This window comes from Bacillus sp. EB106-07-01-XG149, assembly GCF_058791555.1.
Genome location: NZ_JBYTDP010000003.1, coordinates 57,672 through 115,151, shown reverse-complemented (window position 1 = coordinate 115,151; position 57,480 = coordinate 57,672). Strand labels below are relative to the sequence as shown.

Below are 57,480 nucleotides of genomic sequence, written 5' to 3'. Positions count from 1 at the left end.
AAGCATAACGAATACCATCGTAATATAGATGAAAATTGGTAGAAGAATTGATATAGTCGAAAATAGATATAAAGAAAATACGTACAATATGAGAAGATGCATAAACTTTAACCTACTATTATTGAAAAAAGAAGCCCAAGCTAGAAAGAAAAATGGTATCGTCATTAAACAGTCAATTTTGATGGGGCCAATTTTTATTATTGCTTCCCCAATCACGTAACCAGTCGGAAAACATTTTATCATTAACAAGATAAGTACACCGATTGTATAAAACAGCCACCCGAGCCTCTCTAACTTCCGATAATCAAGTAGCATCATCCCAATAGCTGTTACAACACCGAGAATAACAAATATCACCTTATTCATGAATAAGTCAGCATGTCCAAAAGTTATAACCGGCAAAAAGCCTAACCCCATAGCAGCCACTAATAAAATAAGTAAAAACCAATCCACCTTTGGCTTATGTAGTTTGTTAAGTTCTTGCCCTAGTTTAATTGGGCTTCCCATTTGTTCTACAGCTTTATTTTCAGCAACTTCCTCACTTAATCCTTTTTCTATCCACGTGTTCTTCGCCTGTTTTAAGTGAAAATCTAGTTCAGTTGCTACAAAGCTCTTTGCTTCTTTTGATTTAATATGGTTCGTAACTTCGCTTACAAAACGCTCCCCTTTTTTATTCAATTTCGCCTCACTCCTGTACTAAGCCTTTTAATATAAATTGTACCTTCGTAGCATTTTTCTCTGCCTTTCGCAGCATCTTTCTTCCTTTATCATTTAATTGATAATATTTCGCTCCTTCATGATACCAACTTGATTGAATAAAACGATTCTGTTCTAGACGATGTAATACGGTATATAAAAACCCTTCATTTCCTTCGAATTTCCGAATCCCTCTCCCTCGTAGTAGCTGTGACAATTCGTATCCTGTTTTTTCATTACTGAGGAGTTGTAAAATCGCTAAAGAGATGTCCTCTTCCTTTTCGTTTGAAGCATTGATTTTTTCGCGCACCTGCTTTCGATGTTGATCGGAAAAACTCAAATGTTTAAACGTTGTATTCTCCATTGATTTTCGCAGGCCTTTTAATCGATCTTCCATTTGATTGCTCCTCCAATCCTTTCTTCAAAAGCTCCTTCGCTTTTTTCAGTCTCGTTTTTATCGTGTTTTCTTTCACGTCTATTACAATGGCAATATCTTTAATTGGTAATTCTTCATAATAAAATAGATAAATGACTTCTCGATATTTTATCGGTAAATTCATTACCGTAGAAGCGAGCTCACGGTCCTCCGCATTTTGAATGACAGTTTGTTCGACACTAGCATTTTGAATCTCCATATAAGCAGATTCATCCTCTGTCACGATCACCTTTTTGTTATACCAACTTTTTATGTAGTCCTTACATTGATTAATCGCAATTCTCCACAACCACGTTTTCACATTCGACTTCCCTTTGTATGTATGAAGAGATTTATAACACTTCACAAATATATCTTGCGTTACATCCTCAGCAACCTCTTTATTATTCACATATGAATACACAAGCTGTAAGACTTCTTGTCCATACTTATTCATGATTTCATCGATAAGGAGTTCCTTATCTTCTATTTCAAACGCTTCTACCGTTAATTCATCCACACCATTTCCTCCTCCCCATATATTAGACGACGCACCGTATGGAAAAGTTTTATTAATTTATAAAAAAATACGGATGATAGTGTCCGTATCGTTTTTTAACTTTAATTTTTCTTCACTAAGAGTAAACCTTTTATTGTGATACAACACTTTAATCGAGAATTTAGCACATTCATAATAAAACAAAAAACCACCTAAAGGCTCCCCTTCAGGTGGTTCTCTCTTTTACGCTAACGCAGCCGCCTGCTCTTGTTGATCTACAGGAATTACAGCGTCTGTTAATGCTTTTTCTAGTTCAGCTGTGTATTTCATTTGCTCTTCTTTGCTCCAGCCTAGTTTCGCAGCCATGTAGTTGATTACTGCTTCTTTCCACTCATATACCCAGTGGATGTTGAAGAATACAGCGCCTCTACGGCGTACGAAGAAGTCAACTGGTTTTGCTGTCATTTCGTAATCCATTGCGTATACAAGTGGGATTAGAACGTCTAGCGGCATGTTGTATTCTTTCGCTTCGTCTTTATGTTTTTTCGCTAAGTCGAACAGTACGTCTACGTTAGAGCCGTAGAATTTCGCGAATTCTTCTGCTTGTGCTTTCGTTAAACCAGATTTCGTGCCTTCGTCTGCTTTTTTCGCAACGAATGCTGGGAATCCGTGTGAACCACTTACATGTCCACCAGAGATTGGCATATGTTTCGTGTCGCTCTTCGGATATGCACTATGACCTTCTTTTTGTAATAGGTTTGTTACGTAGTCTACTACCATTTCAGCCATTTTACGGTATCCTGTTAATTTACCACCTGCGATTGTAATTAAACCAGATTCAGAAGTCCAAATTTCATCTTTACGAGAAATTTCAGATGCATTCTTACCTTCTTCGTAAATTAACGGACGTACACCAGCCCAGCTTGACTCCACATCTTTTTCTGTAATTTTCACACTTGGGAACATGTAGTTAATCGCATTAATGATATATGTGCGATCTTCTGTTGTCATGTGCGGTACAGCTGCGTCTTTATCATAGAACGTATCTGTTGTACCTACGTATGTTTTTCCGCCGCGAGGAATCGCGAACACCATACGTTTATCTGGTGTATCGAAGTAAATAGCTTGCCCTAACGGGAACCGTTTTTGGTCAATTACTAAATGCACACCTTTTGATAACTGAAGTACTTTCCCTTTTTTCGAGTTATCTTTTTCACGAAGTGTATCTACCCAAGGGCCAGCTGCATTTACAATTTTCTTACCGTACACTTCATACACTTCTCCATCTAGTAAATCGATTACACGTACACCACATACTTTTCCATCTTTATATAAGAAACTGTCTACTTTTGCGTAGTTAACAGCTTTCGCACCGTGTTCAATTGCTTCTTTCATTACTTCAATTGTAAGACGCGCATCGTCTGTACGATATTCTACGTAGTAACCGCCGCCTTTTAATCCTTCTTTTTTTACAAGTGGCTCTTTGTTTAATGTTTCTTCACGGTTAAACATTTTTCTGCGCTCGCTTCGTTTTACGCCTGCTAAGAAGTCGTATACACGAAGACCAATTGATGTACTGAATGATCCGAACGTACCGCCTGTATGGAACGGAAGTAACATCCACTCTGGTGTTGTTACATGGGGACCGTTCTCATATACGATCGCACGCTCTTTCCCCACCTCTGCTACCATTTTCACTTCAAGTTGTTTTAAATAACGTAGACCACCGTGTACAAGCTTCGTTGAACGACTTGATGTACCTGCTGCAAAGTCCTGCATTTCAAACACAATTGTTGATAACCCGCGTGTTGCTCCATCTAATGCAATACCAGAACCAGTAATACCTCCACCAATTACGATCACATCTAACTCTTGTTTATTTACTCCGTTTAATACGTCTTTACGTTGTTTACTTGAAAATTTCATGGTAATTCCTCCCTTTGATAACGAAAAAAGAGACCACGAACTCCGCTATAGATTTCGCCTCTATAGCGTGTTGTGGTCTCTCCAAATCTCCTACCGAATTATTAACTTGTCACCATTATAACACTGTTTATGATTATTTGAAAGCTTTTGTTGCTTCAATTGCTTTTTTCCATCCAGCATATAGCTCTTCGCTTGTTTCCGCTTCCATCGTTGGTTCAAAGCGTTTGTCCATATGCCACTGTTCTTTAATTTCATCTTGGTTTTTCCAATATCCAACCGCAAGACCAGCTAAGTACGCTGCACCTAAAGCTGTCGTTTCGTTGATCACTGGACGCTCTACAGGAACAGCTAAAATATCACTTTGGAACTTCATTAAGAAGTTATTTTTAACTGCTCCACCATCAACGCGTAATGTTTTTAGTTCAATACCTGAATCTGCTTCCATTGCGCATAATACATCTTTCGTTTGGTACGCTAAAGATTCTAGTGTTGCACGAATGAAATGCTCTTTCGTCGTACCGCGCGTTACACCAAACATAGCGCCGCGTACTTCACTATCCCAGTACGGTGTACCTAAACCTACGAATGCTGGTACAACGTATACACCTTCAGTTGATGCAACGCGTGATGCGTACACTTCACTTTCGCTTGCATCTTTAAACATGCGCATTCCGTCACGTAACCACTGAATTGCAGAACCTGCTACGAAAATACTTCCTTCTAATGCATAGTTCACTTTACCATCTATTCCCCATGCAATTGTTGTTAATAGACCATGCTCAGAAGCTACTGCTTTTTCACCTGTGTTCATTAACATGAAACAACCAGTTCCGTACGTGTTCTTCGCCATACCTTCACCGAAACAAGCTTGTCCAAATAATGCTGCTTGCTGGTCACCAGCTACACCTGCAATCGGTATATTTTGACCGAAGAAGTGATAATCAATTGTTTCTCCATATATTTCAGATGATGGACGTACTTCTGGAAGCATGCTCTTTGGCACTGTTAACATGTCTAGAAGCTCATCATCCCACTGTAAGTCGTGAATGTTAAACATTAATGTACGTGATGCATTTGAGTAATCCGTTACGTGCGCTTTACCGCCAGACAATTTCCATACAAGCCACGTATCAATCGTTCCGAATAATAGATCGCCGTTTTCTGCTTTTTCTCTTGCACCTTCAACGTTATCTAAAATCCATTTTACTTTCGTACCAGAGAAGTATGCGTCAATTAAAAGACCTGTTTTTTCGCGAACCATTTCGCTATACCCTTTTTCTTTTAACTCATCACAAATTTCAACTGTTTGACGAGATTGCCATACGATTGCGTTGTAAATTGGTTTTCCAGTCGTTTTATCCCAAACAACCGCTGTTTCACGTTGGTTCGTAATACCGATACCAGCGATTTGTTCTGGTTTTACATCTGCTTCGCTTAAGCAAGTTGCGATAACTGCTAAAATAGATCCCCAAATTTCTTGTGCATTATGCTCTACCCAACCTGGCTTTGGAAAATGTTGTGTAAACTCTTTTTGAGCTGAATGAACAATTTCACCTTTTTTATTGAACAGAATTGCGCGTGAGCTAGTTGTTCCTTGGTCTAAAGAAAGAATATATTTTTTCATATCGGTTTCCCCCTATGCTACTTTTCTACTATTTGTATTGCTTTCACTTTTTTTACTTGTCATATAAGAGATTGCTAGTACAATCACAGTTGCAATAATCACATAAATAAGTGCTGCATTTTGTTTTCCTTCAAATACAACTTGATGGAATAATCCTGCAAGTGATCCACCTAGAATTGGACCAACTACTGGAATCCATGCATACTTCCAGTTCGAACCGCCTTTTCCTGCAATCGGAAGGAAGAAGTGTGCGATACGCGGACCTAAATCACGAGCCGGGTTGATCGCGTATCCTGTCGTTCCACCTAATGATAAACCAATACTTACAATTAAGAAACCTACGATAAATGGATTTAATCCATCTGCAAATTTATTTGCTCCAATTGCTAATATACCAAATACTAAAACGAATGTTCCAATCATTTCACTTAAAAGGTTTGTAAATGTGTTCGGAATTGCTGGGCCTGTTGCAAATACACCTAATTTTGTTCCTGGATCTTCTGTTTCTTTCCAGTGTGGTAAGTAATGTAAATATACAAGAACTGCCCCGATAATTGCCCCAATCATTTGTGCTGCGATATAACCTGGTACGTCACTCCATGGGAACGCTCCCTTAAATGCTAATCCTATCGTTAAAGCCGGATTCAAATGTGCCCCACTAATTGATCCAACTGCATACGCTGCCATAGCAACTGCTAAGCCCCAGCCCATTGTAATAACAATCCAACCAGAATCTTTCGCAAACGATTTCTTTAAACTTACACCAGCGCAAACGCCGCCACCAAGTAAGATTAACAACGCAGTCCCTACTAACTCTCCTAAAAATGCTGACATAGTATCCCTCCACAATCAATTTAAACGCTTCCAAATGTGATAGAGGTAAAATGAATGGCCATTCGTTTTTGTCAAAAGAAAAAGACCCACAGCTTTGCACGCTTCTATATAAATTTATATAGAAACAATGAAATGTGGATCTCTTCTTTTCTCCGTCACGTTTATTAACTTGTCTATAATGTTAACCTTTCATGAAAGCGGTGTCAACAGAATTTTTTCACATTTTCGTCACTTTTTTTGGTAATGTTTCCATAGTTCTTTTTTTGATGTCGTAATTGCTGTCGCACCAGCACTTAAAGCTCTTTCAACATCTTGCACAGTACGAATGAAACCACCCGCTAAAATCGGGACACCAGTACGCTCTTTCACTTCAGCAATCACATCCGTTAGCGCACCAGGAAGCACCTCTATATAATCCGGCTTCGTCTTTTCTAGCAAATTACAGCTCTTTTCCATCGCGCTAGAATCAATTAAAAAGATGCGTTGAATTGAGACGACACCCTTTTGCTTCGCCTTCATAATCACGCTCGCCTTTGTCGACAGTAACCCGTACGGTTTATATTCTTGGCATAAAAACTCCGTCGCATGCCCATCACTTTGTAATCCATGAATCAAATCAACATGTAAAAACACCTTTTTACTATGCTGCTTCGCAAGTGACACAACACTCTTCAATTGACCAACATGAATATCTAAAATAACAATATACTCATACGAACTATGTAATAGCTTCTCCAAATCTTTAATTTGCCTCACTGCCGGCAAAATCTTCTGTTCATGAAATTCCATTCTAAATGTCCCCTTCTTTATGTCATCCTATCCTTTATAGTACACAATTTAAGTGAAAAGAACAGCTAGTGTAGGGGATTTCTTTCAAATCTTTCCTCTATCTATATATTTTCTTCAACTTATCAGAAGCCGTGCCACCTATAACCATTAATATGAGGGGTAAAAAATTCATTACATACGGTGCATCTGCTACAAGTGTGATGCTCGCTCCGGCAAACTTATTTAGCATCCATACAACGATTTTTGTAATAAATAAAAATACGCCCATCATAAATAAACTATCGAAAAACACCTTCCATTTTGGATATGCTAACTGTTTACTATCATTAATTACTTTTTGCGTCAACTCTTCATCACTCCTTAGCAACTCATCAATCGTAATACCGAACAGATCACTTAGATGAATAATAATTTCAATGCTCGGATAGTTCTTTCCCGTCTCCCATTTCGAAACAGATTGTCTACTTACATGAATTTTTTCAGCCAAATCATGTTGCGACCAATTTCGTTTTTCTCGTTCTCGTTTCAAGCGTTCACTAAAAATCATACTGTGTTTATCACCTCTCTACGTCTAGTATGGTCAAATAACTGATGAAGAGTAAAGCGAGTTGTCGTTGCGTTAGCTGTGCAACTTTTACGTTACAGGTTGTAATGGTGCTATGTAGTGTGTATATTTCATATGCTATGCTCCTATAATAATTTCCCGAACAATAATCGTGCTTCTTAACATTGTCGCTTTGTGTCGGTAAGTCGATATATTGAAAAAATCGTTGATATATTTTAGGAAATAAAAAGTGGATAACAAGACGTTATCCACTCTTCTCAAATTATAATAAAACCGAATCTTTATCACTATCCTGATTACCCTCCTTATCATTCTCCAAAAAGAAAATCGTTTTGTTGATTTCTCAACTTATACTAATATGGATAGCGCCAGGGAAATTAATGAAGAAATACAATTAGAACGAACAAAAAACCCTGTAAAATTTATTACAGAGTTTTTTGCTAAGTATTTATTGTTTTGCATAACGAATACGAACATTATCATCCATATGATAAATTTGTAATGTGTTTCCATCATAGTTTTGTAATTTATATATCATACTATCGTTTGTTAACTTTACTTCTTGACCGTCTTTAACTGCTTTTGTTACTTTTAAGGACAACTGGAATGACGGAACATCTACCGCATATGTTCCTGTTAAGTAGTTATCTTTATTCGGATAAGAACCATTCGCATAGGACTCAAATGTTTTATCACCTTTTAGTACTAACGTAGTTTTTATACCACTACCGTAATCAATACCCCAATTACCAATAATCTCAGTACCATCTTTGATGTTCTTCTCCATGTTTCCATAATTAATTCCTAACTCTTCACTTGTACCAACTGTACCTACAAATACCCCCGTTTTAGCTTGGCTTTTATCTGTTTGAGCCTGACTACCCGTAGTTGGGTTTGTCGGTGTAGAAGTACTTGTTGTACTAGTAGATTTTTCTGTGGCTGTATCACCTTTTATTTCGGATCTTAACTTATCGAATGTAGGTTTCCAAATACGTTTTGCTTCCTCTAGTTTTGCATTTGCTTTATTTAAGATTTCCTTATCGGTCTCTAAGCTGAAGCCTTTATCGTTAAATAACTTCTCTATTTCACCGAATGTTTCTCTTAGTTTACCTGTCGCTTTTTCAATCTCTTTTTGTTCTTCTTTATGTTTTTGCGGTGCGTAAATCTTCTCTATCTTATCAAATACTTTATAGATGTCTTTAATACTATCTAATACCTCAGCTTTTGATTTACTTCCATTTCTCAAATCTCTTACAGAAGCATCATAGTAATCAAATCGTCTTAACATATCCTGTTCAATGTCTAATAAATATTGTGCATAATCTTCATCTAAAACTCGAACCTTTTGAACATCTTTACTTTCTTCTTTCGAATTAGTTGATTTTTCTTTCGTTTCAGCAGCCTTAGATTTACTCGTTTCTTCTGTCTTCTCTTCTTTATTTGCCGAATCTTTTACTGTAACACAACCACTTAATAATATGGCAACTGGAACTGCAGCAGCTATTAGTTTTTTCACTTTCATACCTCATACCCCTTTAAGTAATTTATTCTTAGTTAGTTTTGCTACCGATACTCTTCGCTGCTTCTTCAAACAGTTTTGAGCCTTCTTGTGCTTTACTTAATGATTGATGCATTTTACTCTCGTCTTCTTGGTCTAATGCATCAAAGAGAAGTTGAAAACAATCCGCATACAGTTCCATCGATTGCTTTATCTTCGCTTGTTCTCCCTGTAATTCAGGAGGCGCTTGTAGATTCTTCAGTTTCGTTGCAGTTGCCTTTGCTCCACCTAAACTCAGTTGTACTTCACTTTTCTTTTGTTTGTATGATTTTACGTCTGAATCTGCTATTCCTTCAATTAATTTCATTGTATCTTCAATTTGAGTGGCACTGTTTATAATATCTGCCTTGTATCTTTCAACATCTGAACCAGTTACCTTACCAGTTGAAGAATTAGAAGAAGTAGAATTATTTGAAGAAGAACTTTGTTGACTACTTGAGGAACTACTGTTTGTATCTTCACCTTTCGCTACAGATAAGCTATCCTCTTTCTTGCTATCAGTTGACTTACTCTCTTTTTCAGCAGCCTTACTCTCTTTCTCTACCTTTTGCGTTTCTTCTTTCTTTGGTTCGGCTTTCTTACCATCAGTTTCAATTGTAATACAACCACTCAATAACATAACTGGTAACGCTAAACTTACTAATTTCTTTGCTTTCATGATTACTAATACCCCTTTATATGTAAAATTCAGTGCAAACAAGTTAATATACTTAACTAATAAATCCCCCCGAATAATTTATTAGAATCTACTATCCATAGATTTCCTGTATATTCATAATCTTTCCATATATATTATTTTACAGAGAATTACATATTTGGTCAAAGGGATTTATGTAGTCTTCACAGGGAAATTTACTAAACGAAAAGAAATTTTAATCACAAAGAAAAGAAGCTAACAATAAATTGTTAACTTCTCAGCCGAAAGTAAAATATTATCTTTCCTTATCTTCTAATATCTAGGTTGGGATTGAATATTTGTAAGATGAACATCAAACATATCAATTATTTCAAGAAATCTATCAGCTTCACGGAAAACATGGTCTGCTAATAATGGATGAATGATACTCTTTATTTTACATTGCTCAATTAAATCACGTGCTGTTTTCTTAAAATCCCGAAGAGATGTAACCGACACACGATTTTGATCTAAAAATTGATCTAAAAGTGGGACTGTTTGGGATTGTGGTTTCATAGATTCTAAGTCAATTGCTTGATACATCAATTCATCAAAATCATTGCTAAAATTCCGCGCTGTATCTACAAGCTTTCTTTCCGATGGATCAAGAAGATGACCAATAAATTTAGCATGGTCTGCCATAATCCTTAAAAAGAAAACATTTTCTTTAATAATAGCATCAGGAAGAGCATCTAATTTACCTTCATTTAATTGTATTAAACGTTTTCTAAAATAATCAGCTTCCCTACTCGTATGGTCAACTAACAATGGAAAGTTATTTTGTCCTGGCAATTTACATGTGAGAATTAATCCTAAAATTTTTCTTTTAAATCCCCAAATATTAGTTGCGGCTTGTTGTACTTCTGAATTAAATCTTTTTATTTGCTCAGGATCTGTTTCATTTGTATAGGAATGCGCTATTTGTTCGATATGTTCAAACAATCGATAAAATTGATTAGCCTCTTCGATTAGTTGCGTATCCTCACATCTAAACCCTAAGCGAAGAAAAAAAGAATGCTCCTTCATGATTCTAGACCAAAAACGAATTTCATTTAATGAACGCTCAACAAACATTACAGATGTAACACCTGTATCAGGATGTAATGATGTTTCATCCCTATGCATTGTTAATCCCCCCCAGTAAATACTGCGCTAGTTCCATTCTTATGAGTAGAAATATATATAAATACCACTTATAAAAGTCCATGATAAATTTCGTATACATGCTCCCCAAAAAGAAAAAAGGCTATCACCTAGATATAAAGTTCTCCTAGTTGGTAGCCTTTCAAAATGTCTATTAAAGCAGCACCGAATCCTTATCACTATCCTGATTGCGCTTCTCTCGCTCTTCTTCTAAACGCTTCATATACACTTCGCCTTCTTTTTCAATAAACTCATTATCCATTTCTTGCTCTTTTTTTGAAGTATATAAAACCATGTAGCCACTTAATACGATCCCAACGATTACAAGATACACCCACCATGGTAAAGTTTCCACTGTACTTCATTCCTTTCCTTAGACAAGCCTTATTAGTTTCACTGTATGAGGAAAGAAGTGGATTTATGCTTTAAATTTTTATTGTGGATTCTTCGCGAAGAACGCTTGTACATATTCCATAAACTCTATTGGTTCCTGACGAAACGGTGCGTGGTATCCTTTTTCAATGATATGGAACGTACTATTTGCAAATAGCTCATGATACAGTTCACCATTTTTCCAAGAAACGCTCTTATCGTGTCGTCCCCATATAATTAAAGTCGGCACCTTAATTTTGTCTGCTTCCATCGCGATGCGGCGCTCTCTCATTTTCGTCAACTGATCATAATGCTCTTTATCGTCGCGACTATTTTTTACTGCATTTTTATTATAATCTGTAATCTCTGTTACAGTTTGTAAGTCCGTTGATAGCGGCGGCACTTCATAACTTTCTTTTTGCTGGAAAGACTCAATCCCTGTAGAATCCGCTAAAACGAGATGCGTTACTGCATCCGGATATAAATACGCTAAATTTAGAGACATCTCTCCGCCCATCGAATGACCAAGTACTGCGAATTGATCGTACCCGAGTCTCTTCATTAACTTATAATATAAATTCACTTGCGCAGGAAACGAATACTGAAAATCAACCGGCTTCGAAGAACGTCCAAATCCTAAAATATCAACCGCGATAATCGTATGGTCCTTTACAAGTTCCGGATAAATATCACTAAACCCATCTGAAGAACCACCAAACCCGTGAAGCATAAGTAAAGGCGGCTTCCCCTCACCAATTTGCTTAAAATAAATCGTCTGCCCATCAATCTGTGCCATACTCTCTTTCGTATTCAGCTTCATCATAACAGTATTTTTCACTTCTCCAACCTTCGCAATCGGCTTATCAACGAAGTTACATACGATTAACAAAACGAGCACAATACCGCTAATGAAATAAAATTTAAACCGTTTCAACATTCCCGTCTCCTTTCTCTTGTTGCTATTTAAAGTTTTTACATTATTTGGTTGTTTTATGATTAATTTTAATTGTAACCATGATAGTTACAATTATACTAAAAAAATATTACTCATTGCCACTAGTGATGGTTACTTTGTAACTATTATAGTTACACATTTAAAGTAAGTCAATTCTTTTTATGACCAAAAAGAAAAGGGACCTCGTTATGAGGTCCCTTCACTTTATTATTTAATTTAAAAATGGTCAGCGTGTGAGTCTTGCTTGCTAATACCGCCACCGTCACCTTTATTGAAGTTGGCCGGTGCTCCTCCATCGCCTCTATTATCTGCTGGTGCTCCACCAGTATCTCCAATGTTAACGTAGTCTGGTCTTGCTGGTGCTCCGCCTGTTTCGCCAATGTTAACGTAGTCTGGTCTTGCTGGTGCTGGAACATCACCGTGCTCCGCTTGTTGTACAAAAGAACTATTTAAACCGACAGATACAATACCAACTAACACTATACCAGTTACAGCCATACCTATTTTTTTAAACATTATTTTAATGCTCCTCTCTCTATCTTCTTCTCTTTTGCCTGTAATGCTTTGTAAAAATAATCACTTGCTTTCATGTAATTAGCATCCTCACGAAACTTTATTGCAAGTTTTTCCACATATTCCTGAGTGTAACTATATAAAGATTCTTTATCAAAATAAGTAATTCCTTTAAGGATAATCTGCTCTAATTCTTTAATAGGAACATTACCATTTACTGCTTTTAAAATACTAAAATGATGTATATACTCTTCATTTTCTAACTCCATACAAATATTTAATCCTCTATCAATTAATTCTTCAGCAATGTTTGTTTCTCCCAGTTTAAAATGTTCCCTAGCTTGTAGGAAAATCGCTTTGAAATGTGCTGGGAATTTCTCTGTTACTTCCGAAAGATGTCGAATAGCTAGTGCAGAAAGGTTTTGACTTGCGTATAGCCATCCTAAATTATGACGTACCCTTAAAAGCAATATAGCGTTATCCTGTTTTTGTAGAATATCTATCGCTGAATTTAGACACTCTTCTGCTTGTTCATATTGCTTTATTTGTATGGCAGTTAGTCCTAAAAGATTTTGAGATAAAGCAATATTCATATCTTGTCCTGATTGTTTTGAAAAAATTTCTTTAGCTTTATTTATATATTTTATTGTATTCATTGGTTGCCTTGTATTGTAGAAAAATGCAGAAAGACGATAACAGAATTCCCCATATTCTAATTCATCAGGAATATATTTTATTAGTGTTTTGGCCTTCTCATAACATCTACTTGCATCATTGTAATTTGATATTAGAGTTGCATGCATTGCCTTAAAAAAATAATAGTAATATGACAAACGATTTTCAGACGTTTTATAAATTTCATCAATTTTATCAATTTTATCAAAACTATTTTTAGTAATTTGTAAGCCATCCGCCAGCACTTTATATCTAAAATCTAATAAAGAGTAATATAGCCATAAATCCCGATCCTCTTTTACATTAGAAAATTCACTCTCAATATCTTCCTTCATTTCCCTAGCTTTCTCTATATCTTGCTGCAACATTACACGATACCAATCATCTAAAGAATGTTTCATTTGCTCCCGTGTTACTACATCTGCTCCCATACACCCGCATCTCCTTTTCTCCAAACTTACAAAATTAGGATATTTATACAATTATTCAAATTGTATATCACCACCTCTTTTCTATGTATTGAAAAACAATTGTCAGAAAATTTATAATTTAAATGAATTATACCAAATATTTCTATTTGAAAAACTTGAGAAACATTTTTCAGAAAATTTTATAGCCCAAATAAAAAAGCAAGTAGTTCCAGCGATTTGCTAGAACTACCTGCTCTCCTACTTATTATCTCTATTTTACTCTTTAATAAATTCCTTCGTACTTCTCACTGTATCAATCGGACGAACTAATTTTTCGATTTCTTCACGTTTTGGCTCTAGGAATGGAGGTAAAGATAATTTTTCGCCAAGTGTTTCGTATGGCTCATCCCCCATAAATCCTGGGCCGTCTGTTGCAAATTCAAATAAAATTTGCGGTGCAACTCTTGCGTATAATGACTCGAAGAAGTGACGATTTACATAGCCAGATGAAGGAAGCCCTACGCTACCGATTCTCTCAATCCATTCTTCTAGTACAGCACGATCTTCTACGCGGAATGCGGCATGGTGCACTGTACCAAAGCCTTGTTGCGCTTCTGGAAGAACCGTATTATGTTCTACAATGACAGAAGCACCGTTTCCGCCTTCGTTTACTTCAAATAAATAGAATTCTCCTTCTTGAGCAATCTCTTTAAATAATAAAACTTTTTCTAACACTTCTTTGAAGAAACTAAAGTTTGCGATACGAATAAATACAGGTCCTAAGCCAGTAATTGCATATTCTAATGGAACTGGACCGTTTTGCCATGGTGTACCTGATTCGATCCCTTTATCTAATTCATCAGAGATTAATTGATAGTGTTGATCATCGAAATCAACGAAAGAAAGAGTTTTCTTACCAAATTGCTCTTTAATGCCTGTATGTTCTACTTCAAGACGGTCAAAGCGTTTTACCCAATATGCTAACGCTGCATCAGTTGGCACTCGGAATGAAGTTTTTGAAATTTCATTTGTACCGTGTACTCCTTTTGGAATACCTGGGAAGTCAAAGAATGTCATATCTGTTCCTGCACTACCTTTATCATCTGCAAAGAATAAATGATACGTTTGAATATCATCTTGGTTTACTGTTTTTTTAACTAAACGCATTCCTAAAACGTGAGTGAAAAATTCATAGTTCTTTTCTGCACTACTTGTAATTGCTGTAACGTGGTGAATTCCTTTTAATTGGTTCATTTTATATTCCTCCAATGGTTTTTAAATTTATATTTTCTCTTCTATTATTTCTCTTCAATAGGTGCTAATTTCGCTTCAATTTCTGCTCGCTGATTTTCTAAGAACGGCGGTAAATCAAGTTTTTCTCCTAAATGCTCTACATCTCCATCAACTGTAAATCCTGGTCCATCTGTCGCAATTTCAAATAGGATTCCGTTTGATTCGCGGAAGTATAAGCTTTTAAAATAGAAACGGTCGATAATGCCAGAAGAATGGAAACCTTTTTGTATTACCTGTTCTTCCCAGTAAGCAAGCTCTGCATCGTTCTTTACACGAATTGCTAAATGGTGAATGCTACCGCGGCCTGGTTTTTCAGTAGGACCATCCAAATATTTCACAACGATTTCTCCGAAGGCTTCTCCTTTAATGGACTGGAAAATCGCTTCTTCGTCGCTTCGGCTAACTTCTGTATAACCAAATATATCTGTTAATGTACTCGCCAGTTTATCAAGTCTACGCACCGTCATTTCCACTGAACCCATTCCTTGAATTTGATGCTGTGCAGGAACTTCGGATTTCTCCCACGTTTCCCAGTGCTCTACTTTTTCTCCATTTGAAACGAGTAGTACGAGACGAAGACCTTCAGCATCCTCAAATTGTAAAGCAGAACGATTTGCATATGTTGTCATTTCACTATGTTTCACATCAAATTTCTCAAATCGTTCTTTCCAGTAATGTAAGCTTTCCTCTGACGGAACGAGTAATCCAATTCGCGTAATTGCATTCGTACCACGGTACGTTTTCCCTACTAAAGGCATTTCAAAAAATGATAATTCCGTACCTGGACTTCCTGTTTTATCTCCGTAAAATAAGTGATACATAGACGGATCATCTTGGTTTACCGTCATTTTCACACGACGTAACCCAAGCACGTTTTTATAAAAATGGTTATTCTCACTTGCGTTTTTTGTAACCATTGAAATGTGATGATGCCCTTTAATTTCATACATTGTTTATTCCTCCGTTTCATTTTACTAGTCAAGTGATAACTAAAAAATAACATTTCCAACAAATAATATGGTTATTAACTTTTCAATTTATGCTTATTATGTTTTTGTAAATTCATCTTAGTTTTTACTGAATAAGTTACTTCGTTTTTTTAATCGAAAGCAATTGAGTGTATGTTTTTCATATGACTCAATCACTTTCGTTACTATCACTTTACAACTCAAGTGATTAAAAAGCAAGTTATTTATCTCAAATTCGAGATATTTTTTATTGCATAAAATTTTGGACTACAAACACAAGAAATTCTTGGTTTGGAGACATTATAAAATTCATAAGTTGATGGATGTAGGATATCGCCAGCATTAAAAAAACACGCTAAGAGTATGCAAGGTTTTATACAGTTTTTCAGCTAATTCAGTAACAAACAGAAATCTTAAAATCCCCTTCAGGATAGAAATGTATAAAAAAATGTATAGATCCATAGAACGTAAAAAGGAGGTTCCCTTGTGAGAGCAGGCTTCTCCTTTTTCCTTGCTACCGATAATGAGACATTATGTTAACCTCATATGTATAGAATATACAGTTAACTAAAAATGAAAAGTTTACATTTGAAAATGAACAATAAAAAACAGTAGTGTATAAAATCACTACTGATTTTTATTGTTTCTTATAAGTGAATTATTTGTATTCCTGTCTATATAATTTAAACGAATAAATAGCTCCAACGAAGAATACAAAGGCTTCAAATAATATAAAGATTTGACGGAAATTCTCGATATCTTTACCAACTAAAGAAATAAATATGCAATTCATTAGAATTTGAGTAGTAAACATACAAGAAATAATTTTAAAATAAATAGCATTTGTTCTTTCATCTGGTTTACCAATTTTTTTATAAATAATAATAAGTGCAATTACTGAACCCAAAAATAGAAGTGCTGTAAGTCCTACAACGATATTGAAATTGCCTGTACTTTCTAACATCCATTTGTTTAATAGATCAATCATTATTATCTTCCTTTCCTACATAAGAGAATATTTCGTTCTTCTTTTTCACTATAATAAAAAAAGAAAAAGGAAAACATCGAACTTTCTTACAAACATTCGTGTATTCTTACAGTTTTGTCATTTTGTAAATATATTCACCGCCTTGCCTTTCGCTAACTGGCGGTTCAGCTTGGCGAAAGCTAAAAACCCGCCGAAAATAAGAGCCAGCAAATGAAATTTATATTGCCTAATGCTTAAAACTACTTCCTATATCGATAATTATGTAAATAAGCTGCCCATATGGACAGCTTATTGTATTTTTTCTGAAATGCTGGCGCGTTACTCAACTAAAAAGTTGATATGCTCCCATTCTAGTGGCAAGATATGTTTTATTAGTTCTTCGTTACACCCATGCGTACTTCTTAACTATTTCATTTCATTTTCAATAAAAAACAGCCCCACTAAGCTTTTAACACTTAATGAGGCCATTTGATTCACATTATTAATTATGGAACGTCGGCTTATAGAACGAACGATTATCAAGTGCAAAGACACGCTCAGTGTATTCGCCTGGTTTTGTGCGTCCTAATGCACGGTCCATCATGTTCATTTTTGCATCTAAGTTATCGATGTAGTGCAGAATTTCTGCTTCTTTTACTAATGGTGGTTTTGGGCTACCCCATTCTGCTTTTCCGTGGTGAGAAAGCACGATGTGTTGAAGAATTAATACTTCTTCTGCATCGATTTGTAGCTCGTCTGCTGCTTTACCAATTTCGTTCACCATAATTGAAATGTGGCCAAGTAAATTCCCCTCTAACGTATAAGTTGTAGAGATTGGGCCAGATAGCTCAATTACTTTACCAAGATCGTGTAAAATAACGCCCGCATATAGTAAGTCTTTATCTAACGATGGGTATAAAGCCGCAATAGCTTTCGCTAAATCAAGCATCGATACGACATGATAAGCTAGTCCAGATACGAACTCATGATGATTTTTCGTCGCTGCTGGATATTCTAAAAATTCGTTTTGATGCTTATTTAACAAATGTCTTGTTAGACGTTGAATGTTTGGGTTTCTCATTTCAAATATGTATTGCGTAATTTTTTCAACCATATCTTCTTTTTTCACTGGTGCTTTTTCCACGAAATCCGAGATATCTGTTACTTCATTTTCATTCGCAACACGGATTTGTTTCACACGTAATTGAATACGTCCTTTGTAGTTTAAAATATCACCAGCTACTTTAACGATTGTTTCTGCTACATATTGTTTCTCAACTTCTGGCGATACGTCCCATAGCTTCGCTTCAATATCTCCACTTGGATCTTGTAAGATTACTGTTAAAAATGGTTTCCCATTGCTTGCTAAACCTTTTGTCGCTGTTTTAATTAACAAGAAAACATCGACTTGTTCACCAACTTCATATTCTGCAATTTTCTTTTTCATTCGAATTCCTCCACCATATCAATTACTTTTAGTATAGCATACTACAACTCATTTGCTTTACGCTTATGCGTTAATTTTATAATCTGTTTTTCTGTAAAATACGTTAATAAATGCGCATGACATGTAAAGAAGATCACTTGTCTATCTTGCGCAATTTCCTTTATTAGTTCAATTGTGCGATTCGTCCTTACCGCATCAAAATGTACGAAACTATCATCAATAATAAATGGATAATCATGCTCAAACGTTTTCGCTAACGCAAATCGTAACGATAAATATAACTGCTCTGCTGTCGCTTGGCTTAGTTCATGACTGTAAAAACGCATACCGTCGTTACGTTCCACAATAAAAGGTTCCGCCTCTGACGGTGAAAAGATTTTACTATATCGTCCGCCTGTTAAATAGACGAAATACTCTTCTGATTTTTGTAAAATACGAGGAAGATGTACCTCATGATAATATTGCTTCGTTTTCGTTAACACTGTCTTTGCGGCCGCATAAGCAGCCCATTTCTTCACTTGTTCACGCACTTGTGCTTTTTTCATTTCCCATTCGTGCATTAAATCACCGTACGTACTCCCTTCTTCTAAATTCGCGATTTCCATACGATGTTTCGCAATACGCTCTGTCAGTTCTTTTTCCTTTGTAAGACTGTTTTGCATGACTGCAATTTCTTGCTTTAATTTTTCATCATAACCGTCAGCCTCATAATGTTCAGCTAATGATAAACTCGTTAAACGCTGTTCTAACAAATCAATTTGCGGTAATAAACGCCCTACTTGCTTCTCAGCATCTTCACGTTTTTCTGCCAGCTTACCTGCTTCTAAAAACATCTCTTCATCTGTAGAATGTGCAATATGCCATAAACTATCTCGTTCTACTAACAGTTGTTTCAATTGCTCTTGCATGAACTCATACTCTTCTTGCCATTCCGCCAGCTTCTCTTTTCGCTGCTTACAAGTTTGGCGCTTTTCTTTCTCATTTTGCATACGACTTTGTGCCTCGTGCAACTTACTATACTCCGCACTGCCGATAACAGTTTCTAGTTTATGTTCAAATTGCGAAATCATTTCATACAATGAAGATTTCCGAGTGCCTTGTTTCTCTAACTCACGATATAATTGCTGCATTTTTTCCATACGCTCGAACGCCGGTAATATGTGTGCATACGTATAAAATTCAGGGAACATATAGCGCATTTTATACACATTTACTTGTTCGCTAATGCGGAACGTTTCTCTCTCCCATTCCTCATACGATGAAACGACTTTATCATACGCTCGTTCCATTTGCTGTAACTTATACGACTCACGCTCAAATAATTTACGTATCTCTTCATCTTTTTCTAATTGATAACGAACTGACATTGCTTCTTCACTTTGTCTCCCACCAGCACTTTGCTGAAGAGTAAGAAGCTCTTCTTGTAATCCACTTGACGGATCTTTATATAAAACGAGGGCAAGAACAATTCCTACAAAAATAATGACACTAATAAATAAAAGCAGGCGGTTATCTATAAATAAACTCGTGAATAAAACAACTGTGTTAATAAGAAGTAACAGAAGACAAACTCTTTGCCACTGCTTTTTCTTTTGCACTGCCGCTCCTGCTTTTTCCTCATACTTGCGCTTCATTCGCTCTGCGCCCATACCGATAAACGCCGCATCTTGGAATGACTTTTCTTTCTCAACTAGCGTATTTCGTTCTTCATCCGCTAACATTTGTTGCTTAACCTGTTTTATGTTTTCTTCTTGTTCTTCTAATTGCTCCTGTGCTACTTTAAAACGATCGTCAAGCTGTACTTTTTGCGTTTCTAGTTCGCGCGCCTTTTGCACCGTTTGCGTAATTAACTCTTTCGTCGCCAAACTCATATCAAACGAAAGAACTGTTTCTTTTTCAAAAGTAGCACCGATTTGTTGCTCTAGTTCTGCCAGTTCTTCTTTTATATTCGTAATTGTTCCTGTCATATCACGCATTTCTTGGCGTGCATTTTCGTAAGACATATGCTGCATACGAAGTTCTTCTACATAACTTTCTTTTTGTAAAAACGCTTCATCTATTTGAATCGATTCAATTTCCGATTGCACATTCTCTATTTTTTTATGAAGCGAATCAACTTGTAATTGGAGCGGCTCCAGCTTCGCCTTAATCGCTTCATAGCGCGCCATCCCGTTTACAGGAAATTGCCCGCTCTCGTTTTGTAACACTTTCTCATGCGCACGCTTTTCAATAACGAGAGGCTCAAGCGCTGCTAATATTTCATAATCCTGCTTTCGCTTTTCTGCATTCTCTTTTTCCGCACGAACAGAAGCAAGTTTCTCTTCACTTTCTTTTAACTGCTCCACTTGCTTTTCATATGTGCCAATTTTCCCTTGCCACTCTTTCATCTTCTCTTCAAGCTTCTTCATTTCTTGCAGTGATACGTTAATTTCTGGTTTACGACCGCTCGGCTTAAAGCGCTGATCCATTTCTTTCTCTAGCTTTTTATCTAGCTGTAATAACGCATCGCTTCCGACTGCACTTGCCGAAAACAAATAATTTCCGATATCCGCTTCGCCGAGCTGATGAATATTTTGAAGACCGTGCATATCAAATGAAAAGACCGATTCAAATAAACTTTCATTCATCCCGCTTAATATATCGTGTAAAATTTCCTCGCCGCCCGTTTTCCCGTCTTCAAAATAAACGGTCACCTCGCCAGCTGCCGTCTTTGGCAATCGTTCAATTTTCAAAAGGCCGTACTTCTCTGTTTGTACAGTCATCGCACCGCCATACTTGCCGCCTTCTTTCGGCTCATAACGGCGTTGTCCTCTCGTCGGAAAACCGAATAAAATACTTTTCATAAATGAGCGAATTGTCGATTTCCCCGCTTCATTTTCACCGTATAAAACAGTCAGCATTGACAGATCCATTTCCACATTTTCTAATTTTCCGTACCCATAAATATGGAGTTTTTCAATTCTCATTTCTTATCCCTCTCTTGCTGGAATAATTGCTCTAAAATAATATTTTCTGCTTCTTTTTGAATCTCTTTCTTCTCTTCTTCTGTAAAAGATTCAATACTATTACGCGCTACAGGAGATGTCCAAATCGTGCGTAATACGCCGTCCATATTGGTGAAAGCTTCTAACTCTTTTAGCACACTACCGACGAAATGATTTTCCTCTTTCAAACGCTCGATTTCCGCAAAAGAAACCGTCTCATTTTTCCACTTCATCGTATATACAAAATCTTTTCGTTCTTCTCCCGCTGCTAAAATATGAAAAATCTCTTCCACACGCTTTTCATCACGTAAATAAGGAGAAAGTGGTCCCTGCCCTGTAAATACGACAGTTAAAAGCGTTCCTTCCTCTTCTCTTCGGTACTCATTCATCGCACTTGATATAACAGTCATAAGTTCATCAACAGTTTCAATTCCATCAATATTCACTTCTATCTCATCCCACACAACATCCGCCGTATGGAAAAATGAACATTGCGTTCCTTGTTTCGTAAGTTCAATCACGTACGCACCCTTTTCGCCCGTTTCCTTACGATGACGCCCTTGTATATTACCTGGATAAATAATGTATGGCTCTTCAGATAAAATTTCACGTTTATGTATATGACCAAGAGCCCAATAATCAAACTGCTTTTCTTTCAGCTCACGAATTTGAAACGGTGCATAGCGATTATGCTCTGCATCACCTTCCACACTTCCGTGAAGCATACCAATATGAAAAGGCGCATCACTCATTTTCGTATACTGCGCTGTCATATTATCCGTTACCGCTTGCTGCAAATAACTAAACCCGTAAATAGAAGCGAATAGCTCACCATTTTTATAAAATGATTTCTCTTCTACATAAGGCTCCGTAAACACATGAACATTTTCCGGAAACTCAATTGCTGCCCAGCTTCCCCCTAAATGATCATGGTTACCATGAATAATAAAAACAGGGATATCGTACTGCGACAGTCTCTTCATTTGCTCGCGCACAAACACTTGCGCTCTCAAACTTCTCGTCTCCGCATTATACAAATCCCCGGCTAGTAATACGAAATCAACGCGCTCTTGAATCGCTTTATCAACAATACGTTCGAACGATTCAAACGTACTCTGCTTCATTCTCTCCCAAACAGACCGCGGTACACTCATTTCCATCCCTTTAAACGGACTATCCAAATGCAAATCAGCCGCATGTATAAACTTCACTTGTTTCACAAATAACGATCCTTTCTATCTTTCAAAAGTTTCATTTTATCAATATTAAAATTGCTGAAAACTTTAATAAGTAGGCATGAATAGACTCCCCACTAGTTAAAGTTTCACCTTACCCCGTATTAACGGGCAGTAGACAAAGAAGCTTATCTGAAAGTTAACTGCCCATAAATACCCGATTGGTTCAACTAATAATAAGCAGGGGATAAAAAACTCCCCTGCTTATTAAAGTTTCACTTTATTGTAACACGCAATGTCATATATTTCTTTGCATATTCTAGTGATTTATGCCAAAATAGTTATAAGATTCTGATTTTTATCATTGGAGGGAATTTTCATGGGAGTATACGTTCTAACAGTCTTTGAAAAAGATGGTTCAAAAGCATTAGATGAATCGTTCGAGGCGGCAACTGAAAAAGAAGCGAAAGCAAAAGGTGAATCTATTTTACAAGAAAAAGGATTGCACGAAAAAACACATCGCTGTACATCTTCTGCAGGTAAGCTCGTTTTATTCCAGCGCTAAAAAAAGAAGCGTCATCCGCTTCTTTTTACTCTACTATATCTTCGTCACACCACGTAAACACCACATCTAGAATGCGATTACCAATACGTACGCGCTTATTCCATTTTCCTGTTTGGATCTGATGTTGCAATTCTGCTTTCATCTTTTCCGTCCAGTCGTGAATCGTTTCACTACCGGCGTACGGATATACGCTCGGAAACTCTTCCTGCAGTAGATGCAAGCTCTCTGCATCAAAATGAAAATGGAAGAAGTAGTTTGCTGTAAGCGATGGTTCTTGTAATCGTAAAAAATGATCATCAACTTGCTTTCTATTCCTATAGAAAGTAAAGATATTCACTTTACCGCTCGTAATTTGGTCAATTTGAATTTCGTGCTTCTCTATAATCACGTCTTGCCCACCTCGTTATATACTATCCTTAGTATATATGTCTTTTGCAACAAAGTTAACCATTTTCGCGCGAAATTCATTTCCTTCATTATTATCCCGTACCTCCAAGTACAATCAGAACAACTAAAAACAAAGTTGAAGGGGAGCGATCACATGTATTTCGGAAGTAAAGGTTGGTATGTAAAAGAACTTAAAAAATTAGGTATTCGTACTTACGAAGGTAAAAAACTAGAATCATATCGTACGCATGTGTTATCTAGTTTACTTGAGAGAATGAAGAAAGCTTCGGCTTAATAGATGTAGGAAGCGACTGCGGTTGCTTCCTTTTTATATAGTGGATCCTATCTTAACATTCTACCTTTACCGTTATACTCTCTTGATAAAAACCACCCATTATTAACTGCATCTCTATTACCAAATACTCTTCCAGATAATCATTCGTATATATTTTAAATTCTCCATACTTATTAACCCGTCCACTTCCAACAAACGTATCGTCACTTGTTATGACAATTATTGAATGAGGTTCCGCACAGCCCGATACATAATTAGCACCACATTTTACAAAATCTATATTTATTCCCTTATGAATTTTAGTAACCGAATCTATATATTTCTTGTTACGCAAATTATCATCTTGCTCTTCAGCCCTCAAAAGTGCTTGATTCTTGCTAACCTTTTCTGAAGAGAAAGCAACATTCCCCAGCCAATTAAACCTATCAAATATAGTAATAGGTAAAAACATCTAAGTTAACTCCCCCCATTCTTCCATTACGTTCTTCTCATTTTTATGAACTTATAACAATACGTTCAAGGTTGTAATAAAAGAAAACAGCTTTGCTTTTCCATTCAATTTCGCACTGTTAATTTGTATTGAATACATAGAATACTGTTTTTCACCCCAGATACAATGACAACGCTACACAAAATAATCCACGATCCATTAAATGTAAATCCACCTTCAAATGTGTTAGTAATAATTATGTTGCCGATTATTAAAAGAATCCATGAAATGAAATACTGTTTTCCATTTGTAATATATAAAATTCCATCCTCATAACAGACTGTAATTCCCCCACCTTGCCAAACACCAATAGCGAAAGAAAAAAGCATAACTGCCAATAACTCTGCTTGTAAATCTCTAGTCATTGGTTGCGGCGCCGTATAAGTAATAATCCCTATCATCATGAGAAAAGTAATAATATGTATCCAGTTTAATTTTGTTTGTTTTCTTTGCAGCCAAATAAAGAAAATTACTACAGAAATTAAAAACAAAGTTGCCATTTAATTATTCTTCTTCCTTTCCCATATTAAAAACGTCTGTGTAATGCAATTAGAGCGTTCTTAAATCTCTCATACTTTCTAAAGCATAACATGAGAAAATAATAAAAAAATCGTACAAAAGGGCAAGCCTATAATGTACGATTGGGCATATATAATGTTTTAAAAATGAATTAACTTCCTTTCAATAGATACAGCTACTGCTTCTGACCTTGAATTAACACCTAATTTATTGTATATATTTGTTAAATACGCTTTTACTGTTCGCTCAGCTATTCCCATATCGAATGCAATTTCTTTATTCTTATTTCCACGCGCAATAGCTTTCAACACAAACAATTCTTTTTCTGTTAAGTTATTTTCTTCAACCTTATCAGCATATACTTCTTTCCTTTTATAATTCACTATTTTTTCCATAATATTGGGTTGTAGTAAAATCTCACCTCGAATAGCCGCTTCCAATGTTCGAAACAAATTCTCACGATCCGTATCTTTTAGCAAATATCCTTTTGCTCCTAACTCAATTCCCTTTAACATTAATTCGTCTTCGTTATAAGTAGTTAATATAATAATCGGCGTATGATTTTGTTTTTTATTTAAAGCTTCAATTGTTTCTAGACCACTCATTTTAGGCATATTTAAATCCATTAAAATAACATCAGGTTTCTTTTTTTCTATGAAAGAAAGGGCTTCTTCTCCATTTGCAGCCTCACCTATAATTTGAAATGAATCACTCGTTTCTATTATTAATTTCAGACCTTCTCTTACAACGAAATGATCATCCACAATTAATACGTTATACTTCATGTTTATCTCCTTCATTATTGATAGGTACTTGAATACACACTTTCGTACCCTTCATCTTTTCACTCAATATATGTATTTCTCCATTAATCAATCGAACTCGCTCATTTAAGCCAATTAAGCCGTAATGTCCAGGATTCTTACCGATAGATCCAGTGTCAAAGCCCATTCCATTATCTTGAACTTCAATAGTAAGTTTTTCAGGGTTATCGATATATTCAACTTTTAAATTTACATCTGTTGCCTGCGAATGTTTTGCGATATTCGTTAAACATTCACTAATTACATATAAACAATGTTCCTTTACTAAGCTTGAAATATGCGGAGGGCTTTGAATAGTAAATCTCACTTGTATAGACGTAGCCTCAGAAAAACGTTGAACTTCTTCCTCTACTGCTTTATTAAATGAATTGGTAGTATGACGCAAATCATCAATAACCAACCTTGCATCATGTAAAGTTTGTCTCGCTCTTATCATAGTTTGTTTCATAATCTCTTGAGATCGTTCTATATTCCCTTTTTGCATATGGGCATCTATTGCTTCCAATTGCATAATTAAGCTCGCTACACCTTGCGCTAACGTATCATGTAAATCCCTTGCCATTCGCTGCCTTTCATTAGCTAATGTCAATTCTTCTACTCTCATATATGCAGACTCTAACTCTTGAATGTAGCTCTGTATACGATTACGTGCATCATATTGCTGCTTATTAATATAAGAAAAAGGAATAATAATTGCTAGTACTAAAAGGAACATAGAGATAAGAATAGCTACTTTATTCACACCATAATTCATACTAATCGCAATACAAAATATGGCATACATGAGAGTAAAAACTGCCATTACTTTAAATATATTGTTATAAACATATAAACTTTGAGCAATTAAAATAGGGGTTAATCCAACAAAAATAGCTATTGAACCATTTGGTACAATAAATGCAGCAAGAAACACAATGAAGAGTTGTACAAAAAAGAAATACAACAATTGCCTATTTTTTAATGAACTCGCATACCAATGAAAAATAGTATGAATAACAATGACTATTGTAAAAAAGAAACTATCTATTGAGAGAATATTATTACGAAATTCTAAAAGCATTGAAGCTATATATACGAGTGTAATCCATAAAACAATAAACCTTCTTGGAATAAATACCGCTTCCAATACATTTGTATCCACATCTATATTTGAATTCATTTTTTTCATATTCGACCTCCATCATTATATTATACAAGATGCAGCTTACATTTTGATAAAGTGAAGGCTTTTACATACAGCCCGACTCCCACAAATAGCGGGATAAGTCACTTATTCCTCTTCATCCTCATTACCAAATACAAATATGAATTATTGCATATCGAAATGCATTGATGTTTTTGTAAGCGCTTACTATAATGAATTTATAAAGATTTATTACATCTTACTACTAAAGGAGGCAATCATATGGAAATCGCAATGGCAGTTTTAAACTTTGTAGGTGGAGTAATTCCATTAGTTCAAGAGCTTTTAAAAGCATTCATGTAAGGTTATCATTCAGCAATTACTTATAAGAATTATCATACAAATGATCTGTATATCAAAAACAAATTGATACACAGATCATTTGTGTGAGAAAACTTTATACGAGAACTATGTCACCTAGCAGAACAATAATGATACATCTATCTCAAGTTGGAAAAAGACGCTCACAAGGGCGTCTTTTTCTTATATTACTATGTATTCAGGAGAAATCGATTTTATCAAATGGATAAACGATGACTTTCTGTTCCCCTTTATTTTTTGCTAATGAAATAACACCCAAAATCAAAAATGCTATAATAAATCCAATCAAACTAAGGGGGAACATTTATCTTGCACGGAAAATACATTCAATTTCATGAGTTTGGTAACCCAAAAGAGGTATTACAAGTTGAATATAAAAATATAGAACCATTACAAGATAATGAAGTTTTCGTTCGTATGTTGGTTAGACCGATTAACCCATCTGACTTAATTCCAATAACCGGAGCGTACGCACATAGAATTCCGTTACCTAACATACCTGGTTATGAAGGTGTTGGTATTGTCGAAGATGTAGGCGCGGGCGTTACTAGAGACTTTATCGGTAAACGTGTTTTACCGTTACGCGGAGAAGGTACTTGGCAAGAATATGTCAAGACATCAGCTGATTTTGTAGTCCCTATTCCTGATTCTATAGATGATTTTACAGCGGCACAATTATATATTAATCCTCTTACGGCGTGGGTTACATGTACAGAAACGCTAAACTTACAACGTAATAATGTTTTATTGGTGAATGCTTGTGGATCTGCTATTGGACATCTATTTGCGCAGTTATCACAAATTTTAAACTTCCGATTAATTGCGGTTACAAGAAATAATCAACATACAGAAGAATTACTGTGCCTTGGTGCTGCATATGTAATTGATACTTCCACTGCCCCGCTTTATGAAACCGTTATGGAATTAACAAACGGGATCGGTGCAGACGCCGCAATTGATTCTATCGGGGGACCGGATGGAAATGAATTAGCTTTCTCCTTACGTCCAAACGGGCACTTTTTAACGATCGGTCTTCTATCAGGAATACAAGTGAACTGGGCAGAGATTGTCACGAAAGCAAAAGTGCACGCGAACATATTTCATTTACGACATTGGAATAAAGAAGTGTCACCATATAAATGGCAAGAAACGTTTCGTCACTTAATTCGCTTAGCAGAAAATAAGCAATTACGTTTTATGACGGTACATTCTACATATGATTTAGCTGATGTGAAAAGTGCGGTTGATATCGTGCAGTCTGCTGAGAAAACGAAAGGGAAAGTGTTTTTGACGAGTTATTGACTACAATTGAAGGAGCCTTTTTGATTCGCCATTTAAATAGACTAGATCGTACGTTTAGGAATACCTAATTGTAAGTATCTGGTATAATTATATTAAAAGGTGAAAGGAGACTCTAATATGTGGTTACTTACAGCAATTGCGCCTGTTGTAATAGTCGGAGGGATTGTAGTATATGTGATTGAAAGGCTTAAACATAAATATAACAACGGTAACTTAGGTAAGAAAAAATCAAAAAAAGCTCAAGTTTTATTGGATAGTTTCATACCAATGGGAATGCTTTTAGGGTGTTTAATCGGTATAATTGTCGACATATTTTTCCCGAATTATTCATTGTTTACAATTGGTTTAGGAGCTGGAATCGGCTATTTATTTGGTTTTTTCGCCTATGAATTTTATAGCAAGACAGGAAATGATTTTTCATAATCCAAAAGAAATAAGTGAGGACAGTACATAGTAGTCATATACAATATGTACTGTCCTTTATTTTTGCATCAACGTTATCACCTTACCTTCCACATCCTATACACCTTTTTTATTGCTTTTCCTCTCCTCCCTCTTTCGCATATCCGCTTTTTTGTTTTCATTGGTTCTATACCCAAAGTAAAGTAGAGCGCATGTAATAACTGAACCTACAATGTATCCTAAAAAACATCCTAACCAAAACATAATGTGACTGCCTCCAATGCTTTATAAATTTTATGTAATAGATCTTTGTTTCCATGAACTATATACTCTCTGAACCGTTCTCAATACTGCGCTTTCTTACCCATTTACATTACTACCTCTGTTCGTCATACCACCCATTTAACCATTAACTCAAATAACAATTTTATTATTTATCATAAAGTTAACACTTTCGTTAAACATATATAAAGATTGTTGTATTTCTTACTTTTCTCCTTGAAAACAATATATACTACATTTGAAATAAGCGGGTACGTCTGCTTATTATCTAAATTCCCGTGCAATACCCCCTCACGAAATGCTAGGAGCAATCCTAGCATTTTTTACAATAACGTTTTGCCCATTTTCAACACATGTACAGTATAGTTTTTTTCAGCTCATCATTTTAGCACGCTAGTACATTCGCCCTCATCTTATTTTTTCCACTTATAAAAATCCATCCTCTCTTCTTCATTTTAACTTTAATCATGAAACAAAAAAATCCCCTCAAAGCATCAACTTCAAGGGGGAGCCTGTTTTTTATTTACTTATATACGTACAGCTGTACCACTGACAGCAACCATTAACATTCCATCACGAACAACCTCGTAATCTACGTCAATACCAACGATAGCGTTCGCACCTTTTTGTTTTGCAAGTTCTTTCATTTCATCCATTGCAATATCACGAGCCTCTTTTAGCTTGCTTTCGTAAGAACCAGCACGACCACCGACAACATCACGAACAGAAGCGAATAAGTCGCGGACAATATTTGCACCCATAATAGCTTCACCATTTACAATATCGATATACTCAATAATTTCTTTACCTTGAATTCCAGACGTTGTTGTTACAATCATGACTGACACTCTCCTATAACTTATAATTTTTGATTAGCTTTCTTATGTCTTTATTATGACATGGAACAAGCAACTAATCTATTGAATTACCTTACAGGAATGTGACAGTTTTGTAAGAATGAAACGCATGTTATGTTTCATTTTAATAAAGCGCTTTAACATTAGGATACATAAATGATTCTCTATTTTCTTTCCAATCCTTTTCTACTTCTTTAAAAGTTGGTCGCCCTAACTCTTCCTTGTTTTTCTGTTTATGAAACCATTTCTTTACATACTTCTCCCCATTTTGATTTTGAACTGTACAAAGGAAACTATTACTACTATCCTTTAATATTTTTACAATCACGAAAAGACACCTCTTCCCTTTTTAATATCATAATAGAACTTGATCTTTTACTATAAGCCCTTCCTCTCTTATAGTCATACGACTCCTCGGCCGCGCCAAAGTTGTAAGATCAAAAACGATATTCACTATGTTTACATTTTTCATCATTGATATGTGAAGTAAATATTATTTAAAGAAATCGGAGTTATAAGCATTATGCTTATCAAATATTTTATAGATTTCTAACTTATCATCTAATTTTGCATCTACTAAAATTAATATATTTCCATCGTAAATGTATTCTTCATATTTTTTAGCATGTTCTTCGGGAATTCCTAATCCGATAAATGCTCCTATTAAACTTCCAGCTCCTCCGCCAATACCGGCTCCTCCAATAGCTGCTGCGATAGGTCCCGCTGCTACGATTGGACCCATTCCAGAAACGGCAAGTATACCAAGACCTGTTAATAAACCACCGAGTCCGCCTGCTACTCCTCCTGCCACAAGCCCTGTCGCTGAAAAGATATCCGCTTTATGTGCAGTTTCATGATTCACTTTTTCACCCGATTTTTCTTCCAGATGTTCAATTTCCTTTTGATCCTTTGCAATAGCTGAGATATTATCCGCCGAGTATCCTTTATCATTTAATTCATTAATAACACATGCCGCATCATCAATTGTTCTAAAAACACCTACTATTTTTCTATCTACATTCATAACTATTAACCTCCTAAAGTTTTATATAATGTATCTTTATCTTTCTTCATTTCTGTATACACTAATCTTCTTATTAACATAACCATTTACGAAAAAAGCAAATAATAAAAGGATTACAAGCGAACTACTTAACAAGTAAATTAAATCAAATGTAATATCAATCATCATTTCATTCATGTATACCAGACTCCTTTTTATTTAAAGTAAAAGTATATTTTTATAGACTAGAAATCTTATAATTCATCTTCAGTCAATCTCTTTGTAGTATATGTATACCCTTCGTAACCCTTTCTAAACCTAAAATACTATAATTATATTTTTTCTTATTTATATGTTTAACATTTTTTAAAACGGGTATGTTTATATTGTTATGCTTACTATATGGAAAGGAATATTTCGATGAATGCAATCCAATCTACTACTATTCTTTATAATGAAACACCTACAATAACGCAGATTCATCATTTTTATGCTTTAATGACAACATTTCAAACTAATTTATTTATAAGTAAACATGGAACACTTACTTCTATTAAAAGCTTAAGCACATTAATATCCTTTTTCCTTACTGTAAAAAAGAGAGAACTTGTATTATTTATCTTTGAAGGAATAGATGCAAAAAAAGCTTTAAGAACACTCTTTCCTTCTTAAAATTTTTATTATCCCCCTATTCCCTCGATCGTTACTTTTCATATATGTTTTTATATTTCAAAATGATTTCCTCTATTAAAAAAGAACCCCCTAATACAATAGGGGGATTTCTAGTTTGGCCTTATGAAAACTGATATAATATATATTACGTTTTTCATTCTTTACAATTGAAAACTTTTAATAACCTTGAAGGTAGGAATTTTTAATGAAATCGAAAGCAAAATTTAGTATTCGCTACAAAATTATGGCTGGTTATTTAGTTATCATTTTGTTCTTACTTATTTCTTTCATTATGCTAAACAATGAGATTTCTAGTTTACAAAAATCTCGTAATTTTATTATTGATCACGATTTTAAAGTTCTTAATTTAACGAATCAAGTGGAGAAAGAATTGCTAACAATTGAAAATAAAGCGAAAGGATTTATTACTTCTAATGATGCAAATTACGTTCAATCCCTTAACGCTGTAGAAAAGGATTACGAAAAACATTATCAAGATCTTTTTGCTCTATTAGAGGATAACCCCTCTCAGCAAGAAAAATTAAAACAGATTAATGAAAACATCAATAGTTGGATTAATAAAGAGATTCACCCATTAATTACAAATCACAATAGTAATAACATACAAGCAATCGATACGACTCAAATTCAATCATTACAATCGCAGCTAACTAGCTTCCGTGGTGTAGAGGAGCAACTAACGAAAAAAAGAGCTGCACAATTAGATACTGAAAATAATAAATTAGAGCTTTGGTTATACAGTTTATTGTTCTTACTTTCTTGTATTTCCATTATCGTTTCACTTTATATTTCTAATTCCATTACAAAAACGATTAAAAATGTAATTCAAGCTATTAAATCTATTTCTTCTAAAGAAAAAATTACTGAAAGAATTCATGTAAACACACATGATGAAATAAAAGATCTTGCTCATACAACGAACCATCTACTAGACGAAATATCTAAAAGGGAGTGGTTACAAACCGAGCTTGCAGAATTAATTTTAATGTATCAAGGTGTACCTTCTATTGAGATGTTAGGTAACAAAATTCTTAGTGGAATTATACAAAAAACGCAAACTTCTTGCGGTGCATTTTATGTACGTGAAGAAATTGAAGACACTGTCTACTATGTGAAGAAAGCTTCTTTCGCCGATCAAGGTTCTGATGTTGGAAAACAATCCATTAAAAGGGGGGAAGGCTTCATTGGACAATCCGCTTTAGAAAAGAAAAGTTTTATTCTTCGAGACATACCAGAAGAGTTTCGTTACGTTACTACTGGCTTATTAGAAATACGTCCTCAAAATCTACTAGTAATCCCTATCTTATTTGAAGATGAAGTGATTGCAATAATGGAGTTAGTAAGTGTAACTGAGATTTCAGACTTACATCAAGATTTAATTCAACAAACTGTTGATAATCTAGGTTTAACGATCCATAGTATTATGGGACGTATGCGAATTCAAACTCTTTTACATGAATCACAAGCAATGACAGAAGAGCTGCAAGTTCAATCAGAAGAATTGCAAACGCAAGCTGAAGAACTACAAATGCAAGCCGAAGAATTAAGAACAACGAACGAACAACTAGAGTCTAGAACGGAAGAGGCCGAGCAAAAGACAGCTGACTTACAAATTACTAAATCAGAATTAGAAGAAAAAGCAAGTGAGTTATTACGTAGCTCAAAATACAAATCAGAATTTCTAGCAAATATGTCACATGAATTACGCACACCGTTAAATAGTATTTTACTATTATCTGAAATGTTAAAAGAAAATCATGATAATCATTTATCCGATGATGAAATTGAATTAGCAACCGTTATTCATTCATCAGGGAAAGATTTACTTACTTTAATTAATGACATACTAGATTTATCTAAAGTAGAAGCCGGAAAACTAGATGTGATTTTTGAAGCAACGAACATAAGTGACATGGCAGCAAATATGCATCAAAACTTTTTACATATAGCTGCACAAAAAAATGTTGAATTTATGATTGAAGACAGTAATACGATTCCTGATCTGTTTTATACAGATGCAAAACGGATTGAGCAAATTATTAAAAACTTATTATCCAATGCATTTAAATTCACAGAAAAAGGATCCGTCACTTTACATTTCGATTCGATAGAAACAACTAATTTAAGTCATGATATGCAGTCTATAAGTAAAGATTGGATGACAATTTCAGTAAAAGATACTGGTATTGGTATTGCAAAAGAACAGCATCAACTCATTTTCGAAGCCTTTCAACAGGCAGATGGCGCAACGATTCGAAAATATGGTGGTACAGGCTTAGGGTTATCTATTTGTAAAGAGTTTGCTAGATTATTAGGTGGTTGGATTACGTTAGAGAGTAACGTAGGAGAAGGCAGTACTTTCACCGTATATATCCCTAACCTTCCAAATGGGTTAACTGATATACAAGTATCCAATTTAGAAGTCGCAGCAACGATAGAAGATGTTATTCCTGCTGAAGTTATTGAGGAAACTATCGTGATGCCAGAAACAAATAACGTCTTCCAAGAGAAAACTATTTTAATTGTCGATGATGATCATCGAAATATATTTGCATTACAAAATGCATTAGAAAAACAACATGCCAACATTATTACTGCACAAAACGGCATAGAGTGTTTAGAAATACTTAAAAACAATACAAATATTGACCTTATTTTAATGGATATTATGATGCCGAATATGGACGGTTATGAAACGATGGAACATATCCGAATGAACTTAGGGTTACATGAAGTACCTATTATCGCATTAACTGCTAAAGCAATGCCAAATGATAAAGAAAAATGTTTATCTGCTGGCGCTTCAGATTATATAAGTAAACCATTAAATTTACATCAACTCTATTCGGTAATGAGTGTATGGTTAATAAAATAAGTGAGGTTTAGTTTAAGTGGAAAATAAGTATTATAATCTTGATCCATCCGTAGATATGGATAAGCACACGAACTTAGAAATTGAATTACTATTGGAAGCGGTATTTAAACTATCTGGCTTTGATTTTCGCCAATATGCTCGCACATCTATTTATAGAAGAATTTGTAATAGAATGCAGCTCTCTAATATCCCTACCATTTCAAAATTAATTGAAAAAGTAATTCATGAGGAAGGGTTTTTAGAACAGTTATTAAATGATTTCTCCATTAACGTAACTGAAATGTTCCGTAACCCTGCTTTTTTTAAGGCACTAAGAGAGCATGTGATTCCTGAATTAAAAAAGTATCCTGAAATTAGAATTTGGCACGCTGGATGCGCAACCGGTGAAGAAGTATTATCAATGTCCATCTTACTTCACGAAGAAGGATTAAGTGAAAAAGCTGTTATTTACGCAACAGATATGAATACAAATGTGTTAGAAAAAGCAAAACAAGGCATCCTTCCGTTAAATAAAATGCAAACTTATACGAAAAACTATTTACAAGCTGGCGGTACACAAGCCTTTTCTAACTATTATTCAACAGATAGTCGTTTTGCTTATTTTAATCCATCCCTGTTACAAAACATTATTTTTGCGCAACATAATTTAGTAACCGATCAATCTTTTAACGAATTTCATATTATACTTTGCCGTAACGTTTTAATTTACTTTACGAGTAAACTTCAAAACCAAGTACAGCAACTATTTCATGAAAGTTTAGGCCACAATGGGTTCCTATGTTTAGGAAATAAAGAAACTCTCCGTTTTTCACATATAATGCCGCATTATATCCACTTTAATCCTAACGAACAGATCTATCAAAAAATACAATAAAAAGCGTATGAAATCCTCTGTTTGGATTTCATACGCTTTTTATTTCGCATTCGTTTGTATCATAATTAGGCACATATCATCTGATTGTGTTTTCTTCTGTTCTTCCTTATAAAACCCTTCTATCTCTTCTTCTAAATCTCCCCATTTTCTTTCTGTAAAAGCACGTAATTTCTCTTCAGACTCAAATTCATCATTTGCAATTGCTTCAAGAACACCATCTGTAAATAATACAATTTGAGCGTTCTTCTCAAAAGGTATAACTGTCTTTTTAACTTTTATTTCATCAAAAAATCCTACTGCACAACTCCCGCGATTTAGTTCCACTACATTCGCTTCATCAACTAAAACGTATCCAGAAGGATGTCCTGCATTTACATATTCAATTGTTCTCTTTTCTGTATCAACTACTAAGTATATCGCTGTAAAATAATATGGGATATTGTCATTTTCATTATGTAAAAGGGTCATATATTTATTTAAGTCTTTAATGACAAGTTCTGGATCGATTAAACATTTAATCGATTCACGTAATGCAGACGAGATAAACATACAAACTAATGAAGCAGATACACCATGTCCCATCACATCTAATAATATAATACCGTAGCGGTTTTCATCGATTTTATACCAATAATACATATCTCCAGCTAGTTTGAATGAAGGTAAGTAACTTGCTTCAATTTTTATATGATCTTCTCTTAATGGGCTACTTAATAAGTTTCTTTGTACTTGTGTAGCTAAATCTAATTCATTACGAAGGTTTTCTTCTTGTTCTTTATGCCAATTTAATTCCGATTTCAAGCGTAATGCTACACGCATACGCGCTAACAATTCAACTTTATTTATAGGTTTCGTAATATAATCCATTGCGCCTATATCAAGCGCTTCAGCTAATTTATTCGCATCTTCTAAAGCTGTTACAAAAATAATAGGAATATCTTTACACTTCTCCTCATTTTGTAATCGCCTACAAACTTCAAGTCCGTCAATTTCAGGCATCATAATATCTAATAGTATTAAATCAATTTCATTATGCCTGGAAGAATCTTTTCCAAAATGGATGTATTCGAAAAGCTCTTGTGCAGAATTAAGCGATACAAGATCCTGATATCCGGCTTGTTTTAAAATTTTTTCAATTACAAAGATGTTAACCGGATTATCATCGACAATTAAAATGGACACAAGTTATTTCCCCTTTTCTTATTTAAAATGTAAATCTATTATCATTTTCTATTTTTCTAGTATTGCATACTCAGTTACAAAATGAAAATTTCCTACTCAAACATATTTATACAGCAAAAGAACAAACCCCCTAGAAATGAGAGTTTGTTCTTTCACTCTATAAATTTCCACTATTAATTTAACACCATTGCTTTGTCACTTAAAAGACGATCTAATTCTTCCATATGATTTGTTTCATCTGCGATCATATCTTCTAGCTTTACAACTAACTCTGTCATATTTAATTTCGCTGCCTGTTCTTTTCTCGTTTCATAACGCTTAATTGTTTCATATTCTGATTGTCTAGCGTATTCTAACATTTCTCTAACATCTTCTACTTGTTTCACTGGTAAAGGGATCGTAGTAGGTGTACCACCTAGCGTCTTAATTTTCTCCGCTAAATATAGGGCATGTCCTTGTTCATCACTAATTTCAGATTCAAAGAAAGGTTTTAACACTTGTCTATATATACCAGAAACTGTAGCTGCATTATGGTTATACATAATAATTGCTGAGTATTCTCCTGCTAAATCTTCATTCAATCCTTCGATTAGTTCTTTCACATCGTGTGACATTTTTATATCTCCTCCTATACTTAATAACTACCCATTTTCTCATGTTTTAAACATAATTCTTTTAAATTTTTATGTATCTAAAAACGCTGCTTGCTTCAATTTACTTATCGCTTGTCTTTTAATACGAGAAACGTGCATTTGTGAAATACCTAACCGTTCCCCTGTATCCTTTTGATTTAAATTTTCACCAAATATATAATGAATAACACTCTTTTCCGTATCATTTAATACGTTAAAAATATCCTTTAAAACGAGACGTCTTTCTGTCTCTTCATATCCTTGCTCTACTTCACCTACAGATTCAATTCTCGCTACCGAACTTCCATCAGATGAATTTTCAACTACATCATCTAAGGAAGATACTCGATAATTATTTTTCGCATCCATAATTTCTAGCACTTCCTCTTCGGATAGTCCTAAATGATCCGCAATCTCTATAATCTTCGGTGAACGTTGCAGTTGATCTGTTAGCTCCTCTATCGCAAGTTTAATTTTCCCGCCTAAATCTTTAATTCGCCTTGGAACATGAATACCCCAAGTTTTATCACGTAAATACTTCTTTATTTCACCTACTATCGTAGGTATTGCAAATGGCTCAAAAGCATTCCCTATCGAATAATCATACCTTCTTATTGCGCCTAAGAGCCCTAACATTCCTACTTGTATAATATCCTCATGCATCGGCCCACCTTTTGAATAGCGATATGCAATGGAATATACGAGATTTTTATAATGATTAACCAATCTTTCCTGCGCTTCATCACATTGGTTTTGTTGGAATTCTGCAATTAGTTTAATAACGTCTTCTTTAGTAAGATTTGTAGGTTGAGATTGGATTTCCATCATTCTCCACCTGCTCTCTTTGTATATATTTTGTCATTAAAACTGTCATGCCCTCATCATGCATAATTTGTATATCATCCATTAACGTATTTATTAAATATAAACCTAAACCATTTTCCGGCAAATGTTCTACTGGTTTATTAATATCATACGGACCAACTTTACTTTTTAAGGTGCTAAAATCAAAGCTAACTCCATTATCCGCAACCATAATTTCTAATCGATCTTCATATAGACCAAAGACAATTGTAATTTCTCCAACGTCTTCTTTATATGCATGTTGTACAATGTTTGTACATGCTTCACTAATAGCAATTTTCATATCTTCTATATCGTCATAAGCAAAGCCCATTCGATTCGCAACACCAGCCATTGTTAAACGAATAATAGCCACATATTCTGCTTTTGCAGGAATTTTCATTTCTATCTTTTCAAATTTCTCCATCATCCCTAGTCACCTTCTTTCTACTTTTTCAAAATCTGAATTCAAATTTAATATTTCTGTTAGTCCTGTAATATCAAATAATCTTTTTAGTCTTTTAGATACACCAATAAACTCTAGTTTTCCATCATTTTTCTTAATTGCTTTTAATAGCGCTATAAAAACGCCTAAACCTGTACTATCCATATAATCTACCTTATTAAAATCTACTACTATATAAACTTCTTTCTCACTTGCAATAGGCATTACCTTATTTTTTAAATCTGATGCCGTATACGCATCAATCTCACCATTAAGTTGTACTGTATAACCTAAATCATTTTGCAAAATATTTATTGCCAAATTCATCATTTCCGCCCCCTTATCTCAAACTACTACTATTTAATTACCCATAAAAACTAGTTTTAAACATATTTTTTCATTTTAATTATAAATAAATTTTCTACACCTTTCTCAGCTTAACACTAAAAAAAATACTACCAAATGTTTAAACCTTATAAATTTGTGTATGTATAATGTATAAACATTATTTTTAGGGGGATCTATCTATGGAAGAGCACAACTTTAAAAAGGGAGATTTTGTTCAATTTTCTTATCGACACGATCATGCTACAAAATTAATTGGTTCCATTATTAACATACTAACGAATACAATTGTAGTTGATATAGGCAATAGCGACGACTTATCTCATATAGAACCAAGGCAGGTCGTAAGAATAAATAATTGTAAAAAAGTAACAATGGTTTAATACATATTAGAAAGTATAATTTTAATGAGTGGGGGTTCTTCATCCTCCACTCATTCCTATGTAAAATACATAAAAAAAGCATCCAAATTAGTTTAATTGGATGCTTTTTTATGTATTTTTATCAGTTCATTAACCTTATAGCTATATATAACAAACTTAAGATTATTATTCATTATAATACTTACGCTTTCCGTAGCATTCTAGAAAAGAATGTAACGATTAAAATAAAGACGATTGCACCTAATAAAGCTGGAAGAATAAAGATGCCTCCCCATTCAGGACCCCAATGACCAAATAACGCACTACCTACCCAAGATCCGATTAATCCGGCAATAACATTACCAACTATACCTAAAGGAAAGTCTTTTCCCGTAATCATTCCAGCTAACGCACCAATAAGTCCACCTACAATACACGTAATAATAAGTCCCATAATTAGACCTCCTATATTATTTTTATAATGGATTTATCAAGCTTTGGCGTTTAACCAAAGCTTGATAAACATGTATTATTCTTTGTTATCCAATCCATCACTTATCTTTTGTTTCACTTTTCCGACTTTTCCTTTTACAGTTCCCTTCGTCTTCTCCCACTTCCCTTCATTTTTCAACTCTCTATCTTCTGTAACTTCACCAATTCCTTCTTTTACTTGCCCCTTTTTCTTTTCAACTTTACCAGTAATTTGTTCTTTTAGCCCGCTCTCACTCATATTTCCAATCTCCTTTTCGTAATAGATTTATAGATTTAAAGGATACAAATTTAAATAGAATATGTGCATCTTCTTTCTTGTAACCATTCACCGATTCTTTCTAAATCCTTAACGAATAACAAGATTTTTCCTTCATCCAGTTTTTCTTCATAAAAGTTAGCTTCTTCCTCATTAAGTCCTAACTCTTGCATCTTATTTCTTAACTGATCTCCCGTTTTTTGAAAGACGTTAATAATGCTTGTCCCAAGTCCCTCCTCTTTTATTCCAATTGTATTCACGTCTGCATTGTCTGCGATTCTATCTGTCCTTTCTTTCTCATGTGTTAATACGTAAATATCTTTTTGGTCTATCCCTTTCTTCACTAGATCATTCGCCGCATTCATGACCTCTTTCTCCGTAATAAATTCATATACAAAAGGTTTACTATACTTCGTTTCCATCTTTAACTTCCTCCTCTAAAATGAATTATTTGTTATATTATATGTAGTACACCCATTTTCGAAATGTTAAACATAAAATATGAAAAAAGTTATGTGAATTTTTTCTATCCTAAAACTAGTAGAACAAATCTACTTACAATAACTACCTGAATTAACAGAAAATTGTTATAATTTAAGTTAAGGAGGGATACTATGAAAAAAATCATATCTATATGCGCTCTAACCGCTCTATCTTTCACTTTAATAGGATGTACAAGCACCTCAGCTACAGATAAAGCTTCACAAGCTAAGCAAGAACATACACAAACTACCTTTCAATTAAACTCCGCAAATATTACAGATATTGAAATACTTAGCACGATAAATAACAACGTTTCAAAATCTCAAACAGACAACGAAGAAATGATACAATCTATCGTTTCAGCAGTTCAAAAAGGCACACCTAAAACAATCACACTAGATCAAAAAAAGAGAGAATCAGCACATTCTACTATTACCGTTACATATAAAGATGACGCAAAAGAAGAGTTTCTTGTGTGGGTTGATAATAAAGAGCAAGTTACGATTGCTAAAGATGAGAAGAAAGATAAAGTTGAAGGTGTGACAATGAACATTAAAGACGCGAAAATGATGAAGGATTTTTTAAAAAAATTCTAATATAATTGATGTAAAAAAAGAGTAGGATTACATCCTACTCTTTTTTAATCCTGTCCAATAAATAAACTTTTATAAAATCTATTTAAGGTCTAATTTTGCTAAATCATGTTGTAAAACATTATTTCCTTCTTGTGGATTAAATACTATTGCACTAAGACCAAAAACATTAGTAACAACATCTCTATCTTTCGAACGAATGATTCTTACTTCATAAGCAAAAAGCCTTGGAGGAAGAGCTACTGAACGAAAAGTAACATATCGATTAGGTGCTAATGTTTGTGTTGAAGGGTCTACTAATGGTAACAATACCGGCGAACCCGATGACCAATCAAACATTTCAACAGTTACTGTATGAGTATCATCTGGATCAACATTCATAGCTTCCACCGTAAGAAACAACGTAGCGGAATGTCTACGTAATATACCCGTTGACAAAGTTTCATTGTGATGTTTATAACATTTTCCAGGAGGATGACCATAGCCATAACTCATATCAATTCCCCCCTTTCATTTACAATTAAGGACAAACATTCCTTATAATATATAATGCTATTATTATTTTTAGTGAAAGGTATAAAAGCGGATTTCTATCTGTATGTTTGGATATTTTGTTTTTTATTTATTCGCCCTTAAAGAATCATATAGATTCTCCTGTTTTGCCTTTGAACTCCTTCTAAGAATAAATCTATTTTGAAAAGGACCTGCTCCATTTATTCGTAAAAGCATAAAGTAAATGGAATCCGTTAAAACACATGAGTGAACCTTTGTTTTCCCTCTCCTATTTAAAGGAGGAACTGTTATGGGATTTGGTGGTAGTTGTGGCGGCTGTGGCTTCGCTGGAGGATTTGCTTTATTAGTTGTATTGTTTATTCTATTAATCATCGTTGGAGCGGCTTGCTTCTGCTAAAAAACTATCGAAAAGACACTCATGTGAGTGTCTTTTCTTCATATGTAAAAAAAGCCCGCCTATTTCCGTAGGCGGGCCTTATCTTTATTACACAATAAGAAAGTATACTCTCTTTTCCTCTGAATTTTTATGTAATTATACATATTCACGACAATGCATGTAGTAAATTCTAAATTGTAGGCATGCTCTATAAAATTGCTTCTTTTAAAAGAAGCAATTTTTATTAACTTTAGTTATATAGAGTCACCATACATAAAAAGTAAAAAAGAGGAGTAAAACTTCACTCCTCTTTTTTACTTTTGGATTTTAACACTCATTAGATCGCTACTAGAATTTTGCTTCTCTACGCTTATCTCTATTTTAAGATTGTTTTTATTTATATCAAATTTACCTGTGCGTGTATTAGAAGCCACTATGTTATCAATCTCTGTACTCAAATTTAAGTTTGGATTTATCATAGTGATCCACTTTTTCCCTAAATCTATTAACGCATTCTTACCTTGACCTCTATCAATTACAAAATTAACGGTAAAGTTACTTTCATTATCGCCTTCTACAGTGAAATTCCCATTAAATTCTGGAATCCCTTCTAATACCGGAGAGAATAACACGACCTCTGAACGTGGACCGCCTATCGCTATATATTTTAGCTCCGCATTATGTTTTGCGTTAATTCCAGTAATAAGATTTTGTGCTTCCTTAGATATAGATTTTTTTAATACCGAAGAGCTATCCATCCAACCTTCATAATAATAAATGAGCTCGTCTGCTAACTCTTGCGGGATAACAGTAGGCTTTGACTCAGGCTCTATTTCTGGTTTTTCAAATTTAATAATTGCATTGTATAAAAATTGTGCATACTGCTCACGAGTTACAATTTTGTAAGGTTCAAACATATTATCGCCCGTGCCAGCAGCAATTTTATTTTCTTGTAATGCGCTAATAGCATTTGTTGCCCAGTAATTTTTATTTACATCTTTGAAAGTGGTAGTAGATGTCGATTTTAAATGAAAGGCATTTGTTAATACAGCAGCCAATTGTTCACGTGTTAAAATACGATCTGGACCAAATTTCCCATCGCCAAATCCACTTATAATACCAGCCTTACTAAGAGTTAAAATTTCTTTTTCAAACATATGATTTTTCACATCAGTGTAAGGGTTTGGTAAGTTAGGTTCATCCGCTGGCTTCAAGTAGGCATATAACATTCTTGCTACTTGTCCACGTGTAATACTATCACCAAAACCAAATATTCCATTTCCATAACCGGATACAATATTTTTCTCTTGTAAATCCATAATCGCTTTATAAGACCAGTGATGTTCAGGAACATCTTTAAATCCTATCGTGTTTTCTGCTTGCACATTTGTTAGAGGAGTTAGTGTTGTTGATGCAATAACTGTCCCTGCCAAAATTAATTGTTTAAAATTCATAATTGAATCCCCTTATCCTTAAAATAAAATGTTCATAAAGAATATTGCACACATCTTTTTCCATATTAACATATAAAAACCTTAATTTTAGGTTTATTTTGGATATTTTAAGTATATTATTCCATTTAATATTGTTCGCAAAATAAAAATCATAATAACTTGTTTCCAATGCGCATTCTTTCCCTTTATCCATTTTAAAAAGATACCATTTACGAACTCAAAAAATCCCATCAAAGCGTCAGCTTTAAGGGGATTTCTCCTATCATCTCCTCTCTTCATACAACCGATTTGCTTTATAAGAGCAAACAAAATACATACATGTCACAACAGGGATAAACGTCCAAAACAGTCCTCTCATTAATGCAAATGGCGTTTCAAATAAGAATGACCATAGAAATGATACGCCTTGCTTATCCCATAATCCTGGCGTCAAGTATAGTTCTTTCGGATTTACAAATGCTTCTACATTAATCGTATTATTATACATAAATAGAAATAATATCGGCAAATAACAGATCGCTAATTCTAAAAAGGTTTTAGATAGACGTTTATACTTCCCTGCTCGTGACATTTGATCTGAAAAAATGTCATCTTCACTTTCTTCATTTATCTTTTTAAAATAGTACGTACCTGACCACCGATTACCAGCTATATGCTCCCAGCCACTATCTTCAAATAATGTGCAGTAATTAATAAATTCACTTTTTCTACTAAATACTCTATGGTCTATTCTAATCGTCGCATCTTCCGGCTCTGTATATCTAAATGTATAACCAAATGTATTGCTTTCTAGTTGATAGCCTTTCCAAGCCATCTCTTCTAACCATTTTTCCTCTTTCTCAAAGTCTAAAAAGAATTTCAATCTCCACATCATCGTTTCCCCCTAACTATACGTGTAATAAACTCTTTGTAACCTCAATAATGTGTTGCATTCTCATAAAGTCTAAGTGCAATACTTCTTTCCCACGTTCCGTAATGACATACACTTTTCTTCGTTTATCTTCACTTTTTACCGATTCTATTAACCCTTGTTTTAATAAATTTTCAACCGCACCATACAATGTACCCGCTGCGATTTTTACTTGATGATTACTCAGTTCCTCCACCTTTTGCATAATTAAATATCCATGAGCTGGCTCTAATAAAGCTAAAAGAACGTAATACGTTGTTTCCGTTAATGGTAAATTTTTATCTCTATTCATAAAGACCTCCAATGTAACGATAAGTATATAGCTAAACTATATAGTTGAACTGTATAGTTTAATTTTATACAGTTAGACTGTATATGTCAAATGCAGGAATGACTTTATACCCCATAACAAAAACGCTACCTTTTTAAAAGATAGCGTTTTTGTATTATCCTTGCTTATTCTTCGCTTTCATTTGCTCTTCATAAACAAACTTTGCGGTCATAAAATCGTTAGGAAAATCTCCCAATGCCTTCTTCATCACGTTCAATTCTTCTTGTGATTTGATCTCTACTCCGTTTAAGAAATCAAATGCTTTTGATTGTTCATCCGCAACAAAGTTTTGCGTCATATAGTCATCTTGGAAGTCTTGCTTCGCTTTTTCTTTCACTTTGTTCATTGCATCTGTTTTATTTATACTTTTCACAGGGTTTGCGAATGCGCCTGTAGGTTGTTCTGGTTTCGGCTCTTCTTTCGTTTCCGGCTGTGGAGCTGGGGCTGGTTGTTGCTTAGGTTGTTCTTGTTGAACTGGCTGTTGTACTACTTCTTGCTCTTTTTTCGCTAATTCATCTTTTAACTTCTTAACTTGCGCATCAAGAGATTTTTTTTCAGTTTCTAATACACTCATATCACTTTTTAACTTTTGCATTTCTTCATAATGTTCATCTACTAATTTATTGTATTCTTTCTCAGTGTACATTTTTTCACTAGTTGATGTCGTTTTTCCCTTCGCAATAACTACATTAATAATTACAAGTAACACTATGATTCCTATTAACGCAGCTAAAATCTTCTTTTTGTTCATTATTAATCCTCCAAAATGTAAAATTACCAAAGTCATCATAACAGATGCAGCTACGTTCCTTTGTCATATTTTGTCGAACTAAAATAATAAAAAAGCATCTGAAACAGATGCTTTTTCTCATTCTCACTACATAAACGTAATCGTCACTAAAGAATATCCTTCTTTTGCATTATACGGCTCAGCTTTATAAGAAACACGGTTCGCCCCTTGCGGATAACCAATCTCTCCAATTACTTTTTTCACATCTTGCAATGCGCCATCCATTGATTGTTTATAAAGGATTTCAATCTTTGGTGACTTTGCGTTATAACGTTGCTGCATTTTATTTTTGAATTCATTATAGTTGTTTGCAATGTATTCATTTCCTAAATAATTTAACTTTGTATCTTTTAAAATTTGCTGATATGCAGGGTTTTTCGTACTACCTGCCGCAATTTTATTTGTTAATGTACTATAATAATTTGTTGTAGCTTGCGGATAGTCACTTCTGTTCCACTCATGATTTCTTGCAATTTGTTCATCTGATAAGTTGAAATAGGAATACGTAACGCGGCCTTGTTCATCTGGCACAGGATCATCGAATGTTGTATCAAGGTGATACCATTTGTTTTCGATTTTCACTAAATTCCAAGCATGAGGCTGACCGTCTCCAGTTCCTACTACAAAATGATTCTCAATACCTGCTTCTTTTAATAATTGATAGGTTAATAGTGCGTAACCTTGGCAAACCGCAGAACGATTTACGAGTGCTTCATATGCGGTGTAAGCTTTATAAGACGTATCGTAAGAAATATGCTTTACGACATAATCATGAATCGCCTTCACTTTTTCATGATCATCCATTCCAACTTGAGTAATAGAAGAAACAATTGCCTTTGCTTGCTTCATTACATATTCCGTTTGTTCTTTCGTTTCACGATATGTAATCTTTAACGTAAACGTATAATTTCCAGGTGATCCAGAAATTCCATATGAAACATTCGATCTATTATAATTTGTATACTCATTTTTACTTGCGACTTCTTTATAGGCGTTGAAAAGTGTCTTCATTACTTCTTCCTGATTACCATTTTTCGTTTTATATGGAAGTGTAATATTCGTTTCGTACGCATTAATACGCTTTTGCACTTCATCTTTAAATGCTGCTAATAATGCTGTATCTCCTGTATCTTGCACCGCAACTTCAGGCTTTTTATATTTCAAAGTATTATATAAAAACTGTGCATACTGTTCACGTTTTACTGTGCTAGTTGGTTCAAATTTCCCTTCGCCTGTACCAGAAGCAATCCCGTTTGATTGCACCGCACTAATTGCATTTTCACCCCAATAACCGCTTGGAACATCATTAAATGTATGCTTTTGTTTCGCAGAAAGATGGAAAGCGTTTGTAAGAATTTGTGCCATTTCTGCGCGATTCACAGGAGCTTTCGGTCTAAAATTCCCTTTCTCATCCCCTTTAAATACCCCTGCATTCGTTAACATTAAAATTTCCTCAGGAAACATCGTAGAGTTTTGATTAATATCGCCATAAGGATTATTAAACTTAGATCCATCCTTTAATACATAAAGAGCATTATTGCTACTAAACGTTCCGCCTTGTTTATTCGGTAGCATAACTCGATACACTAAAGCAGCAACTTGCTCCCTCGTCGCAACATCTCCAAAACCAAATATCCCATTTCCATAACCGGAAATAATATTTTTACTCGCTAAATCTTTAATCGCTGGATACGACCAATGCGATGTAGGCACATCAGAAAAAATACCCGCCTCAGCAGCTCTCACATCACTGCCATTTGTATACAATAAAGCACCACCAATAAGTGATAATGATGTAATTGATTTTAATAGTTTTGTGTACATAAGTCCTTCTCCCAATACGTTCTCTATTTTATATTTTGTCGAAAAATCTAAAAGAATATGACAAACCATATTATACTATTAAAATTTTTTGAAGGATATATTAAGTTTTGAAATATGCAAAAACTCATATTATTATATTTTTCCGTATTAATATTATGTTGTTTTATTTATGGATATGTATAGGTAGTAACTCGTTATAACTCCCCTCATGGTAATCTCTAATTTTATATTGGAATTCTTTAAAATAATTCTTCTTTATTTTTTAATATAAGGAGTCTTGGATTTTCATTAACACTCCTGTAATATTATTAACAAAGAGTAAGGTAAGAGTTACTCTTTGCCATTTTAGAAGAGGTAGTTTTATTAAATTTTTCACCACTAACTATAAAAAAACATCTTATAATCATAATGTAACAAATTGATGCATTTAGGGTAGATCAACTGCCAGTTACACTAGAACTTATTCTTTTCATTCTTATAGTAATCAGTGCTGTTGGCTATTTAATAAAAGAATACCGACTATCATAATCTAATTTATAAAACATGAATTCCTTCGAATAAAACTCAATATTATGTCCATAATGTTGATAGGCTGTATGCCAACATTCATTTAGTTTTCTCTGTATCTCCTTGTATTGAGCAGTTAGCCATTGCTAGCTGCTCTTTTATATGTAACCTTATTAGACAAGTTTTCATATAATGTAGTCATTCCTTTCTTATAAAGTGAAACTTTAATCATTGAGGGTTTTGTTCATCCCCCAATGATTATCAGCCCTCACCAATAGGGGTTTTACGGGCAGCCCGCCCCCTACCTAACTTCTTTGCTTCCGTTGAATGTTAAGGTGGAGGTCTTACTGCCCGCAAATAGCGGGATAAATTAAACCCGTCACTTGGATTATAAAAATTGAATTATATCCTATAATTTTTTCAGAAATCATCCATATTTTATTTCTAAAAAAGTGCTTTGCTTTATTGAAAGGTGTTTGCGGAAACAACCGCCTTTTTATTTATGGCAAAATAAGATTTCTATTAAGCCTCATTACAAAGTATGTTATTACTGGTACAAGCTGGTATAATAAATACAGATCAAACATTGAAAGGAAATATGACAATGAAAAGATATTTTAACTTCATTTCACTTTTCTTAACTGTACTTGTAATAATTAATCTTACAAATATACATACAAAGTACCAATTCTTTATAGGTTCATCTATAGCATTATGTTTAACTATTATTTCTACAAATGAAATTATAAAATTCCTTGCTACTAGTAGCTTATTAGTTTACGGATTTGCAGCTCTTACTCTTTTAAGTATTGCTTGTTAACTTTCAATGTCGCTTTTTATTAAAATAGCGTTTTTATTTAATTTCATTACAATACTATAGAGGCACATACGATTTTTTCTTTGTTTATGGGTTCTTACGTAATAGTAAGAACCCTTTTTTCATGCCAATCACGATTTGTTCATGTTTTCAATACATTTATGGAACATTCATATGTTACGTTTGATAAATCTTTTTTTAAAAAAATCATATTCATTCTGTCAAAAAGCCCTAGTTCTCCTAGGGCCTTTTGCGTTCAAATAATGAGTTATAACTTTTTTCAATGAATTTAGGTATTTAACATGGTAAAATAATATTCGTATGGGATTCCAATACATATTATTAAAATTAAGATGGTTCAAGTCGCAGGAAGGCACCTTTGGGTGTCTTTTTTGTACATATTAAAATCCTCACCACCTTATGAAAACGGTAAGCCCTTTACAACAAACAATAATTGCAACTACATTACTTTTACATTACATTAAGGTTAAGGAATATTCTTTTACTAATAAAGTGCTAGATAGTAGGTGAAAAAATGGAATTTAACGATTTGGGTATTACCATTAAAGAACTTAGAATGAAAAAAAATATATCACAATCCGAATTATGTCATGGAATATGTTCACAAAGTCAAATTAGCAAGATTGAAAAAGGTATGATTTATCCATCTAGTATATTGTTATATCAATTATCAGAAAGACTTGGTATTGATCCAAATAATATATTTGCACTAACTCAAAACAAAAGATTAAAATATGTAGAAAATGTAAAATATGTAATAAAAGATTGCTTAAAGCAAAAACAATATAAAGAACTTTATGAAATAGTTAAAAAAGAGAAAAACTTAAATAATTTTCAAACAAAAGAAGAGAAACAGTTTCTAATATGGCACGAAGCAATTGCTATATTTATGGTGGATAAAACAATAAAAACTGCTTTAGATCTTTTAAATAATGCATTAAAACTAACTTTAACTAATTGTGATTTTTTATCAGAAAGAGAAATAGATATTATGCAAACAATGGCTATATTTTATGCGGAAAATAAAAATTATGAAAAAGGTATTAATATATTAAGAAGATGTTTAACTAATTTTAATAAGTTAGATTTTCCTAGAGATAAAGAAATTAAATTAAAAATCATATTAAATTTAGCAAAATGTTTAGACTCCACATTTCAACATGAAGAGGCAATAAAATACCTTGATAAGGGTATAAAATTAGCAATTAATCTAAATACTTTATACCTATTAGGTGAACTATTCTATTTAAAAGGTCAGTATTTATTAAAGATTAAACAACATAATGTAGAAGATGTTGTTTATAACTGGAAAAAAGCATTATTTATATTTGAACTAACAGAAAAAGAATATTATACAAAAATGCTACCAGATGAACTTATTGAAATACAAAATAAAAAACAATCATAATTTCGTACAAGCTACTTACAAAACCCACAGGAAAAATCCCTGTATTTTTAAAATTAAAGTGGTTCAAGTCACAGGAAGGCACCTTTGGGTGTCTTTTTTTGTGGAGAATCAGTTTAAAAACTAAAAATAAAAGAACCTCAATAAATGAGGTTCAAAAAATCTACTATTTTAAATTACCTTCGTAAAAAGCAACTCCATTTTGAACATGTTTTAAATACCACGTAATCGTCCCGCCACAAACATTTTCATTAAAACTATTAGCATATACTCCATTTGAGTAATAAAGAGTTCTTTTAAATTTACCATTAGAATACTCATAAGGAATTGAGCATGTTGCTTGCTTCGGAGAGCTCACAGCTTTTTGCGTATCAGCCGAAGTTGCCCCAATTCCTCCTGTTAATGCAATACCAGTTGCCAATAGCCCTACTACTAATTTCTTGAACATAATAAATCCCCCTTTAATAGTTTTTATAGCTTACAACTTAAATGTATCACTTTTGTAATTTTTGTAAATATATTGAATATGTAGAAATATTTATTTAATTCTTAGTAATATTGGGATTTTATTTTATCAAATGGAAAATAGAGGAGTTTAGAAAAGTATGTAACAATGCATAATAAATCAATCAGATATTATGATATACTCACAAAGAGCTGATACAAAATTTCTTTAGATTGGAAAACTAAAGTCTTATCTACCTAAAAGGAAGGCGCCTAATGGCGTCTTTTCTTTTAGGGAAAGGAATAAATTTTACCAGGATATATATGAAAATAAATCATCTAATTATAAAATAAAAAACGCTCATTTGAGCGTTTCATCTATATACCTAATAATTACTTTTTCTTCACTGATAACTCTTCTTCAGTAATAATCCCTTGATCCAACAACTCTTTATACTTCAATATTCCATCAGCCCCACGGCTCTCCATGCGTATATTGTATAACGTTTGTTGTATTAACCTTTGATTGGTCTGTTGGAGCATTTACTCCATTTAATAGTATGACCGTAATTATTAATCCAATTGAACTGCTTATGATTCTTTTCATTTTAAAGCCCCTTTCTGAAAACCTTTTTCTTTTTCTTTATATCCTAAATAGAAGTATTCACTAGATTTTATTGAATTTCCTTCTTCATGATATTTAACCGCTAACTTTTCAGCATATTCCTGGACATATTGCCATAAACCTACTTCATTAAAGAAAGAAATTCCTTTAGAAATAGCTAATTCTAATTCTTCAGCAGAAACATTCTCATTCATTCCCTTTAGAATGGTAAAATGATGTTCATATTCTTTTTGTTCTAGTTCATTACAGATTACTAAACCTTTTTCAATTAAAGAGGCTGCAAGCTTTGTTTTCCCTAACTTTAAATTCTCTCTAGCTTCCAAAAAAATCGCTCTAAAGTGATTCGGGATTTTTTGTGATACTTCTGATAAATAACGAAGTGCTAAATCAGATAGGTTTTGCTCTGCATACATAACCCCTAAACTATGTCTAACTCGTAACATTAACTCCTCTTCATTCTGCTTTTTCAAAATATCCAGAGACGACATAAAATAAACTTCTGCCTGTTCAAATTCATTTAGCTTTACACATGCTAAACCCAGAACATTGTCACATGCTGCGACCTTCCTACTATATCCGTACAGCCCTTCAAATATATTTCTTGCTCTAGTTGCATATTGAATAACTAAAATAGGCTGGCAAACATGATAATAGTAGCTAGATAGCTTAAAGTTAAATTCTGCTTTTTCGATTGGATCCTGAATATTTTCCAACAAAGATTCTGCTATTCCATAATGCTTTTCAGCCACTTTAAAATCACCGTTTACCGTAGCATGAGAAGCCTTAAAGAAATGGTAATAATATAATAGAGATTCATCTGATGGCGCTTCATCTAACTTCATTTTTCTTAGATCATTCTTAGATATGTCAGATTGATGGGGATAAAACTCTGCACTCAACATTTTAAATCTAAAATCTAAAAGTGAATAAAACTCTGTATTCTTTTGATCTTCTTCCATACTATTAACTTTTGTATCAATACTTTGTTTTAATTCCTTTGCCTTAACGAAATTCTGTGAACGAATTTCTCGATACCAATCATGTAAAAGTAAAGTGATTTCTTCCTTTTTTATTACGTGTACACTCATATAGCCCCTTCTCCTTTGTCTATAGATTACTAACATAATAACAAAAATCAGCTGATAAAACATTTAATTTTCAGAATATTATAGTTTCAAAAAAATTTCTCAATACAATTTCACCATTTTAGCTCTTTAAACTTAAAATTTTTTCTGTTCCTTATTCATTTCTATATAAAAAATAACACTTTATTATTGGTAATGGTGAAATATGAAAGTCTATCCCTTCATAAGTTTTATATTCATAGGATTAAATTCTGCCGCATAGCTCGAATCAGAAAGTGTTTTCCAAAATTCTTCTCTAAAATCGTCAAAAGATTTGAATTCTCTTCCTACTAATTTTTCTCAAACTTTTTGCGGAATACCCGTTGGTTTTTACCCTTCACTAAGGCCTCGTCCTAAACTGATTATTACACGGTTCACTTGACTACAATCTGCCTCTATCTCATCGAACTCAAGTAACTTTCTCCACATAAACACATGGACTCAACAAATCACTTCTAAAATTTATAAAAAGAAAAGACCTTTTATTTTAGTTAAAAGGTCTTTCTTTAAATATATTTATTAAGATTTATATTTTTTGACTGTATAGGGAATAGTTACAATGTATAAATCTATAGCATAGATTGTAACCCAAATACCTTTACCTTCAGCCGCTAGCTTTTCATTTAATTGTGATAAATGCTCTGAAACTTTTCTTTTACCCCATTTTCTAGGAAACCATTGAAAAACCTTAGGAACATTATGTTTTTTGTTATACCATACGTTCAATCTCCAAAAAATCAAGAAAAACGAGACAATCACTACAGTACAAAAAATATCAAAATATGAAATTCCTAAAATCATATAATATATTCTCCATTTTCATTAAAGCTCAGATAATTTTTTTCTTATATAAAATCAGAGAAAGGATAGCAACCTCCCGCCCTAACAATATATAGTTATATGCAGCTTATCACACAATTCTATTAGAGGAAATATCATCGAAATACCCTCAAATTATATCTATCTAAAAACAAAATATAGACTTATTCAATTTTACGATACATTTATATGTTACGTTGGATAAGTCCTTTTATAAGTCGTTTTTTTAATGTAGATACCATTATTTCAATACAATAGAAGCGATTATTGAAATATATATAGGCATAAGAAGATCCCCCCTAGTTTAAGCTAGAGGGGATCTTCTTATGCCTATTTCAAACTACTCACAATCTCCGCAAATATCACTTCAAACGCATGCACACCTGCATCTGGATATCCTAAACTTGGTCATATGACCACGATTACTTTAACAAAGGTTTTCACTAGAACCTTCTATACTATTTAACTAACTCTACTTGCTTTTCTAATTCTCTTCCAAGGAATGTAGCAAGCTCAAGCATACCAAATTGATTTGCTACAGACTCTGCGCCAGAATTATAGTTTGTGTTTGTATTAATATCATACGTATAAATTGTTCCATCCGAACTGCGAATAAATTCAATACCAGCAACGGTAATTTCATTTTCTTCCAAAAACTCTTTGTATTGTTCAATAATTGGCTCTTGGAAGTCCGATATAATTTCAAATTTTGTTGATGACTCTTTCTTACTCTCTTCTCCTACTGGGCAAAAAGCATCTTGAATCGAACACGCATCTGCTGGACAAAGTTCAAATCCTTCTGATGTATCTACTTTAACTGCATATACAAACTGACCGCCTACAAACTCACAACGTGTAATATATGGTTCTGGCGCTTCAATATATTGCTGGATTAAAGTAATTCCATCAATGGGTTCTTCAAACGTCGGACCATCCAAATATTGTTCTAAAGCATCAATGGAATGAAACAGTTGAACACCAAGGCCTTTACCTGCACGGTTATGCTTTGTAATAAACGGTACTTCCCCTAAATCCTTTGCTGCTTTTACTATATGATCACGGCCAACAGCACCAATTGTTTTCGGCACTTGTATCCCAAATTTTCTTAATGCTGCATATTGATTTAATTTACTTACTTCAAGGCGTAATGCACGAGACCCATTAAATACTGTTCGCCCGTATCCCTCTAACCAAGCAAGAACCCCTTCAGTCAATTCAGGTGCATATCGATGCCCTCTCGTATGTGAAGAAGCACTCATGCGGCTATAAAAAACACCTTGGGGAGGTTCTTGTTCTAATGAAAGTGTTCCTTCATTTAAAAGCCATTCCTCATACGGTAACTCCAGTTCTTCCAACCTTTTCACTAAATGATCCGTCCATTCCTTATTCTCATGTAATATGTAAATTTTACTCATTTGTAATCAATTCCTTTCTTTTTGCTTCAACTAATGGCATTACTTTTTCAGAAAATCGTTTCATCTCTTCAAGCTGTGGCGAAAATTGTAAAAGTAATAACGTAACACCCCCTTTTTCAAAAGCAAGTATCCTTTCTGCAATTTGTTCTGGTGTTCCGATTAAATTAGGACGTAACCCGCGATTAGATACGGAATAATCATTGAGCTTCACTTGCTGTTCCAAATGCGATTTACTAATAAAGTCTTGATAACCCGCATAACCTAAAGCATCGTCTTTCACATCCGTTATGCGTCTCCATTCCTCTAATGCCTCTTCTTCTGTATCACGACAAATAACGTAAGCCGCAAGCCCGAATGACTGCAATGGCTCCTCTGTAACTTTCTTTCTACGATTCTTCATATCTTCTATTTTCACAGATACTTCTTCCACTGTTCCCCCGTGCATTACATATGCATCCGCGTGGTTGACAATGACCTCTTTTCCTCGCTCACTCTCACCACCTGCATAAAGCTTAATGCCTTGTTTCTGCACAGGTTTTGGACTTAAATGTGTATGATGAAGCTCATAAAACTTCCCTTTATAAGAAAACTCTTCTTCTTTCCAAAGCTCTTTCAAAACTGTTACAAATTCCTCTGTGCGATCATATCTTTCATCATGTGCAGTAAATACCCCGCCGTACTGTCTCGCTTCTTCTTCCCACCATGCCGAAACTACATTCAATGTAAAACGACCATTACTTAATTGATCAATATTTGCTGCCATTTTCGCTGTAACTGCTGGATTGTGGAAACCAGGTCTTACAGCTGTCATAATCTCTAATTTATCCGTCACTGCTGCAAGTGCTGCCGCAGTTGTCCACGCTTCTAAACTTGGTGCCGAAACACCTTTTATATCATTTAAATTTAATTCTGCAATAAGTGTTGTTGAAAAACCTAATTGTTCTGCTGCTTGCGCTGTTTGTTTTGCATACTCAAACGTAGGCGGCATAGATTCATCATCTACATTTCGAAGCCATCCCCCAAAAATCGGCAACCAAAAACCGTACTCCACTACCTATTCCCCCTTTAACTTTTAACCATAAAAAAAGCTACTCTTATCGAAATAAGAGTAGCCTTCTTGACTAAGTGAACCTCTCTTATCTTTCAGGTGTTTTTCACCTGCAGGATTTGGCACCTTTCGTCTAAAACGAGGTTGCCGAAGTTTCATAGGGCCCGTCCCTCCACTTCTCAGCATAAGAATTGTTTGATTTCCATTTATTATAATCATCAGAATCATAAAAATCAATCCTTTAATACTTATTTTTCCGATATACATTAAATGATATATGAAAAATCATATTGTTATAGAGATTTATAAGGGTATTGTGTTGTTTTACTTACGAATATATAAAGGGGTATGTTGTATCATGTCGAAAACATCATGTATAACCAAGTTGCTTTACTTCTATCTTAAAAACACAGCAAATGAGGTGTTAGTAGCATGAAAAATAAACGATGCGAGAATTGTGGTTCTACTACATTTAAAGAAGGAAGAGTTGGATCTGCTTATCATGCATATGTTTGTGAAGATGATTCTAGTAGGCTCTTTTCAGTGGGGAAACGTTCCAAACTATTAACTACATTTTGTTTAGAATGTGGTGAGGTGAAATCATTTAGAGTGGAGAAGCCGGAAATATTTAAAGAATAAAATAATACTAATTACATATTATGAAGATGGTTATTAATGATGGTAACGTTCAAGCATTTCGCCTACCTTTAGAATTGGAATATTGGGTACTTTCATCTATAGGTGCTGCTTCACTAGGAAAAATCTGTTCCTCTGTAAAGTTGCTTTCGGAATAATAGACACGAAATTTCATGTTAAATGCAAATAAACAAGGAACCCATTAGTCGGTTCCTTGTTTATTTAGCTAAAGCAGACTTCTTTGGAGAACCCAAATAAAAGTTAAATCGAATCCTATTTAACATTTCCCTTCAAATATATGACAGTAAAGAATACATCATCACGGTGTCAGCAAGCAAAAGTGTATTCTGCATTTCTAAAAACAGTAGATGGCAGATTGTGACCTGCTGAATCTGCTAAGAAAGAATATACAAGAACATCCTTAACATCATCTTTATTTCCACTAATGATAACATCAAGAAAATCTTCTATTTGGAATTCTGGAGTAAACAATACAATCTTAGTCGTTCTGTTTGGTTCTAAAGAAACAAAAGTACGAGAAATTTCAACTAATTCATTTTGAGTTGGGAAAGAAATGTTTCGACTTCTCTTAACAGTTACCGTTACATTACTAGTATGACAGCGTGAATCATTGTTTAACATAATGTTGAGAGCAGTTGGAATAATCCCATTTTCAGAAACTGGAACTCGAAACACTCCAGTAGATTTATGAGCCATATAATCACATCCTTTCAAAATAAAATATATTTACAATATATTAGATGCAAGAAACGTTCATTTTGATAGGGACAAATTATATGATTAATATATTTATAATAACCCTCGGTATTACTAAGACAATGATTTACAAGATTAACAAATATCGTGAGACCCAATCGAATGTATAGTAAAAGTAAAAGAATAAGGTGTCTAAAAGATTCCCTATTTTGAGCCAATAATGAGACATTATGTTAATCTTATATGTATAGTTGCACAAAATTGAGAAACTTAAGGAGACAGATTAATTTTATGAGAAAATCATTCATATTACTTACTTTAATTCTAGTATTAGTCAGTTTTACGGCTGCTTGCACACAAGATAAAAAAGATAGTGCCGTTGAAAATGGTCCAATAGAAGAACCAACCGCAAAAAATGAAAATGAAGAATTAATAAATTTTGAAGAAAAAGAAGATATGACCCGCTTGGAACAAGGTATTTTATTAGTTGGTGAGAGTGTTAAGGGAGGCTATTACTTGACCGCCGTTCAAAATGCATATTTAAATGCTAGTAACGATTCCGTCGTTGTTAATGTCTCTGTAAAAAATGTACGAGGTCAAACGATTGGACTATCAGAATTAAAATATAACTTAAAAGATGAAAAAGCCGGAAAGGCCTATGAAGGAAAGGTGCTTGATCAAAACCCTTCTGGTATACAAGTTACACCAAATGAAA

General features: G+C 34.1%; 65 protein-coding genes, 2 pseudogenes and 1 riboswitch (2 of these 68 running past the window's edge). Of the genes and pseudogenes, 15 read left to right on the top strand and 52 right to left on the bottom strand.

Features of this window, described 5'->3' with window-relative positions:
- The 21 genes from AC3WTA_RS12870 to AC3WTA_RS12770 all read right to left on the bottom strand — a co-directional run.
- Positions 1–678, bottom strand: partial view of an FtsW/RodA/SpoVE family cell cycle protein gene (locus AC3WTA_RS12870; protein WP_001034646.1) — the 5' portion only. Its footprint begins 570 nt before the window's first position; the window shows 678 of its 1,248 coding nt (coding positions 1–678); it begins with the start codon at positions 676–678; its stop codon lies beyond the left edge, outside the window.
- 7 nt (positions 679–685) lie between these two features.
- Entirely contained in the window at positions 686–1,093 is a 408-nt protein-coding gene (locus tag AC3WTA_RS12865; RefSeq protein WP_000390171.1) for a PadR family transcriptional regulator, read from the bottom strand.
- The gene (locus AC3WTA_RS12860) at positions 1,041–1,631 is read right to left on the bottom strand and encodes a sigma-70 family RNA polymerase sigma factor (protein ID WP_492332903.1); all 591 of its coding nucleotides are present in this window, start codon (positions 1,629–1,631) and stop codon (positions 1,041–1,043) included. The genes AC3WTA_RS12865 and AC3WTA_RS12860 overlap by 53 nt, the downstream gene beginning before the upstream one ends.
- Before the next feature lie 222 nt (positions 1,632–1,853).
- Positions 1,854–3,536, bottom strand: a complete 1,683-nt coding sequence (gene glpD / locus AC3WTA_RS12855) for an aerobic glycerol-3-phosphate dehydrogenase (protein WP_000672824.1) — start codon at positions 3,534–3,536, stop codon at positions 1,854–1,856.
- A 133-nt stretch (positions 3,537–3,669) separates the two neighbouring features.
- Entirely contained in the window at positions 3,670–5,160 is a 1,491-nt protein-coding gene (glpK, locus tag AC3WTA_RS12850; RefSeq protein ID WP_000759997.1) for a glycerol kinase GlpK, read from the bottom strand.
- A gap of 12 nt (positions 5,161–5,172) precedes the next feature.
- Positions 5,173–5,994 carry a glycerol uptake facilitator protein GlpF gene (gene glpF, locus AC3WTA_RS12845; protein ID WP_001272205.1) on the bottom strand — a complete coding sequence of 274 codons (822 nt, stop codon included), beginning with the start codon at positions 5,992–5,994 and terminating at the stop codon, positions 5,173–5,175.
- A 228-nt stretch (positions 5,995–6,222) separates the two neighbouring features.
- Positions 6,223–6,783 (bottom strand): glycerol uptake operon antiterminator GlpP, encoded by a 561-nt coding sequence (gene glpP / locus AC3WTA_RS12840; RefSeq protein WP_000394296.1) that lies wholly within the window; start codon positions 6,781–6,783, stop codon positions 6,223–6,225.
- A gap of 97 nt (positions 6,784–6,880) precedes the next feature.
- Positions 6,881–7,330 carry a helix-turn-helix domain-containing protein gene (locus AC3WTA_RS12835; RefSeq protein WP_000577676.1) on the bottom strand — a complete coding sequence of 150 codons (450 nt, stop codon included), beginning with the start codon at positions 7,328–7,330 and terminating at the stop codon, positions 6,881–6,883.
- Positions 7,331–7,796: 466 nt separating this feature from the next.
- Positions 7,797–8,870, bottom strand: a complete 1,074-nt coding sequence (locus AC3WTA_RS12830; protein WP_000865191.1) for a DUF3994 domain-containing protein — start codon at positions 8,868–8,870, stop codon at positions 7,797–7,799.
- A gap of 28 nt (positions 8,871–8,898) precedes the next feature.
- A complete protein-coding gene (locus AC3WTA_RS12825) occupies positions 8,899–9,564 on the bottom strand; it encodes a DUF7018 domain-containing (lipo)protein (protein ID WP_000644839.1) in 666 nt (221 codons plus the stop codon).
- 291 nt (positions 9,565–9,855) lie between these two features.
- Complete coding sequence (locus tag AC3WTA_RS12820) at positions 9,856–10,707, bottom strand: DUF2935 domain-containing protein (protein WP_000554485.1); 852 nt, start codon at positions 10,705–10,707, stop codon at positions 9,856–9,858.
- A gap of 172 nt (positions 10,708–10,879) precedes the next feature.
- Positions 10,880–11,080, bottom strand: a complete 201-nt coding sequence (locus AC3WTA_RS12815) for a sporulation YhaL family protein (RefSeq protein WP_000449229.1) — start codon at positions 11,078–11,080, stop codon at positions 10,880–10,882.
- A gap of 78 nt (positions 11,081–11,158) precedes the next feature.
- Positions 11,159–12,031, bottom strand: a complete 873-nt coding sequence (locus AC3WTA_RS12810; RefSeq protein WP_033657829.1) for an alpha/beta fold hydrolase — start codon at positions 12,029–12,031, stop codon at positions 11,159–11,161.
- A gap of 237 nt (positions 12,032–12,268) precedes the next feature.
- Positions 12,269–12,568 carry a Phr family secreted Rap phosphatase inhibitor gene (locus AC3WTA_RS12805; RefSeq protein WP_098098344.1) on the bottom strand — a complete coding sequence of 100 codons (300 nt, stop codon included), beginning with the start codon at positions 12,566–12,568 and terminating at the stop codon, positions 12,269–12,271.
- Positions 12,568–13,671, bottom strand: a complete 1,104-nt coding sequence (locus AC3WTA_RS12800; protein WP_492332902.1) for a response regulator aspartate phosphatase — start codon at positions 13,669–13,671, stop codon at positions 12,568–12,570. Before AC3WTA_RS12800 ends, AC3WTA_RS12805 begins: the two co-directional genes overlap by 1 nt.
- A gap of 255 nt (positions 13,672–13,926) precedes the next feature.
- Positions 13,927–14,904 (bottom strand): ring-cleaving dioxygenase, encoded by a 978-nt coding sequence (locus tag AC3WTA_RS12795; RefSeq protein ID WP_001072539.1) that lies wholly within the window; start codon positions 14,902–14,904, stop codon positions 13,927–13,929.
- Positions 14,905–14,948: 44 nt separating this feature from the next.
- The gene (locus tag AC3WTA_RS12790; RefSeq protein ID WP_000272998.1) at positions 14,949–15,893 is read right to left on the bottom strand and encodes a ring-cleaving dioxygenase; all 945 of its coding nucleotides are present in this window, start codon (positions 15,891–15,893) and stop codon (positions 14,949–14,951) included.
- A gap of 676 nt (positions 15,894–16,569) precedes the next feature.
- Positions 16,570–16,899, bottom strand: a complete 330-nt coding sequence (locus tag AC3WTA_RS12785; protein WP_000566281.1) for a hypothetical protein — start codon at positions 16,897–16,899, stop codon at positions 16,570–16,572.
- 481 nt (positions 16,900–17,380) lie between these two features.
- Positions 17,381–18,325, bottom strand: coding sequence for a 3'-5' exoribonuclease YhaM (gene yhaM / locus AC3WTA_RS12780; RefSeq protein WP_000726645.1), 945 nt, complete (start codon positions 18,323–18,325; stop codon positions 17,381–17,383).
- 41 nt (positions 18,326–18,366) lie between these two features.
- A complete protein-coding gene (locus tag AC3WTA_RS12775) occupies positions 18,367–21,291 on the bottom strand; it encodes an ATP-binding protein (protein ID WP_001217626.1) in 2,925 nt (974 codons plus the stop codon).
- Entirely contained in the window at positions 21,288–22,529 is a 1,242-nt protein-coding gene (locus AC3WTA_RS12770; protein ID WP_492332901.1) for a metallophosphoesterase family protein, read from the bottom strand. The genes AC3WTA_RS12775 and AC3WTA_RS12770 overlap by 4 nt, the downstream gene beginning before the upstream one ends.
- Before the next feature lie 334 nt (positions 22,530–22,863).
- Here AC3WTA_RS12770 and AC3WTA_RS12765 point away from each other — a divergent pair, with 334 nt between their 5' ends.
- The gene (locus tag AC3WTA_RS12765; protein ID WP_000539550.1) at positions 22,864–23,049 is read left to right on the top strand and encodes a YhzD family protein; all 186 of its coding nucleotides are present in this window, start codon (positions 22,864–22,866) and stop codon (positions 23,047–23,049) included.
- A gap of 25 nt (positions 23,050–23,074) precedes the next feature.
- Here the strand turns inward: AC3WTA_RS12765 and AC3WTA_RS12760 are convergent, their stop codons facing one another.
- A complete protein-coding gene (locus AC3WTA_RS12760; RefSeq protein WP_000582796.1) occupies positions 23,075–23,437 on the bottom strand; it encodes a hypothetical protein in 363 nt (120 codons plus the stop codon).
- A 153-nt stretch (positions 23,438–23,590) separates the two neighbouring features.
- On the opposite strand from AC3WTA_RS12760, the gene AC3WTA_RS12755 reads away from it, so the two are divergent.
- Entirely contained in the window at positions 23,591–23,731 is a 141-nt protein-coding gene (locus tag AC3WTA_RS12755) for a YflJ family protein (protein ID WP_000273536.1), read from the top strand.
- 52 nt (positions 23,732–23,783) lie between these two features.
- Here the strand turns inward: AC3WTA_RS12755 and AC3WTA_RS12750 are convergent, their stop codons facing one another.
- The 4 genes from AC3WTA_RS12750 to AC3WTA_RS12735 form a co-directional block, all read right to left on the bottom strand.
- Positions 23,784–24,182, bottom strand: a complete 399-nt coding sequence (locus AC3WTA_RS12750) for a hypothetical protein (RefSeq protein ID WP_000479663.1) — start codon at positions 24,180–24,182, stop codon at positions 23,784–23,786.
- Positions 24,183–24,286: 104 nt separating this feature from the next.
- Entirely contained in the window at positions 24,287–24,721 is a 435-nt protein-coding gene (locus AC3WTA_RS12745; protein WP_000212316.1) for a hypothetical protein, read from the bottom strand.
- 159 nt (positions 24,722–24,880) lie between these two features.
- A complete protein-coding gene (locus tag AC3WTA_RS12740) occupies positions 24,881–25,525 on the bottom strand; it encodes a response regulator (protein WP_000876838.1) in 645 nt (214 codons plus the stop codon).
- Positions 25,515–26,732 (bottom strand): sensor histidine kinase, encoded by a 1,218-nt coding sequence (locus tag AC3WTA_RS12735; RefSeq protein ID WP_000738692.1) that lies wholly within the window; start codon positions 26,730–26,732, stop codon positions 25,515–25,517. Before AC3WTA_RS12735 ends, AC3WTA_RS12740 begins: the two co-directional genes overlap by 11 nt.
- A 136-nt stretch (positions 26,733–26,868) precedes the next feature.
- On the opposite strand from AC3WTA_RS12735, the pseudogene AC3WTA_RS12730 reads away from it, so the two are divergent.
- The 3 genes and pseudogenes from AC3WTA_RS12730 (at position 26,869) to AC3WTA_RS12720 (ending at position 28,793) form a co-directional block, all read left to right on the top strand.
- Positions 26,869–27,050: pseudogene (locus tag AC3WTA_RS12730) on the top strand (hypothetical protein).
- 324 nt (positions 27,051–27,374) lie between these two features.
- A complete protein-coding gene (locus AC3WTA_RS12725; RefSeq protein WP_082181000.1) occupies positions 27,375–28,370 on the top strand; it encodes a zinc-dependent alcohol dehydrogenase family protein in 996 nt (331 codons plus the stop codon).
- 117 nt (positions 28,371–28,487) lie between these two features.
- Positions 28,488–28,793, top strand: a complete 306-nt coding sequence (locus AC3WTA_RS12720; protein ID WP_000266573.1) for a hypothetical protein — start codon at positions 28,488–28,490, stop codon at positions 28,791–28,793.
- Between the two features lie 788 nt (positions 28,794–29,581).
- On the opposite strand, the gene AC3WTA_RS12715 is transcribed toward AC3WTA_RS12720, so the two are convergent.
- The 4 genes from AC3WTA_RS12715 to AC3WTA_RS12700 all read right to left on the bottom strand — a co-directional run bounded on the left by AC3WTA_RS12715 (position 29,582) and on the right by AC3WTA_RS12700 (position 31,112).
- Positions 29,582–29,893 (bottom strand): YbjQ family protein, encoded by a 312-nt coding sequence (locus tag AC3WTA_RS12715; RefSeq protein WP_000637510.1) that lies wholly within the window; start codon positions 29,891–29,893, stop codon positions 29,582–29,584.
- A 142-nt stretch (positions 29,894–30,035) separates the two neighbouring features.
- Positions 30,036–30,239 carry a DUF4028 family protein gene (locus AC3WTA_RS12710; protein ID WP_000635858.1) on the bottom strand — a complete coding sequence of 68 codons (204 nt, stop codon included), beginning with the start codon at positions 30,237–30,239 and terminating at the stop codon, positions 30,036–30,038.
- A gap of 165 nt (positions 30,240–30,404) precedes the next feature.
- Positions 30,405–30,935: a general stress protein gene (locus AC3WTA_RS12705; protein WP_001100080.1), complete on the bottom strand. Its 531-nt coding sequence runs from the start codon at positions 30,933–30,935 to the stop codon at positions 30,405–30,407.
- Positions 30,936–30,971: 36 nt separating this feature from the next.
- On the bottom strand, positions 30,972–31,112 hold the full coding sequence (locus AC3WTA_RS12700) for a hypothetical protein (protein WP_001004564.1): 141 nt from the start codon (positions 31,110–31,112) through the stop codon (positions 30,972–30,974).
- 222 nt (positions 31,113–31,334) lie between these two features.
- Here AC3WTA_RS12700 and AC3WTA_RS12695 point away from each other — a divergent pair, with 222 nt between their 5' ends.
- The 3 genes from AC3WTA_RS12695 to AC3WTA_RS12685 all read left to right on the top strand — a co-directional run bounded on the left by AC3WTA_RS12695 (position 31,335) and on the right by AC3WTA_RS12685 (position 35,356).
- Positions 31,335–31,586: a hypothetical protein gene (locus AC3WTA_RS12695; protein ID WP_000991707.1), complete on the top strand. Its 252-nt coding sequence runs from the start codon at positions 31,335–31,337 to the stop codon at positions 31,584–31,586.
- A gap of 205 nt (positions 31,587–31,791) precedes the next feature.
- Positions 31,792–34,482 (top strand): ATP-binding protein, encoded by a 2,691-nt coding sequence (locus AC3WTA_RS12690; protein ID WP_000836700.1) that lies wholly within the window; start codon positions 31,792–31,794, stop codon positions 34,480–34,482.
- A 16-nt stretch (positions 34,483–34,498) separates the two neighbouring features.
- Positions 34,499–35,356, top strand: a complete 858-nt coding sequence (locus AC3WTA_RS12685; RefSeq protein WP_000429061.1) for a CheR family methyltransferase — start codon at positions 34,499–34,501, stop codon at positions 35,354–35,356.
- 39 nt (positions 35,357–35,395) lie between these two features.
- Here AC3WTA_RS12685 and AC3WTA_RS12680 read toward each other — a convergent pair whose 3' ends face one another.
- From AC3WTA_RS12680 to rsbV, 5 genes are all read right to left on the bottom strand, one after another.
- Positions 35,396–36,538: a fused response regulator/phosphatase gene (locus AC3WTA_RS12680; protein ID WP_000025530.1), complete on the bottom strand. Its 1,143-nt coding sequence runs from the start codon at positions 36,536–36,538 to the stop codon at positions 35,396–35,398.
- Between the two features lie 173 nt (positions 36,539–36,711).
- The gene (locus tag AC3WTA_RS12675) at positions 36,712–37,152 is read right to left on the bottom strand and encodes a ferritin-like domain-containing protein (protein WP_000017757.1); all 441 of its coding nucleotides are present in this window, start codon (positions 37,150–37,152) and stop codon (positions 36,712–36,714) included.
- Between the two features lie 69 nt (positions 37,153–37,221).
- Complete coding sequence (sigB, locus tag AC3WTA_RS12670) at positions 37,222–37,998, bottom strand: RNA polymerase sigma factor SigB (RefSeq protein WP_002096821.1); 777 nt, start codon at positions 37,996–37,998, stop codon at positions 37,222–37,224.
- Positions 37,961–38,443, bottom strand: a complete 483-nt coding sequence (rsbW, locus tag AC3WTA_RS12665; protein WP_000970215.1) for an anti-sigma B factor RsbW — start codon at positions 38,441–38,443, stop codon at positions 37,961–37,963. Before rsbW ends, sigB begins: the two co-directional genes overlap by 38 nt.
- A 6-nt stretch (positions 38,444–38,449) precedes the next feature.
- Positions 38,450–38,788 (bottom strand): anti sigma b factor antagonist RsbV, encoded by a 339-nt coding sequence (gene rsbV, locus AC3WTA_RS12660; protein WP_002011067.1) that lies wholly within the window; start codon positions 38,786–38,788, stop codon positions 38,450–38,452.
- Positions 38,789–38,985: 197 nt separating this feature from the next.
- Here rsbV and AC3WTA_RS12655 point away from each other — a divergent pair, with 197 nt between their 5' ends.
- Positions 38,986–39,186 (top strand): methyltransferase, encoded by a 201-nt coding sequence (locus AC3WTA_RS12655; protein WP_000390988.1) that lies wholly within the window; start codon positions 38,986–38,988, stop codon positions 39,184–39,186.
- A gap of 181 nt (positions 39,187–39,367) precedes the next feature.
- Here the strand turns inward: AC3WTA_RS12655 and AC3WTA_RS12650 are convergent, their stop codons facing one another.
- From AC3WTA_RS12650 to AC3WTA_RS12640, 3 genes are all read right to left on the bottom strand, one after another.
- On the bottom strand, positions 39,368–39,619 hold the full coding sequence (locus tag AC3WTA_RS12650) for a GlsB/YeaQ/YmgE family stress response membrane protein (RefSeq protein ID WP_000522902.1): 252 nt from the start codon (positions 39,617–39,619) through the stop codon (positions 39,368–39,370).
- A 75-nt stretch (positions 39,620–39,694) separates the two neighbouring features.
- Positions 39,695–39,895: a CsbD family protein gene (locus AC3WTA_RS12645; RefSeq protein ID WP_282914385.1), complete on the bottom strand. Its 201-nt coding sequence runs from the start codon at positions 39,893–39,895 to the stop codon at positions 39,695–39,697.
- Between the two features lie 50 nt (positions 39,896–39,945).
- Positions 39,946–40,335, bottom strand: a complete 390-nt coding sequence (locus AC3WTA_RS12640) for a YflT domain-containing protein (RefSeq protein ID WP_000448807.1) — start codon at positions 40,333–40,335, stop codon at positions 39,946–39,948.
- 192 nt (positions 40,336–40,527) lie between these two features.
- On the opposite strand from AC3WTA_RS12640, the gene AC3WTA_RS12635 reads away from it, so the two are divergent.
- Positions 40,528–40,992: a hypothetical protein gene (locus AC3WTA_RS12635; protein WP_000720854.1), complete on the top strand. Its 465-nt coding sequence runs from the start codon at positions 40,528–40,530 to the stop codon at positions 40,990–40,992.
- Between the two features lie 78 nt (positions 40,993–41,070).
- Here AC3WTA_RS12635 and AC3WTA_RS12630 read toward each other — a convergent pair whose 3' ends face one another.
- Positions 41,071–41,484 (bottom strand): hypothetical protein, encoded by a 414-nt coding sequence (locus tag AC3WTA_RS12630; RefSeq protein ID WP_000120202.1) that lies wholly within the window; start codon positions 41,482–41,484, stop codon positions 41,071–41,073.
- A 307-nt stretch (positions 41,485–41,791) separates the two neighbouring features.
- Here AC3WTA_RS12630 and AC3WTA_RS12625 point away from each other — a divergent pair, with 307 nt between their 5' ends.
- Positions 41,792–41,899, top strand: coding sequence for a YjcZ family sporulation protein (locus AC3WTA_RS12625; RefSeq protein WP_000505670.1), 108 nt, complete (start codon positions 41,792–41,794; stop codon positions 41,897–41,899).
- A gap of 293 nt (positions 41,900–42,192) precedes the next feature.
- Here AC3WTA_RS12625 and AC3WTA_RS12620 read toward each other — a convergent pair whose 3' ends face one another.
- The 5 genes from AC3WTA_RS12620 to AC3WTA_RS12600 all read right to left on the bottom strand — a co-directional run bounded on the left by AC3WTA_RS12620 (position 42,193) and on the right by AC3WTA_RS12600 (position 47,187).
- Positions 42,193–43,332, bottom strand: a complete 1,140-nt coding sequence (locus AC3WTA_RS12620; protein WP_001009755.1) for an S-layer homology domain-containing protein — start codon at positions 43,330–43,332, stop codon at positions 42,193–42,195.
- Between the two features lie 262 nt (positions 43,333–43,594).
- Positions 43,595–44,206, bottom strand: a complete 612-nt coding sequence (locus AC3WTA_RS12615; RefSeq protein WP_002108737.1) for a DUF2812 domain-containing protein — start codon at positions 44,204–44,206, stop codon at positions 43,595–43,597.
- A 13-nt stretch (positions 44,207–44,219) separates the two neighbouring features.
- Entirely contained in the window at positions 44,220–44,534 is a 315-nt protein-coding gene (locus AC3WTA_RS12610) for a PadR family transcriptional regulator (protein ID WP_001078066.1), read from the bottom strand.
- 154 nt (positions 44,535–44,688) lie between these two features.
- A complete protein-coding gene (locus tag AC3WTA_RS12605; RefSeq protein WP_001035219.1) occupies positions 44,689–45,324 on the bottom strand; it encodes a hypothetical protein in 636 nt (211 codons plus the stop codon).
- 126 nt (positions 45,325–45,450) lie between these two features.
- Positions 45,451–47,187 (bottom strand): S-layer homology domain-containing protein, encoded by a 1,737-nt coding sequence (locus AC3WTA_RS12600; RefSeq protein ID WP_000288194.1) that lies wholly within the window; start codon positions 47,185–47,187, stop codon positions 45,451–45,453.
- Positions 47,188–48,298: 1,111 nt separating this feature from the next.
- On the opposite strand from AC3WTA_RS12600, the gene AC3WTA_RS12595 reads away from it, so the two are divergent.
- Together AC3WTA_RS12595 and AC3WTA_RS12590 are read left to right on the top strand one after the other, a co-directional pair.
- On the top strand, positions 48,299–48,514 hold the full coding sequence (locus AC3WTA_RS12595) for a hypothetical protein (RefSeq protein ID WP_002096823.1): 216 nt from the start codon (positions 48,299–48,301) through the stop codon (positions 48,512–48,514).
- A gap of 532 nt (positions 48,515–49,046) precedes the next feature.
- Entirely contained in the window at positions 49,047–49,940 is an 894-nt protein-coding gene (locus AC3WTA_RS12590) for a helix-turn-helix domain-containing protein (protein ID WP_000395489.1), read from the top strand.
- Positions 49,941–50,103: 163 nt separating this feature from the next.
- Here the strand turns inward: AC3WTA_RS12590 and AC3WTA_RS12585 are convergent, their stop codons facing one another.
- The 7 genes and pseudogenes from AC3WTA_RS12585 to AC3WTA_RS12555 form a co-directional block, all read right to left on the bottom strand.
- A complete protein-coding gene (locus tag AC3WTA_RS12585; protein WP_000473840.1) occupies positions 50,104–50,385 on the bottom strand; it encodes an LCI fold-containing protein in 282 nt (93 codons plus the stop codon).
- 465 nt (positions 50,386–50,850) lie between these two features.
- Positions 50,851–50,988: a Phr family secreted Rap phosphatase inhibitor gene (locus tag AC3WTA_RS12580; protein WP_000821340.1), complete on the bottom strand. Its 138-nt coding sequence runs from the start codon at positions 50,986–50,988 to the stop codon at positions 50,851–50,853.
- Positions 50,985–52,094 carry a response regulator aspartate phosphatase gene (locus AC3WTA_RS12575; protein ID WP_000110736.1) on the bottom strand — a complete coding sequence of 370 codons (1,110 nt, stop codon included), beginning with the start codon at positions 52,092–52,094 and terminating at the stop codon, positions 50,985–50,987. Before AC3WTA_RS12575 ends, AC3WTA_RS12580 begins: the two co-directional genes overlap by 4 nt.
- 216 nt (positions 52,095–52,310) lie before the next feature.
- Positions 52,311–52,427, bottom strand: a pseudogene (locus AC3WTA_RS12570) (pyocin-S2/colicin E7-DNase domain-containing protein); the annotation flags it as partial.
- Between the two features lie 222 nt (positions 52,428–52,649).
- Positions 52,650–52,931: a hypothetical protein gene (locus tag AC3WTA_RS12565; protein ID WP_000600375.1), complete on the bottom strand. Its 282-nt coding sequence runs from the start codon at positions 52,929–52,931 to the stop codon at positions 52,650–52,652.
- A gap of 476 nt (positions 52,932–53,407) precedes the next feature.
- Positions 53,408–54,364, bottom strand: a complete 957-nt coding sequence (locus AC3WTA_RS12560) for an ATP-grasp domain-containing protein (protein ID WP_000036935.1) — start codon at positions 54,362–54,364, stop codon at positions 53,408–53,410.
- On the bottom strand, positions 54,357–55,415 hold the full coding sequence (locus tag AC3WTA_RS12555) for an LLM class flavin-dependent oxidoreductase (RefSeq protein ID WP_000455639.1): 1,059 nt from the start codon (positions 55,413–55,415) through the stop codon (positions 54,357–54,359). The genes AC3WTA_RS12560 and AC3WTA_RS12555 overlap by 8 nt, the downstream gene beginning before the upstream one ends.
- Positions 55,416–55,497: 82 nt before the next feature.
- Positions 55,498–55,603, bottom strand: a riboswitch (SAM riboswitch).
- Positions 55,604–55,844: 241 nt separating this feature from the next.
- Between AC3WTA_RS12555 and AC3WTA_RS12550 the strand changes: the two genes are divergently transcribed.
- A complete protein-coding gene (locus tag AC3WTA_RS12550) occupies positions 55,845–56,051 on the top strand; it encodes a hypothetical protein (protein ID WP_000792084.1) in 207 nt (68 codons plus the stop codon).
- Between the two features lie 324 nt (positions 56,052–56,375).
- Here AC3WTA_RS12550 and AC3WTA_RS12545 read toward each other — a convergent pair whose 3' ends face one another.
- The gene (locus AC3WTA_RS12545; RefSeq protein WP_000940657.1) at positions 56,376–56,765 is read right to left on the bottom strand and encodes a hypothetical protein; all 390 of its coding nucleotides are present in this window, start codon (positions 56,763–56,765) and stop codon (positions 56,376–56,378) included.
- A gap of 291 nt (positions 56,766–57,056) precedes the next feature.
- Between AC3WTA_RS12545 and AC3WTA_RS12540 the strand changes: the two genes are divergently transcribed.
- Positions 57,057–57,480 carry the 5' portion of a DUF4352 domain-containing protein gene (locus AC3WTA_RS12540; RefSeq protein ID WP_001231979.1) on the top strand. 128 nt of this gene lie beyond the right edge of the window, so only the first 424 of its 552 coding nucleotides appear in the window; it begins with the start codon at positions 57,057–57,059; its stop codon lies beyond the right edge, outside the window.

Excerpts from the sequence above, each read along its gene's own strand:
- AC3WTA_RS12715 (WP_000637510.1), bottom strand. The coding sequence starts at position 29,893 with ATGATTGTAACAACAACGTCTGGAATTCAAGGTAAAGAAATTATTGAG.
- AC3WTA_RS12595 (WP_002096823.1), top strand. The coding sequence starts at position 48,299 with ATGAAAAGATATTTTAACTTCATTTCACTTTTCTTAACTGTACTTGTA.
- AC3WTA_RS12545 (WP_000940657.1), bottom strand. The coding sequence starts at position 56,765 with ATGGCTCATAAATCTACTGGAGTGTTTCGAGTTCCAGTTTCTGAAAAT.
- AC3WTA_RS12820 (WP_000554485.1), bottom strand. The coding sequence starts at position 10,707 with ATGCATAGGGATGAAACATCATTACATCCTGATACAGGTGTTACATCT.
- AC3WTA_RS12805 (WP_098098344.1), bottom strand. The coding sequence starts at position 12,568 with ATGTTTAAAAAAATAGGTATGGCTGTAACTGGTATAGTGTTAGTTGGT.
- rsbV (WP_002011067.1), bottom strand. The coding sequence starts at position 38,788 with ATGATGAATTTGGCAATAAATATTTTGCAAAATGATTTAGGTTATACA.
- glpK (WP_000759997.1), bottom strand. The coding sequence starts at position 5,160 with ATGAAAAAATATATTCTTTCTTTAGACCAAGGAACAACTAGCTCACGC.
- AC3WTA_RS12645 (WP_282914385.1), bottom strand. The coding sequence starts at position 39,895 with ATGAGTGAGAGCGGGCTAAAAGAACAAATTACTGGTAAAGTTGAAAAG.
- AC3WTA_RS12830 (WP_000865191.1), bottom strand. The coding sequence starts at position 8,870 with ATGAAAGTGAAAAAACTAATAGCTGCTGCAGTTCCAGTTGCCATATTA.
- AC3WTA_RS12785 (WP_000566281.1), bottom strand. The coding sequence starts at position 16,899 with ATGATTGATCTATTAAACAAATGGATGTTAGAAAGTACAGGCAATTTC.
- AC3WTA_RS12735 (WP_000738692.1), bottom strand. The coding sequence starts at position 26,732 with ATGAAAAAAATGAATTCAAATATAGATGTGGATACAAATGTATTGGAA.
- glpP (WP_000394296.1), bottom strand. The coding sequence starts at position 6,783 with ATGGAATTTCATGAACAGAAGATTTTGCCGGCAGTGAGGCAAATTAAA.
- AC3WTA_RS12825 (WP_000644839.1), bottom strand. The coding sequence starts at position 9,564 with ATGAAAGCAAAGAAATTAGTAAGTTTAGCGTTACCAGTTATGTTATTG.
- AC3WTA_RS12800 (WP_492332902.1), bottom strand. The coding sequence starts at position 13,671 with ATGGGAGCAGATGTAGTAACACGGGAGCAAATGAAACATTCTTTAGAT.
- AC3WTA_RS12790 (WP_000272998.1), bottom strand. The coding sequence starts at position 15,893 with ATGTATGAAATTAAAGGGCATCATCACATTTCAATGGTTACAAAAAAC.
- AC3WTA_RS12565 (WP_000600375.1), bottom strand. The coding sequence starts at position 52,931 with ATGATTTTAGGAATTTCATATTTTGATATTTTTTGTACTGTAGTGATT.
- AC3WTA_RS12755 (WP_000273536.1), top strand. The coding sequence starts at position 23,591 with ATGTATTTCGGAAGTAAAGGTTGGTATGTAAAAGAACTTAAAAAATTA.
- AC3WTA_RS12605 (WP_001035219.1), bottom strand. The coding sequence starts at position 45,324 with ATGAACAAAAAGAAGATTTTAGCTGCGTTAATAGGAATCATAGTGTTA.
- AC3WTA_RS12615 (WP_002108737.1), bottom strand. The coding sequence starts at position 44,206 with ATGATGTGGAGATTGAAATTCTTTTTAGACTTTGAGAAAGAGGAAAAA.
- AC3WTA_RS12580 (WP_000821340.1), bottom strand. The coding sequence starts at position 50,988 with ATGAAAAGAATCATAAGCAGTTCAATTGGATTAATAATTACGGTCATA.
- AC3WTA_RS12775 (WP_001217626.1), bottom strand. The coding sequence starts at position 21,291 with ATGAGAATTGAAAAACTCCATATTTATGGGTACGGAAAATTAGAAAAT.
- AC3WTA_RS12795 (WP_001072539.1), bottom strand. The coding sequence starts at position 14,904 with ATGAACCAATTAAAAGGAATTCACCACGTTACAGCAATTACAAGTAGT.
- AC3WTA_RS12695 (WP_000991707.1), top strand. The coding sequence starts at position 31,335 with ATGAATGCAATCCAATCTACTACTATTCTTTATAATGAAACACCTACA.
- AC3WTA_RS12585 (WP_000473840.1), bottom strand. The coding sequence starts at position 50,385 with ATGTTCAAGAAATTAGTAGTAGGGCTATTGGCAACTGGTATTGCATTA.
- AC3WTA_RS12590 (WP_000395489.1), top strand. The coding sequence starts at position 49,047 with ATGGAATTTAACGATTTGGGTATTACCATTAAAGAACTTAGAATGAAA.
- rsbW (WP_000970215.1), bottom strand. The coding sequence starts at position 38,443 with ATGATGGAGAAATTTGAAAAGATAGAAATGAAAATTCCTGCAAAAGCA.
- AC3WTA_RS12750 (WP_000479663.1), bottom strand. The coding sequence starts at position 24,182 with ATGTTTTTACCTATTACTATATTTGATAGGTTTAATTGGCTGGGGAAT.
- AC3WTA_RS12650 (WP_000522902.1), bottom strand. The coding sequence starts at position 39,619 with ATGGGACTTATTATTACGTGTATTGTAGGTGGACTTATTGGTGCGTTA.
- AC3WTA_RS12620 (WP_001009755.1), bottom strand. The coding sequence starts at position 43,332 with ATGAATTTTAAACAATTAATTTTGGCAGGGACAGTTATTGCATCAACA.
- AC3WTA_RS12655 (WP_000390988.1), top strand. The coding sequence starts at position 38,986 with ATGGAAGAGCACAACTTTAAAAAGGGAGATTTTGTTCAATTTTCTTAT.
- AC3WTA_RS12765 (WP_000539550.1), top strand. The coding sequence starts at position 22,864 with ATGGGAGTATACGTTCTAACAGTCTTTGAAAAAGATGGTTCAAAAGCA.
- AC3WTA_RS12610 (WP_001078066.1), bottom strand. The coding sequence starts at position 44,534 with ATGAATAGAGATAAAAATTTACCATTAACGGAAACAACGTATTACGTT.
- AC3WTA_RS12675 (WP_000017757.1), bottom strand. The coding sequence starts at position 37,152 with ATGTCACACGATGTGAAAGAACTAATCGAAGGATTGAATGAAGATTTA.
- AC3WTA_RS12575 (WP_000110736.1), bottom strand. The coding sequence starts at position 52,094 with ATGAGTGTACACGTAATAAAAAAGGAAGAAATCACTTTACTTTTACAT.
- AC3WTA_RS12625 (WP_000505670.1), top strand. The coding sequence starts at position 41,792 with ATGGGATTTGGTGGTAGTTGTGGCGGCTGTGGCTTCGCTGGAGGATTT.
- glpD (WP_000672824.1), bottom strand. The coding sequence starts at position 3,536 with ATGAAATTTTCAAGTAAACAACGTAAAGACGTATTAAACGGAGTAAAT.
- AC3WTA_RS12700 (WP_001004564.1), bottom strand. The coding sequence starts at position 31,112 with ATGAATGAAATGATGATTGATATTACATTTGATTTAATTTACTTGTTA.
- AC3WTA_RS12835 (WP_000577676.1), bottom strand. The coding sequence starts at position 7,330 with ATGATTTTTAGTGAACGCTTGAAACGAGAACGAGAAAAACGAAATTGG.
- AC3WTA_RS12600 (WP_000288194.1), bottom strand. The coding sequence starts at position 47,187 with ATGTACACAAAACTATTAAAATCAATTACATCATTATCACTTATTGGT.
- AC3WTA_RS12550 (WP_000792084.1), top strand. The coding sequence starts at position 55,845 with ATGAAAAATAAACGATGCGAGAATTGTGGTTCTACTACATTTAAAGAA.
- AC3WTA_RS12560 (WP_000036935.1), bottom strand. The coding sequence starts at position 54,364 with ATGAGTAAAATTTACATATTACATGAGAATAAGGAATGGACGGATCAT.
- AC3WTA_RS12690 (WP_000836700.1), top strand. The coding sequence starts at position 31,792 with ATGAAATCGAAAGCAAAATTTAGTATTCGCTACAAAATTATGGCTGGT.
- glpF (WP_001272205.1), bottom strand. The coding sequence starts at position 5,994 with ATGTCAGCATTTTTAGGAGAGTTAGTAGGGACTGCGTTGTTAATCTTA.
- AC3WTA_RS12640 (WP_000448807.1), bottom strand. The coding sequence starts at position 40,335 with ATGGAAACGAAGTATAGTAAACCTTTTGTATATGAATTTATTACGGAG.
- AC3WTA_RS12865 (WP_000390171.1), bottom strand. The coding sequence starts at position 1,093 with ATGGAAGATCGATTAAAAGGCCTGCGAAAATCAATGGAGAATACAACG.
- AC3WTA_RS12745 (WP_000212316.1), bottom strand. The coding sequence starts at position 24,721 with ATGGCAACTTTGTTTTTAATTTCTGTAGTAATTTTCTTTATTTGGCTG.
- AC3WTA_RS12720 (WP_000266573.1), top strand. The coding sequence starts at position 28,488 with ATGTGGTTACTTACAGCAATTGCGCCTGTTGTAATAGTCGGAGGGATT.
- AC3WTA_RS12705 (WP_001100080.1), bottom strand. The coding sequence starts at position 30,935 with ATGAATGTAGATAGAAAAATAGTAGGTGTTTTTAGAACAATTGATGAT.
- sigB (WP_002096821.1), bottom strand. The coding sequence starts at position 37,998 with ATGATGGAAATCCAATCTCAACCTACAAATCTTACTAAAGAAGACGTT.
- AC3WTA_RS12740 (WP_000876838.1), bottom strand. The coding sequence starts at position 25,525 with ATGAAGTATAACGTATTAATTGTGGATGATCATTTCGTTGTAAGAGAA.
- AC3WTA_RS12635 (WP_000720854.1), top strand. The coding sequence starts at position 40,528 with ATGAAAAAAATCATATCTATATGCGCTCTAACCGCTCTATCTTTCACT.
- yhaM (WP_000726645.1), bottom strand. The coding sequence starts at position 18,325 with ATGAAAAAGAAAATTGCAGAATATGAAGTTGGTGAACAAGTCGATGTT.
- AC3WTA_RS12630 (WP_000120202.1), bottom strand. The coding sequence starts at position 41,484 with ATGAGTTATGGCTATGGTCATCCTCCTGGAAAATGTTATAAACATCAC.